Source organism: Mycobacterium sp. VKM Ac-1816D (assembly GCF_000416385.1).
Lineage (GTDB): Bacteria > Actinomycetota > Actinomycetes > Mycobacteriales > Mycobacteriaceae > Mycobacterium > Mycobacterium neoaurum_A.
In genome coordinates, this window is the sequence record NZ_AOHQ01000108.1 from 1 (window position 1) to 50459 (window position 50459).

At 67.4% G+C, this 50459-nt stretch carries 45 protein-coding genes and 1 pseudogene; 12 read left to right on the plus strand and 34 right to left on the minus strand.

Annotated features, from left to right (window positions below; genetic code table 11):
* Positions 1–195: 195 nt before the first annotated feature.
* Positions 196–660: a GNAT family N-acetyltransferase gene (locus G154_RS02495; RefSeq protein ID WP_023985702.1), complete on the minus strand. Its 465-nt coding sequence runs from the start codon at positions 658–660 to the stop codon at positions 196–198.
* 244 nt (positions 661–904) lie between these two features.
* Between G154_RS02495 and G154_RS02500 the strand changes: the two genes are divergently transcribed.
* Positions 905–2305 carry a PLP-dependent aminotransferase family protein gene (locus tag G154_RS02500; RefSeq protein WP_019513475.1) on the plus strand — a complete coding sequence of 467 codons (1401 nt, stop codon included), beginning with the start codon at positions 905–907 and terminating at the stop codon, positions 2303–2305.
* Positions 2306–2315: 10 nt separating this feature from the next.
* Here G154_RS02500 and G154_RS02505 read toward each other — a convergent pair whose 3' ends face one another.
* Genes G154_RS02505 through G154_RS02520 form a run of 4 tightly spaced genes read right to left on the minus strand, consistent with a single transcriptional unit; the run spans position 2316 to position 4994 of the window.
* Positions 2316–2825 carry a hypothetical protein gene (locus G154_RS02505; protein ID WP_019513476.1) on the minus strand — a complete coding sequence of 170 codons (510 nt, stop codon included), beginning with the start codon at positions 2823–2825 and terminating at the stop codon, positions 2316–2318.
* Between the two features lie 4 nt (positions 2826–2829).
* Positions 2830–3309: a transcription antitermination factor NusB gene (gene nusB / locus G154_RS02510; protein WP_019513477.1), complete on the minus strand. Its 480-nt coding sequence runs from the start codon at positions 3307–3309 to the stop codon at positions 2830–2832.
* Positions 3310–3320: 11 nt separating this feature from the next.
* Positions 3321–3884 (minus strand): elongation factor P, encoded by a 564-nt coding sequence (efp, locus tag G154_RS02515; protein WP_019513478.1) that lies wholly within the window; start codon positions 3882–3884, stop codon positions 3321–3323.
* Positions 3885–3902: 18 nt separating this feature from the next.
* A complete protein-coding gene (locus tag G154_RS02520; protein WP_023985701.1) occupies positions 3903–4994 on the minus strand; it encodes a Xaa-Pro peptidase family protein in 1092 nt (363 codons plus the stop codon).
* Positions 4995–5027: 33 nt separating this feature from the next.
* Here G154_RS02520 and G154_RS02525 point away from each other — a divergent pair, with 33 nt between their 5' ends.
* Complete coding sequence (locus G154_RS02525; protein WP_019513480.1) at positions 5028–5546, plus strand: B-4DMT family transporter; 519 nt, start codon at positions 5028–5030, stop codon at positions 5544–5546.
* On the opposite strand, the gene aroB is transcribed toward G154_RS02525, so the two are convergent.
* The 3 genes and pseudogenes from aroB to aroC all read right to left on the minus strand — a co-directional run bounded on the left by aroB (position 5547) and on the right by aroC (position 8492).
* On the minus strand, positions 5547–6626 hold the full coding sequence (aroB, locus tag G154_RS02530) for a 3-dehydroquinate synthase (RefSeq protein WP_019513481.1): 1080 nt from the start codon (positions 6624–6626) through the stop codon (positions 5547–5549).
* Between the two features lie 133 nt (positions 6627–6759).
* Positions 6760–7254: pseudogene (locus tag G154_RS02535) on the minus strand (shikimate kinase); the annotation flags it as partial.
* Positions 7255–7256: 2 nt separating this feature from the next.
* On the minus strand, positions 7257–8492 hold the full coding sequence (gene aroC, locus G154_RS02540; protein WP_023985699.1) for a chorismate synthase: 1236 nt from the start codon (positions 8490–8492) through the stop codon (positions 7257–7259).
* 208 nt (positions 8493–8700) lie between these two features.
* Between aroC and G154_RS02545 the strand changes: the two genes are divergently transcribed.
* Together G154_RS02545 and G154_RS02550 are read left to right on the plus strand one after the other, a co-directional pair.
* A complete protein-coding gene (locus G154_RS02545; protein ID WP_019513484.1) occupies positions 8701–9600 on the plus strand; it encodes an SMP-30/gluconolactonase/LRE family protein in 900 nt (299 codons plus the stop codon).
* Positions 9601–9627: 27 nt separating this feature from the next.
* A complete protein-coding gene (locus tag G154_RS02550; RefSeq protein ID WP_019513485.1) occupies positions 9628–10971 on the plus strand; it encodes an MFS transporter in 1344 nt (447 codons plus the stop codon).
* 65 nt (positions 10972–11036) lie between these two features.
* On the opposite strand, the gene G154_RS02555 is transcribed toward G154_RS02550, so the two are convergent.
* From G154_RS02555 to G154_RS02565, 3 genes are all read right to left on the minus strand, one after another.
* Positions 11037–11969, minus strand: a complete 933-nt coding sequence (locus tag G154_RS02555; protein WP_019513486.1) for a 3-keto-5-aminohexanoate cleavage protein — start codon at positions 11967–11969, stop codon at positions 11037–11039.
* Between the two features lie 44 nt (positions 11970–12013).
* Complete coding sequence (locus G154_RS02560; protein ID WP_023985697.1) at positions 12014–12808, minus strand: SDR family oxidoreductase; 795 nt, start codon at positions 12806–12808, stop codon at positions 12014–12016.
* Between the two features lie 110 nt (positions 12809–12918).
* The gene (locus G154_RS02565) at positions 12919–13980 is read right to left on the minus strand and encodes a LacI family DNA-binding transcriptional regulator (RefSeq protein WP_019513488.1); all 1062 of its coding nucleotides are present in this window, start codon (positions 13978–13980) and stop codon (positions 12919–12921) included.
* A gap of 205 nt (positions 13981–14185) precedes the next feature.
* On the opposite strand from G154_RS02565, the gene G154_RS02570 reads away from it, so the two are divergent.
* A complete protein-coding gene (locus G154_RS02570) occupies positions 14186–15355 on the plus strand; it encodes a glycerate kinase (RefSeq protein ID WP_031601462.1) in 1170 nt (389 codons plus the stop codon).
* Positions 15356–15363: 8 nt separating this feature from the next.
* Here the strand turns inward: G154_RS02570 and G154_RS02575 are convergent, their stop codons facing one another.
* The 8 genes from G154_RS02575 to G154_RS02610 all read right to left on the minus strand — a co-directional run bounded on the left by G154_RS02575 (position 15364) and on the right by G154_RS02610 (position 23720).
* The gene (locus G154_RS02575; RefSeq protein WP_019513490.1) at positions 15364–15786 is read right to left on the minus strand and encodes an A24 family peptidase; all 423 of its coding nucleotides are present in this window, start codon (positions 15784–15786) and stop codon (positions 15364–15366) included.
* A 9-nt stretch (positions 15787–15795) separates the two neighbouring features.
* Positions 15796–16593 (minus strand): shikimate dehydrogenase, encoded by a 798-nt coding sequence (locus G154_RS02580; protein ID WP_023985695.1) that lies wholly within the window; start codon positions 16591–16593, stop codon positions 15796–15798.
* 61 nt (positions 16594–16654) lie between these two features.
* A complete protein-coding gene (gene mltG, locus G154_RS02585) occupies positions 16655–17911 on the minus strand; it encodes an endolytic transglycosylase MltG (protein WP_019513492.1) in 1257 nt (418 codons plus the stop codon).
* The gene (ruvX, locus tag G154_RS02590) at positions 17904–18392 is read right to left on the minus strand and encodes a Holliday junction resolvase RuvX (protein ID WP_110807422.1); all 489 of its coding nucleotides are present in this window, start codon (positions 18390–18392) and stop codon (positions 17904–17906) included. Before ruvX ends, mltG begins: the two co-directional genes overlap by 8 nt.
* Positions 18393–18401: 9 nt before the next feature.
* Entirely contained in the window at positions 18402–21089 is a 2688-nt protein-coding gene (gene alaS, locus G154_RS02595; RefSeq protein WP_019513494.1) for an alanine--tRNA ligase, read from the minus strand.
* A 64-nt stretch (positions 21090–21153) separates the two neighbouring features.
* A complete protein-coding gene (locus tag G154_RS02600; RefSeq protein WP_023985694.1) occupies positions 21154–21543 on the minus strand; it encodes a secondary thiamine-phosphate synthase enzyme YjbQ in 390 nt (129 codons plus the stop codon).
* An 11-nt stretch (positions 21544–21554) separates the two neighbouring features.
* Positions 21555–22859: a replication-associated recombination protein A gene (locus G154_RS02605; RefSeq protein ID WP_192817323.1), complete on the minus strand. Its 1305-nt coding sequence runs from the start codon at positions 22857–22859 to the stop codon at positions 21555–21557.
* 30 nt (positions 22860–22889) lie between these two features.
* Positions 22890–23720, minus strand: a complete 831-nt coding sequence (locus tag G154_RS02610; protein ID WP_023985693.1) for a DUF3097 domain-containing protein — start codon at positions 23718–23720, stop codon at positions 22890–22892.
* Between the two features lie 68 nt (positions 23721–23788).
* Between G154_RS02610 and G154_RS02615 the strand changes: the two genes are divergently transcribed.
* Together G154_RS02615 and whiA are read left to right on the plus strand one after the other, a co-directional pair.
* Positions 23789–24358 (plus strand): hypothetical protein, encoded by a 570-nt coding sequence (locus tag G154_RS02615; RefSeq protein ID WP_019513498.1) that lies wholly within the window; start codon positions 23789–23791, stop codon positions 24356–24358.
* A gap of 1013 nt (positions 24359–25371) precedes the next feature.
* A complete protein-coding gene (gene whiA / locus G154_RS02625; protein WP_234713181.1) occupies positions 25372–26526 on the plus strand; it encodes a DNA-binding protein WhiA in 1155 nt (384 codons plus the stop codon).
* Between the two features lie 37 nt (positions 26527–26563).
* Here whiA and G154_RS02630 read toward each other — a convergent pair whose 3' ends face one another.
* The 8 genes from G154_RS02630 to G154_RS02665 form a co-directional block, all read right to left on the minus strand.
* Positions 26564–27631, minus strand: coding sequence for a hypothetical protein (locus G154_RS02630; RefSeq protein ID WP_155944839.1), 1068 nt, complete (start codon positions 27629–27631; stop codon positions 26564–26566).
* Between the two features lie 49 nt (positions 27632–27680).
* Positions 27681–28298 carry an STAS domain-containing protein gene (locus G154_RS26280; RefSeq protein WP_131701365.1) on the minus strand — a complete coding sequence of 206 codons (618 nt, stop codon included), beginning with the start codon at positions 28296–28298 and terminating at the stop codon, positions 27681–27683.
* Positions 28286–28918, minus strand: coding sequence for a hypothetical protein (locus G154_RS26285; RefSeq protein ID WP_131701364.1), 633 nt, complete (start codon positions 28916–28918; stop codon positions 28286–28288). Before G154_RS26285 ends, G154_RS26280 begins: the two co-directional genes overlap by 13 nt.
* Before the next feature lie 501 nt (positions 28919–29419).
* A complete protein-coding gene (locus tag G154_RS02645; protein ID WP_023985690.1) occupies positions 29420–30481 on the minus strand; it encodes a putative zinc-binding metallopeptidase in 1062 nt (353 codons plus the stop codon).
* 71 nt (positions 30482–30552) lie between these two features.
* The gene (locus G154_RS02650) at positions 30553–31470 is read right to left on the minus strand and encodes a transglutaminase family protein (RefSeq protein ID WP_162269042.1); all 918 of its coding nucleotides are present in this window, start codon (positions 31468–31470) and stop codon (positions 30553–30555) included.
* Positions 31437–34061, minus strand: coding sequence for a circularly permuted type 2 ATP-grasp protein (locus G154_RS02655; RefSeq protein WP_023985689.1), 2625 nt, complete (start codon positions 34059–34061; stop codon positions 31437–31439). Before G154_RS02655 ends, G154_RS02650 begins: the two co-directional genes overlap by 34 nt.
* Positions 34061–37375 carry a DUF2126 domain-containing protein gene (locus G154_RS02660; protein ID WP_019513507.1) on the minus strand — a complete coding sequence of 1105 codons (3315 nt, stop codon included), beginning with the start codon at positions 37373–37375 and terminating at the stop codon, positions 34061–34063. The genes G154_RS02655 and G154_RS02660 overlap by 1 nt, the downstream gene beginning before the upstream one ends.
* A gap of 41 nt (positions 37376–37416) precedes the next feature.
* On the minus strand, positions 37417–38727 hold the full coding sequence (locus tag G154_RS02665; protein WP_234713180.1) for a hypothetical protein: 1311 nt from the start codon (positions 38725–38727) through the stop codon (positions 37417–37419).
* Between the two features lie 256 nt (positions 38728–38983).
* Here G154_RS02665 and G154_RS02670 point away from each other — a divergent pair, with 256 nt between their 5' ends.
* Positions 38984–40183 carry a thiolase family protein gene (locus tag G154_RS02670; RefSeq protein WP_019513509.1) on the plus strand — a complete coding sequence of 400 codons (1200 nt, stop codon included), beginning with the start codon at positions 38984–38986 and terminating at the stop codon, positions 40181–40183.
* A gap of 14 nt (positions 40184–40197) precedes the next feature.
* On the opposite strand, the gene G154_RS02675 is transcribed toward G154_RS02670, so the two are convergent.
* A complete protein-coding gene (locus tag G154_RS02675) occupies positions 40198–40650 on the minus strand; it encodes a nitroreductase family deazaflavin-dependent oxidoreductase (protein ID WP_019513510.1) in 453 nt (150 codons plus the stop codon).
* Positions 40647–42422 (minus strand): aspartate--tRNA ligase, encoded by a 1776-nt coding sequence (gene aspS, locus G154_RS02680; RefSeq protein ID WP_019513511.1) that lies wholly within the window; start codon positions 42420–42422, stop codon positions 40647–40649. Before aspS ends, G154_RS02675 begins: the two co-directional genes overlap by 4 nt.
* Before the next feature lie 93 nt (positions 42423–42515).
* On the opposite strand from aspS, the gene G154_RS02685 reads away from it, so the two are divergent.
* Positions 42516–43010, plus strand: coding sequence for an SRPBCC family protein (locus G154_RS02685; RefSeq protein ID WP_023985687.1), 495 nt, complete (start codon positions 42516–42518; stop codon positions 43008–43010).
* Here the strand turns inward: G154_RS02685 and G154_RS02690 are convergent.
* Positions 43007–44482: a carboxylesterase/lipase family protein gene (locus G154_RS02690; protein WP_019513513.1), complete on the minus strand. Its 1476-nt coding sequence runs from the start codon at positions 44480–44482 to the stop codon at positions 43007–43009. The genes G154_RS02685 and G154_RS02690 overlap by 4 nt on opposite strands.
* 75 nt (positions 44483–44557) lie before the next feature.
* Between G154_RS02690 and G154_RS02695 the strand changes: the two genes are divergently transcribed.
* Positions 44558–45448 (plus strand): neutral zinc metallopeptidase, encoded by an 891-nt coding sequence (locus G154_RS02695; RefSeq protein WP_019513514.1) that lies wholly within the window; start codon positions 44558–44560, stop codon positions 45446–45448.
* On the plus strand, positions 45445–45987 hold the full coding sequence (locus G154_RS02700; RefSeq protein ID WP_019513515.1) for a DinB family protein: 543 nt from the start codon (positions 45445–45447) through the stop codon (positions 45985–45987). Before G154_RS02695 ends, G154_RS02700 begins: the two co-directional genes overlap by 4 nt.
* 23 nt (positions 45988–46010) lie before the next feature.
* Here the strand turns inward: G154_RS02700 and G154_RS02705 are convergent, their stop codons facing one another.
* Genes G154_RS02705 through G154_RS02715 form a run of 3 tightly spaced genes read right to left on the minus strand, consistent with a single transcriptional unit; the run spans position 46011 to position 47977 of the window.
* Entirely contained in the window at positions 46011–46385 is a 375-nt protein-coding gene (locus G154_RS02705) for a hypothetical protein (protein ID WP_023985685.1), read from the minus strand.
* On the minus strand, positions 46382–47302 hold the full coding sequence (locus G154_RS02710) for a carbon-nitrogen hydrolase family protein (RefSeq protein ID WP_019513517.1): 921 nt from the start codon (positions 47300–47302) through the stop codon (positions 46382–46384). Before G154_RS02710 ends, G154_RS02705 begins: the two co-directional genes overlap by 4 nt.
* 42 nt (positions 47303–47344) lie before the next feature.
* On the minus strand, positions 47345–47977 hold the full coding sequence (locus G154_RS02715) for a TetR/AcrR family transcriptional regulator (protein ID WP_019513518.1): 633 nt from the start codon (positions 47975–47977) through the stop codon (positions 47345–47347).
* 76 nt (positions 47978–48053) lie between these two features.
* Between G154_RS02715 and G154_RS02720 the strand changes: the two genes are divergently transcribed.
* On the plus strand, positions 48054–48797 hold the full coding sequence (locus G154_RS02720; RefSeq protein WP_019513519.1) for a phytanoyl-CoA dioxygenase family protein: 744 nt from the start codon (positions 48054–48056) through the stop codon (positions 48795–48797).
* Here the strand turns inward: G154_RS02720 and G154_RS02725 are convergent.
* Entirely contained in the window at positions 48794–50395 is a 1602-nt protein-coding gene (locus G154_RS02725) for an HNH endonuclease signature motif containing protein (RefSeq protein WP_019513520.1), read from the minus strand. The genes G154_RS02720 and G154_RS02725 overlap by 4 nt on opposite strands.
* Between the last annotated feature and the right edge of the window lie 64 nt (positions 50396–50459).

A 50459-nucleotide genomic window follows, 5' to 3' on the forward strand; every position in this document is an offset into this window, starting at 1 on the left:
TCCCGACTGGCCACCACATCCGATCCCATGACTCGAACATACGTGCGACCACCGACACAACACGCAACAATGTGACACCAGAGACAGACGAGACCAAAGAAAAATCTGAGGCACCAATCCCGCTGTCAGCGGGTCACTTTGACGAAAGCGCGACACGGGCCCGACCCGATAGGCGTGGGCCGGGCCCGACGTCGGCTACTTCACCGCGGGTGCGGCTTCGTAGGTGACCCATGCCGTGCGCGTGGCCAACGTGTCATAGAGCGCCTGGGCTTGCACATTGTCGGCAGCGGTCACCCATTGGACCACCGACCGCCCCTCGGCTGCCGCCATCTCGGTGAGCCGGCCGATGAGCGCTCGCCCCACACCTTTTCCGCGCACCACGGGATCGGTGAAGAGGTCGTCCAGAAAGATCCCCGTCGAGCCGGTGTACGGCGAGGAGAATCGGCGGTGGTGCGCGAAGCCGACCAGTTCGCCGGCGACCGTGGCGACGATCGCCTTGCACTCGTGGCGTGGATCCATCAGCCAACCCCAAGCACGAGAGACGATCTCCTCCGATTCCTCGAGTTTGTAGAACTCCCGGTACGCGCGGAACAGCGAACGCCATCGAGTCTCGTCGGCGGCTTCGAGCGTACGGGTTACAGGTGCGGTTGTGTCAGCCATGTTCTTTCCCATGTGAATCGTGTTTTCGATATCTGGTTCTGCGCGCCCGTTCGGCGCCACGCGGGTTCTACTCCGCTTGAGGTGTTGACTCACAGCCCCTTTCGACTCCGGAATGTCACCGATCAGCCACTACGACGAACGGCCGATCGCGATGACGGGAAGGTCCGGACGGTGCAGAATGTCGCGTCCGCGGCGAGTGAGTAACGCTTTGCTCAGATATGGAGTAACGTTATCTAGGATTCTCATGAATAACGATAACAGAGCATCCGCGATATCGACCACCCTCCGCGGCCGTATCGCCACCCTGCCCGCGGGTACCAAACTGCCGGGAGTCAGAGCGCTGTCCGGTGAGTATCACGCAAGTGCCGCAACGATTTCGGCTGCGCTGTCCGAGCTCAGCGCGCTGGGGTTGATCCGCGCAGAGCCAGGGCGCGGCACCTTCGTCACCGGACGACATCGGCTGGCCGAGCCGGACTACTCCTGGCAGACACAAGCTCTCGGACCGGCACGGGTCGATGCCGACCGCGCCGCCAGGTTGGGCGGATACGGTACGGCCGATCACCTTCCCTTGTCCTGGGGGTACCTCGCGCCTGAACTGTCCCCGACCGACGAGTTGCATCGCATCGCCGGTCGATCGGCCAAGAGCTCTCGCGCCCACGCGATCACGCCGGTCGCCGGCTTACCGGAACTTCGGCGGGTCATAGCAGCCGAATACCGCGCCGACCCGAACGATGTGCTGGTGGTGTCGGGCGGCCAGCAGGGGCTCGTGTTCGCCATGCGCACCCTTGCCGAGCCCGGCGCCACGGTCATCACCGAGAGTCCCAGCTATCCCGGAGCAATTCTGGCCGCACAGAGCGCGGGGCTGAAGGTGGCGTCGGTGCCCGCCGATGCCGAGGGGATCGTCGTCGAACGCCTCGCCGAGGAACTCGAGCGAACCAGGGCGCGCCTGGTCTACATACAGCCCAGCTATGCCAATCCGACCGGAGCGGTGCTCAGTGCGCAACGCCGGACCCAGATTCTCGATATCGCGGCCACGTACGGAGCATTTCTGCTGGAGGACGACTGGGCCAGACATCTGGGCATCGACGCGCACCCACCACCGCCGCTGTTCACCGCGGATCCGCACGGGCACGTCGTCACGATCCTGACTCTGGCGAAATCCGCCTCTCCCGCTCTTCGGCTGGGCGCCGTGATCGCACGGGGGCCCGCCGGCGAACGATTACGAGCAGCGCGAACCGCCGACGACATATGCGTGGCGCCGCTCATCCAGGAGATCGGGCACAGCCTGTTGACGTCGACCGGCTGGCCCCGCCACCTCAAGCGTCTGCGCGCCGAACTGGCGATGCGACGCGATGCGTTGATCGCGGCCATCGGGACCACGCTGCCCGACGTCCGCATCGGCACCATTCCGCAAGGGGGCATTCATCTTTGGGCGAAGCTGCCGCACGGCATCGACACCCGCGAACTGACTGCTGCCGCGTATGCCGACGGAGTACTCGTCGGTGACGGACGCCATTTCTTCGTCAACGAACCGCCCGCACCGTTTCTCCGGCTCTCCTACGGCGCCGCCAGTCCCGCCCAATTGGCCGAGGGAGTCCGCACACTCGCCGACGTCATCGGACGCGTGGCCGGCTCCGCGCACTGAGGCGGGACACTCAGAGCGAGCGCGACAACACCCTGCCGAACTGCAGCAGCCGCTCCATCTGCGCCAGTCCCCCGTTGTCGACGGTCTTCGTGTAGCGGAAGGACTCGCAGTACAGATCGCTGTCGGTGGCCGATGTGCGCCGGGCCCTGGTCACCAACTGGGTGTACATCCGCAGCCGCACCTCAGCCAGTCGCCGGGTGCCGTCGGAGAGCACGTCGAACTGGGTGCTCAGGATGTGGTCGCTGATCGTCGAGAGCAGGATGGTGCGCACCGACGAGGTCAACTGTCGCCGGTCGTCGTCGGCGCGCCACAGGATGAGACGCAACCCGTCGGTGGCCACCACCTCCTGCCACACCGCGGTACCCCAGTGCTCCTCGGACTCCCCGCGCGACATGATGAACGCCGCGATCCCGGGGAACTCGACGACCGATCGCAACTGCTCCAGAGCGAGATCGGGATCGCGCAGATACACCGTCGCCGCGTCCTGCAGGCTCGTGTACGGCGCCCAGTCCTGCGGCACGGTCCTAGTCCGCGCCGTCGGACGGCCGCAGTGCGGCAGCGGCGGCCCGGATCTGCGGGGTCACCAGCATGACCTGTCCGAGCACGCCGTTGACGAAGCCCGGGGAATCATCGGTGGACAGTTCCTTGGCCAGCTCGACCGCCTCATCGACGGCAACCGGCTCGGGTACGTCCTCGGCGTGCAGCAGTTCCCAGACCGCGACCCGCAGAATCGCCCGGTCGACCGCGGGCAGCCGGTCCAGCGTCCACCCCTGCAGGTGCGAGGAGATCAGATCGTCGACATGCGCGGCATGCTCGGTGACACCGCGCGTCACCGTCACGGTGTACGGGTTCAGCGGCGAGATGTCGGCCTGGGTGTGCGACAGCGCGTTGCGCGAATCGGCCGCCTCCGCGGCGGTGATACCGCGGGCCTCCGCCTCGAAGATCAGATCGACGGCGCGTTTGCGGGCCTGATGCCGACCGCGGTCGCCCTTACGGTCAACCATTCGTCCGGCCTTCAGCCATTGACCCGGCCGAGGTACGAACCGTCACGCGAGTCGACCTTCAGCTTGTCACCGGTGTTGATGAACAGCGGCACCTGCAGCTCGGCGCCGGTCTCCACGGTCGCGGGCTTGGTGCCCGCGTTGGAGCGATCACCCTGCAGGCCCGGCTCGGTGTGGGTGACGACGAGCTCCACCGTCACCGGCAGCTCAAGGTACAGCGGCGCACCGTCGTGGAACGCGATCTGCACGGCCATGCCCTCCAGCAGGAAGTCGGCAAGGCGGCCCACCAGGGCTTCGGACAGCGGGTGCTGCTCGTAGTCCTCGGAGTCCATGAAGACGAAGTCGGAACCATCGCGGTACAGGTAGGTGGCGTCACGGCGGTCGACGGTGGCCGTCTCGACCTTCACACCGGCGTTGAACGTCTTGTCCACGACCTTGCCCGACAGGATGTTCTTGAGCTTGGTACGCACAAAGGCCGGGCCTTTACCGGGCTTGACGTGCTGAAACTCGGTGATCTGCCAGAGCTGTCCCTCGATCTGCAGGACGAGACCATTCTTGAAGTCGGCGGTTGATGCCACGTGAGTACAGCTCCTAGATCAGGTGATGACAACCAGTTCCTTGGAGAACCGGGTGAGCAATTCGGGTTCGGGTGCGTCCTCGCTGCCGACGACCAGGGTGTCCTCGATTCGGACACCGCCCCGGCCGGGCAGGTAGACGCCGGGCTCCACGGTGACCGCAGCGCCAGCAAGCAGTGTACCGACGGCCGAGGCGCTGATTCCCGGCGCTTCGTGTATCTGGAGTCCGACCCCGTGTCCGAGCCCGTGCCCGAAGTGCTCGGCATGGCCGGCATCGGCGATCACCTCACGCGCCGCGGCGTCCACCGCGGACAGCTCCGTCCCTGGCACCACGGCAGCCCGTCCGGCCGCCTGCGCGGTCGCCACCAAAGCGTAGAGCTCGCGCTGCCAGTCCGCGGCACTGCCCAACACGAAGGTGCGCGTCATATCGGAGTGATAGCCCGCCACCAGCGCACCGAAGTCGATCTTGACGAAATCCCCGGCGGCCAGCACCGCGTCGGTGGGCCGATGGTGCGGGATGGCCGAATTCGATCCGGTCGCCACGATGGTCTCGAAAGAGACACCGTCGGCACCGTGGTCGAGCATCAGCGACTCGAGGTCCCGCCGGACCTCTTTCTCGGTGCGGCCGGGACGCAGGCAGCCTCTGGCCACCAGGTCGTGCAGTGCTGCGTCGGCCGCCTCGCAGGCCAGTCGCAGGATCGCAATCTCGCCGGCATCCTTGACCTCGCGCAGCCGCTCGACCATCCCGGCCGCCCGCACGAACTCGACGCCGGCTCCGGCGCGCTCCAACGATGTGAAACCGTCGACGGTCACCACATGGCTCTCGAAACCCAGCCGGCGCACTCCGTCGGCGGCCCGGGCGACCAGAGCGGGGCCCACCGCCCGCTCGATGACCACTTCGGCATCGGGCGCCTGGGCGGCGGCCTGCGTTACATAACGCCCGTCGGTTGCCAAGACCGGCGTGTCCCGTTCAGCGAACACGAGAAGCGCGGCATTCGAACCGGTGAATCCGGACAGATAACGTACGTTGACCAGGTCCGTTACCAGCATTGCGTCCAGGTCGGCGGCTGCCAGCCGCTGTCGCAACCGGTCTCTGCGCGCAGATATCGTCACGGTCGATGACGCTACTCGCTAGGCTGTGCCCTCATGAGCAAGTGGTTGCTGCGCGGACTCGTGTTCGCCGCGGTCGTGGTGGTGCTGCGTCTGATCCAAGGAGTCCTGGTGGATTCCTTCCCGACGCAGGCCGGGTGGATCAGCCCGACGCTGGGTCTGTTCCTTGCCGTTCCGGTACTGCTGTGGGCCTACGCCGACGGTCGCGCCGACGCCCGCGCGCAGAGCGACCCGGACCGCCGCCAGGATCTGGCGATGGTGTGGTTGGTCGCCGGCCTGATCGCCGGGCTGCTGGGCGACCTGGTGTGCTGGTTCATCGGGTTGTTCTACCCCGCGCTCTACACCGGCGGACTGCTCAGTGAGCTGACCTCGTTCGCCGCCTTCACCGCGCTGCTGGTGTTCGTGGCAGGCGTGGTCGCGGTGACCATCGGCCGTTGGCAAGTTGATCGGAAGGCTCCGCCGTTCGTCCGGCGCCGTGAGGGCGACGAGGAACGCGCCGACACCGATGTTTTTGCCGCTGTCCAGCCCGGCCCCGAAGAGCCGGCCAAGAGCTAGCTACCGCGTGCCGACCACGGAGTAGGCCGCCGCCAGCAGGGTCGGGTCCGGCCCTTCGAGGCGACCGGGCTTGGCCAGTCCGTCGAGTACGACGAAACGCAGCACCCCGGACCGGTTCTTCTTGTCACCGGCCATGTACTCCAGCAGCTGCGGCAGCGCGTCGGCGTCGTAGCTGACCGGAAGGCCCAGCGATGTCAGCACCCGGGCGTGCCGGTCCGCGGTGTCATCATCGAGCCGCCCGGCGAGGCGACCCAGCTCGGCGGCGAAGACCAGGCCCACCGACACGGCGGCACCATGGCGCCACTTGTAGCGCTCGCGCCGTTCGATGGCGTGCGCCAACGTGTGCCCGTAGTTCAGGATTTCGCGCAGCGCCGACTCTTTCTCGTCGGCGGCCACCACCTCGGCCTTGACCGCGATGGCACGGCGGATCAGTTCCGGCAACACCGTGCCGGCCGGATCCAGCGCGGCCTGCGGATCGGCTTCGATGAGGTCGAGGATCACCGGGTCGGAGATGAAGCCGGCCTTCACGATCTCGGCCATGCCGGCGATGATCTCGTTACGCGGAAGCGACTGCAGCGTCGCCAGATCGACGAGCACCGCCAGCGGCTGGTGGAAGGCGCCCACCAGATTCTTACCGGCATCGGTGTTGATACCGGTCTTACCGCCGACCGCGGCGTCGACCATACCCAGCAGAGTGGTCGGCACGTGCACGATGTCGACGCCGCGCAACCAGGTGGCCGCGGCGAAGCCGGCCACATCGGTGGCCGCTCCCCCGCCGAGACTGACAACGGCGTCTTTGCGTCCGATTCCTATGCGGCCCAACACTTCCCAGATGAATCCGACGACCGGCAATTCCTTGCCTGCCTCGGCGTCGGGGATCTCGATGCGGTGCGCGTCGATGCCGAGTCCGGCCAGGTGCTCGCGCACGGCCTCGGCGGTCTGCGCCAGCGTCGGTTGGTACAGGATCGCGACCTTGTGCCGGCCGGTCAGGGTGCGGCCCAGATCCTCGAGCAGACCGGTGCCGATGATGACCGGGTAGGGCCGGTCGACCAGAACGTCCACTGTCACGGGTTCACTCATTGCGTGCCTCTGCTCGTTTGGCCAGCGCCGCCGGAGTGGGCGGGGCCTCGGTGGTCGGTGCCGGGTTGAGAACGGTCGGGAGTCGCCGCCAGGCTGGGCGGCGTCGGCGGCGTGGCCGGGACGGACCGCAGCCTTGCAAGCGGGTGACTATATGGCGCACCACGGCACCGGGATTACGCCGGTTGGTGTTGACCCGCATGGTGGCCACCTCACGAAAGAGCGGCACCCGGGCGTCCATCAGGGCCCGATACTTCTCGGCGGGGTCTTCCCCCGTGAGCAGCGGGCGTGCGCTCCCGGTGGTACGCCGAATTCCTTCTGCGGCACTGATTTCCAGATAGATCACGGTATGCCCGGCCAGCGCCTCACGCACCGCGGGGGTGGTCACCGCGCCGCCGCCGAGGGACACCACACCGTCGTGCTCGGCCAGCGCCTTGCGCACCACGTCGGCTTCGATGGCGCGAAACGCCGGCTCACCGTCGGTGAAGATGTCGGCGATGCTGCGGCCGGTGGTCTCGACGATGGCAACGTCGGTGTCCAGCAGGGGAACTCCCAGCGCTTTCGCCAGCCGCCGTCCGATGGTGGATTTGCCGGAGCCCGGCATTCCCACCAGAACAGCCTTGGGCGCCATGGTTATCCCGCCCGCGCCGCTGAGTTTTTCCCCGAGTCGCTGCGATCCAGACCGGCCGAGCGCTCCGCGATCGCGGCCAGGTAGCTGTCCACATTGGCCTTGGTCTCGGCCAGCGAGTCACCGCCGAACTTCTCCAGGGCAGCGCGCGCCAGCACGAGCGCCACCATGGTCTCGACGACCACACCGGCGGCAGGCACGGCACACACATCGGAGCGTTGGTGGATCGCGACGGCCTCGTCGCCGGTGGCCATATCGACGGTCGCCAGGGCGCGCGGCACGGTGGAGATCGGCTTCATGGCGGCCCGCACCCGCAGGGGCTGCCCGTTGGTCATACCGCCTTCCAGGCCGCCCGCGCGGTTGGTGGACCGGACGATGCCGTCGGGCCCGGGGTAGATCTCGTCATGGGCGACACTGCCCCGACGGCGTGCGGTTTCGAAGCCGTCGCCGATCTCGACACCCTTGATCGCCTGGATGCCCATGACGGCAGCGGCCAGCTGGCTGTCGAGGCGGTTGTCGCCGCTGGTGAACGAACCCAGCCCGACGGGCAGACCGCTGACCACGACCTCGACGACGCCGCCGAGGGTGTCGCCGTCCTTCTTGGCGGCTTCGATCTCGGTGATCATGGCGGCCTCGGCGTCCTTGTCGAAGGCGCGGACGGGGCTGTCGTCGATGGCGGCCAGGTCCTGCGGCTGCGGCGGCGGGCCGTCGTAGGGCGCCGAGGCGCCGATGGAGATGACATGCGAGACCACCTCGACGCCGAGTGCCTGCTGCAGGAAGGCCCGGGCGATGGTGCCCGCGGCAACACGCGCCGCGGTTTCGCGGGCACTGGCCCGTTCCAGCACCGGGCGAGCGTCGTCGAAGCCGTACTTGAGCATCCCGGCGTAATCGGCGTGGCCCGGGCGCGGCCGGGTCAGCGGCGCGTTACGGGCAGCATCGCTGTCGAGTTGTTCGGCCGACACCGGGTCCGCGGCCATCACGGTCTCCCACTTCGGCCATTCGGTGTTACCGATCTCGACGGCGATGGGCCCGCCGAGGGTGAGGCCATGCCGCACGCCTGCCAGCAGGGTGACCTGGTCCTTCTCGAATTTCATCCGGGCGCCGCGACCATACCCGAGGCGACGGCGCTGCAGCTGGGCGGCGATATCCTCGGAGGTCACCGCCAGCCCGGCAACCATCCCCTCGACCATCGCCACCAGGGCGCGACCATGGGATTCACCTGCGGTAGTCCATCGCAACACGCTGTCCATACTCCCATGTCCGGTTTCACCGGCGGAAATCCGTGTACACCATCACCCGGCCACTCCCGCTACCGCGTGTGAGCACACCCGTTCGCCACCTCCCGCATGACGCCGATCACAACTTAACGTTGCTGAACGCATGGTGGCGCTCCTAGCGTTCGCTCGGCATGAGCACGTAATCCCAGGCCCGGTTCGAGAAGGAGTCCCGATGGCTGACGACACCCCCGGCCACGTCATCGACGTGGTCGTCGATCTGAAGACCACCCTCGGAGAGGGCCCGCTGTGGGACGTCCAACAGCAATCGCTGTACTGGATCGACAGCGCCGACGGCCGAATCTTCCGCTCGACCGCGAGCGGTGCGGGGATCCGCGCCTGGGAGGTCGGCCAGAAGATCGGATCGATGGCGCTGACCCGGACCGGTGACGGCGCGCTTGTCGCTTTGCAGGACGGCCTGTGGCAGTTGGCCTTCGACAGCGGTGAGCTCACCCTGCTGGTCGAGCTAGAAGCCGATCTTCCCCACAATCGGCTGAACGACGGAAAAGTCGACCGGGCCGGTCGGTTCGTCTTCGGGTCCATGGACACCCTGGAGGAGAGCGGTAGCGGCAAGCTCTACAGCTATAGCCCCGACGGGACACTGACGGTTCTGGACGACGGCATCACGGTGTCCAACGGACCTTGCTTCAGCCCGGACGGCACCACCCTCTACTTCGCCGACACCTGGACCGGCGAGATCTGGGCCTATGACTACGACCTGGAGCACGGCTCCGTGGCCAACCGCCGGACATTCGCCACGGTGGACACCAGTTCCGGCGGAGCGGCCGACGGGGCGACCGTCGACGCCGAGGGATATGTGTGGCAGGCACTCGTCTACGGCGGCAAGATCATCCGTTACGCACCCGACGGTTCGGTCGATCGCGTCATCGACTTCCCGGTGCTCAAGCCGACGAGCGTCATGTTCGGCGGACCGGATCTGGACGTCCTTTTCGTCACCTCCATGGCCAAACCACCGTTGCCGCGATTCCCCGGCGACGGACAACTTCGCGGCTCGTTGTTCGCCATTCGCGGTCTCGGCGTGCACGGCCTGCCCGAATGCCGATTCGGCGCATGACCTCTCGATCACACAAAGGACGACTCGATGGCTGACAAACGGCGCGGCTCGCTGCGCAACACCCACAAATACTCCTGGATCTCCCTCGGTGTGTGCTGGCTGATCTGGGTCCTCAACGCCTACGACCGCGAGATCATCCTGCGGCTGGGCCCGACCATCTCGGAAACCTTCGACCTCAGCGCGGACGCCTGGGGTGCACTGGTGTCATTGATCATGATTTCGCTTGCCGTGCTGGCAATCCCCGGATCCAGCTTGAGCGACCGGTACGGCGGAGGATGGAAGCGGGCGCGATTCCAGGTGCCACTGGTCATCGGCTACACCGCGTTGTCGTTCATCTCGGGCTTCAAGTTCGTGAGTTCTCATCTGATCTCGTTCGTCGCGTTGCGAATCGGTGTCAATCTCGGCGCAGGGTGGGGTGAACCGGTCGGCGTGAGCAACACCGCCGAATGGTGGCCGAAAGAGCGACGTGGCTTCGCCCTCGGCGCCCACCACACCGGTTATCCGATCGGATCGCTGCTCAGCGGTCTGGTGGCCGCGGTGGTCATCGGGGCGTTCGGCCCGTCGAACTGGTCCTACGCGCTGTTCCTCGGGCTCATCATCGCGGTCCCGCTGATGCTGTTCTGGGGTCGCTACTCCACCGCACAGCGAATCGACGAACTGTACGAGGACATCGCATCCAAGGGACTGACTCCGCCGGACCGTGACCTGCCGGCGGGGGCTGGAAGCCGGCGCCGCGGACTGGTGGGCGCGTGCCTACGCAACCGGACGATCTCGATGACCGCCCTGACCACACTGTTGACCCAGATCGTGTACATGGGGATCAACATGGTGCTGCCAGCCTACCTCTACAACGTAGTCGGCCTCTCACTTGCCGAATCAGCAGGGCTCAGTGTGGTCTTCGCGCTCACCGGCGTGCTCGGCCAGATCCTGTGGCCCAGCCTCTCCGATGTCATCGGCCGCCGAAAGACCATCGTCATCTGTGGAATCTGGATGGCCGTCAGCGTGGCCGCCTTCTACGTGGCCACCTCGTCGCTGCTCGTGGTCGTCGTGCAACTGGTCTTCGGTGTCGTCGCCAATGCGGTGTGGCCGATCTACTATGCGGCAGCCTCCGACGCAGCACCCGAAGGCGCCATTTCCACTGCGAACGGCATCATCACCACCGCGATGTTCATCGGCGGTGGGATCGCACCGCTACTGATGGGCCGGTTGATCTCGATGGCCGGCGGCTGGGAGGCCACCAGCGGTTACATCGTGTGTTTCTTCACCATGGCCGGTTGCGCGTTGCTCGGTGTGGCACTGCAGTTCTTCACCGCGCCTTCGCCGCCGGCCGACAGGTCGACCGAGGCCGATCCGGTCGCTGCGCGCAGCTGAACCCGATCACGAGAATCCCCCTGTAGCCGTCCGGCTACAGGGGGATTCTCGTGCTGTCCTCGCGCTCAGAAACCGACCCTGTTCGCACCCTTGAGGTCGAGTATCTCGCGGGCCTCATCCGGGGTGGCTATCGCAAAATTCAACGCCTCCAGGATCGTACGGATACGGCTCACCTGCTCGGCATTGGAAACAGCCAATTGGCCCGGACCGATCCACAGAGAATCCTCCAGACCCACCCGGACATGCGATCCCATCGCGGCGCCGATGGTCGCCAACGGCATCTGATTGCGACCCGCGCCGAGGATGGACCACTCATAGTCCGCACCGAGCAGCCGGTCCGCGGTGCGTCGCATGTGCATCAGATCCTCCGGATGCCCACCGATTCCACCGAGTAGTCCGAAGACCGACTGGACGAACAGTGGACCTCGGGCCAGGCCGCGTGTATGAAAGTGCGCAAGGTTGTTCAGATGCGATATGTCGTAGCACTCGAATTCGAATCGGGTGTCGTTCCGGTTGCCGATGTCGAGGATGGTCTCGATATCGGCAAAGGTGTTCTTGAATACCAGATCCCGTGATTTCGCCAATGCCTCACGCTCCCATTCGTGGGCAAACTGGTCGGACCGCTCCAGCATGGGGTAGAGACCGAAGTTCATCGACCCCATGTTCAACGACGCCAGTTCCGGCGCGAAGGTGGCGACCGGGCGCATCCGCTCCTCGACGGTCATATGCGGCGACCCGCCGGTGGTGATGTTGATGACCGCGTTGGTATTGGCCTTCAGTTTGGCCAGAATCGGCTCGAAATCCTTGGGGTCCTGCGAGGGTCGGCCGTCATGCGGTGAGCGAGCATGCATGTGGACGATCGCCGCGCCGGCCCGGGCCGCCCCGATGGCGGCGTCGGCGATCTCGTCGGCCGTCACCGGCAGATGCGGTGACATGCTGGGGGTGTGTATCGCACCGGTCACGGCGCTGGTGATGATGACTTTTCTTGTCTTGGGCATAGTTTCTTCTCCGTTCTTCGGACTTCTCTTGTCAGCCTTTACTTTCAGAAGAGTTTCTCGGTGTTACCGTCGACGGCCATGGCCTGGCCGTTGATATTGCGGGCCAGCGGGCTGGCCAGGAACAGGGCCATATCGGCGATATCGGCAGCGTCGATCAGCCGTCCCAGCGATGATTGACCGCGATACAACGCGGCAACCTCGTCCACCGGGAGGTCCAGCATTGCGGCCTTCGCGTCGATGACCTGCTCGATACGTGGGCCGTCAACCGCGCCGGGGCAGATGGCGTTCGCTCGTATCCCGGACGCACCGAGCTCGATCGCCAGCGATTTGGTGAAGCCGATCACCGCCCACTTCGACGCCGAATACGGGCTGCGCCCGGCCATACCCAATCGGCCGGCGGCCGAGGACATGTTGATGATCGATGGGTCGTCCGCCCGTTCGAGAAGCGGCAGTGCGTATTTGACGCAAAGGAACTGTCCGTGGACGTTAACATCGAAGGTCGCCTTCCAGTCCTCGATATCCAGGGAGTCGACCCGCCCCGTCGGTCCGGCCACGCCGGCGTTGTTGATCAGCACGTCCAGACCACCGAGTTCGGCCTCCACTGAACGCATGAGCTGCCTGACATCGTCTTCGCATCGCACATCGCTGACGGCGGCACCGAGACCGGCTTCTCCGGCGGCCCGCACGGCCTCGGGGTTGACGTCGGTGACGAAGACGTCAGCGCCGTGGGCCTTCATCGTGGTCGCGATCGCCAGCCCGATACCGGCCGCCCCGGCGGTGACCACCACGCGTCGGCCGGTGAAATCGAATACTCGCCGATTGCGTTGGGGTGCAGACATATCGTCATCTCCTTTGTGAGGTGCCGGCCCCGGTGGGACGGCATGGTGAATCCACGCGCGGCGAAGTGGCCGCACGTTGCGTTATCGCTGCGGGTCGTCCCGGCTGACCGTCAGTCAGGCGCGCTGCGCCGGCGGACCGGAGGACATCCGCAGGTCCGGCCGATGTGCAGACGGTGTTCGCAGATCACGTGGTGGTAGGTGGAACGCGGACGGATGATCTGGTCCAACAACAGTTCGAAGGACCGTTCGGCCATCACGTTGATCGGCTGGATGACGGTGGTGAGGTTGATCAAAGCGGACCGACTGTGCGGCAGCCCGTCACCGCCGACGACGGCCAGATCCTCGGGGATCCGCAGGCCCATGGACATCGCATGCTCCATGACCCCGATCGCGATCTCGTCAGAGCCACACACCACCGCCTCCGGCGGACGGGGGCCACACAACAGGGAGCGCGCCGCGGCCCGGCCGCCGGCGCTGTCGAGCCGGGTGCTGACCTTGCGGGCACCGCGCACCGCCACCCCTGCCGCCTCGGCGGCGCGGACGAAAGCCTCTTCGCGGATCAGCGAGGCGGTGGAGGTACGCGGGCCGATGACCGTGGCGAGCTCTCGATAGCCGTGCTCCAGCACATGTTCCATCAACAGGGTGGCGGCCGCGTCGAAGTCGATGCCGACATAGTCACCGTGCAACTGATCGGCACTACGCGACAAGCAGACGAACGGAATTCGCTTCTGACGCAGAGTCCGTAGCGCTCGCAGATCCTCGCGCAGAAGCGCGGCGATGATCACCCCGTCGACGTTGCGGGCGGCCAGGGTGCCCGCAACCTGCGCCAGTGTGTCGGGATCGTCGTCGGTGGTCGCGACGAAGACGTCGAAGCCCTGTTCACGGGTCACCGAAATGATGCGTTCAGCCCAACCGGTGTACATGGGGTTACTCAGATTGGGCAGGATCAGACCCACCACACGTGTCAGAAGCGGATCCGGACGCGGGCCGGTGGCCGGCCGGTAACCGAGTTCACCGGCGACCTTGATGACCCGCCTTCGGGTGTCGGCGGAAACCCCTGGCTGGCCGTTCATCACATAGCTGACCGTCGCCTTCGATACGCCGCACGCGCGGGCCACCGCCGCCGCCGAAACTGTTTTGGCGGCGGTCGCGGATACGTCGATATCGTCCACAGACCCTCCTGCCGCCTCGTCGATACGCTGTGGCGCCCATTACAACGCTGGATCGATCGTTAAGCAACGTTAAGCCGAGATACCCCGAATGGGTCAGCGGCATCGACCGTTCCCCCGGAAGGACACTGAATTCCACGCCCTTCCCCCCGACCGCGCTTAACGTTGCTTATCAATACCGACAGCCCTAGCCTTCGGCAGTGTGAAGATGTTGGCGCACAACAACTCTGATGGCCATGTGGTGGTGGCGCCGGACAAGTTCAAGGGCTCCGTCTCCGCCGCGGTCGCTGCCACGGCACTGGCCGAGGGTCTCCGGTCGGTTAGCTCGCTGCCGGTCGTGCAGTTCCCCATCGCCGACGGCGGGGAAGGCACGGTGGACATGCTGATGACCGCCGGCTTCTCTCCCATCACCTGTGCCGCGGTCGATCCGCTGGGCCGACCGGTCAAGGTGGTCTACGCACGGTCCGGACGGACCGCAGTGATCGAAGCGGCCGCCGCCTGCGGATTGGCTCTGCTCGGGGGACGCGCGCCGAACCGGACCACGGCGCGAATCTCGACCACCCTGGGCGTCGGTATGGCGGTGCGCGACGCCCTCTCCCACGGAGTGGACCGCGTCGTTCTCGGTGTCGGCGGCAGCGCCACCACCGACGGCGGGGCCGGTCTGCTGGTCGGCCTCGGCGCCCGACTCCTCGATGAGCACGGCGATCCGGTGTATCCCAGCGGGGCCGACCTGCCGAACATCCACCGCATCGACCTGAACGGTATCGATCAGCGGCTTTACGATACCGACCTGGTGGTCGCATGCGATGTCGACAATCCCCTCACCGGTCCGGACGGCGCCGCACACGTCTATGGCAGGCAAAAGGGCGCCGGCCCGGATACCGTGCGCTCCTTCGACCGAGCGTTGGAGCACTGGGCCGACGTCGTCACCGCCCACACCGGACAAGACCGACGCGGTACACCCGGGATGGGCGCGGCGGGCGGGATTGCGTTTGCGATGGCTGAGCTGCTCGGAGCCCGCGTCACGCCCGGTATCGACCTGCTGCTCGAACTGGGTGGTTTTCCCGATTTGCTCGACGGGGCGGCGCTGGTGATCGTCGGGGAAGGTTCCCTCGACGAGCAGTCGCTGCGTGGCAAAGGTCCGGTAGGGGTGGCCAGGCACGCTCACGCCCGCGGAGTCCCGGTCGTGGCCGTCGCCGGTCGCTCGACGGTCAGGGCCGAGGAAGCGCTTTCCGCCGGTATCGACTCGGTGTACACCTTGGCCGAGCTGGAAGCCGACGAAATGGCGAGCATGCGCGACGCCGTGGCACTGCTGAACATCGTCGGAGCAACCATCGCCCGGGACCGCCTCGGCGACCTCGGGTCGCGTCATCCATAGCTGTCGGTTCACCGGCCGACCGCCAACACCACGGCCACCGCGCTCGCGACACACATGGCCGGCCCGTGTGGGAGCGGATCGGTACGGCCGAACAACCGAGCGGTCAGCGCCCAGGTCGCGGTGAGCAGCGGCGCGGCCAGGGCAGCCAGTGCCCACACGTCGATTCCGAAGGCGCCCGTCAGTGCTCCGACGCCGAGCGCAAGCTTGACGTCCCCGGCGCCCAGGTGGTCGGGCACCGCGAGATGGATGGCCAGATAGCTACCGAACAGCGCAAGCGCGCCGACGAGCGCGGGCATTCCGCGGCCGCAGGATGCCGCCCAGCACAGCACCAGCAGCGCTCCGGGGAGCGTCAACATATTGGGCAGTCGGCGTTGCCGCAAGTCGTAGACGGTCAGCGCGGTCAACCACACGCCCACCGCGACCCACCCCACATGTCGAGGCTAGGGCCGTTCGAGGGCCGCTCTCATCACCTCTTGCGGAGCGGTCATGCCGGTGAACTGCTCGACCTGGGCGACGGCCTGATGCAACAGCATCTGCAGTCCGCTGACCACCCGGCCCCCAGCGGTGCTCACGGCGTCGGCCAACGGTGTGGGCCAGGGGTCGTAGATGGCGTCGAGCAACAACGGCACCGTCACGATCGTGTCGGCGTATCGCGCGGCGACCTCGGCGGGCAGCGTGTTCACCGCGACGTCGAGCTCGGCGACCGGTCGGCCCAGTTCGACCCACTCGGTATCGGCGCCGAGTTGGCGTCCGATGGCCACCGGTTCGGCAGCCTTGGCCCGATCGCGGGCCACCACGGCGATATGGCGCACACCGAGACTCACCAGTGCGGCGACCGCGGCCGGCGCGGTGCCACCGGAGCCCAGCACCGCCGCGCGTTGCGGGGCCTCGACATGGTCTGCCAATGAGCCGACGACGCCGTCGATATCGGTGTTGTCGGCACGCCACCCGGTATCGGTGCGCACCAGCGTGTTGGCCGAGCCGACCAGGGCGGCGCGCTCGGTGCGCTCGGTGGCGGTGGCCAGTGCGGCGAACTTGCCGGGTTTGGTGACCGACAGGCCGACCCATTCGGGGCCGAGGCCGGCGACCAGTCCCGGCAGTTGTTCGGCCGTGCATTCGATGCGGTCGTAGGTCCACGACGTCAGACCCAGCGCCCGGTAGGCGGCCAGATGGATATCGGGTGAGCGCGAATGCGAGATCGGCGACCCCAGCACCGCGGCGCGCCGTCTATCGGGCACGGCGGCGGGCCGCCTATCGGGCACGGCGGCGGGCCGCCTATCGGGCACGGCGGCGGGCCGCCTATCGGGCACTGTCGAGCACACCGTTACGCCTGGCGATCTCGATATTGGCCAGGTGCTCGTCGTAATCGCGGGTGAAGTTGGTGGTGCCCTGCAGATCGATGGTGACGAAGTACAGCCAGTCCCCGATCGCCGGGTTCTCCGCGGCAACCACCGCCGGCGCCCCCGGTGAGCAGATCGGCGTCTTGGGCAGTCCCAGCGAGGCATAGGTGTTCCACGGCGTGACACGCGCCCGGTCGGCGTCGGTGGTGGCCACCTCGGTGCGGTCCAACGAATAGTTGACCGTGGAGTCGAACTCCAGCTTCCGGTTCTCGGCGAGCCGGTTGTAGATCACCCTGGCGACCTTGGAGAAATCCTGCGGTTTGGATTCGCGCTGCACCAGCGATGCCACCACGAGCACCTGGTAGGGCGTGATGTTGGCGGTGGTCGCCGCGTCGAGCAGCCCGTTGGCCTCGTACATCGCCGTGCTCGATCCGATCAGTCCGGCCAGAATGCTCTCCGGCGATCCCGACGGGTCGACGTTCCAGCTCCCCGCGGCAATCAGGCCCTCCAGCCGGCGATGATCGTCGCCCATGGCCTCCAGACCGGGGTTCGCCCACGGCGGGACTGCGAGCGCCGCAGGGTCGGCGCTGGCTGCGGCGTTTTTGAGGTCCTCGGCGGAGACGCATTCGCGGGTGCCGTTGAGATCGACGCACGAGGCCTGGGAGATGAGGGACAGGATGCCCTCGGTCACCGCATCGGTCTTGACGTCGGCGACATCGTCGAGCTGGCGACCCTCGGGGATGACGAGCTGGCCGACACGATTCGCCGGATCGGCGAGGCGTTCGACAGCATCGGCGGCCGGGATCTCGGTGCGGACCTTGTAGAACCCGGGCTGGATCGCAGCGATCGCCGGGTTGGACGCGGCCGCTTCGACGAACGTCTTCGACGAGGACACCACATTGCGCTGCTGCAGGGTCTGGCCGATGGCCGTGGTGGTGTCTCCGCTGTGCACCTCGATGACGACATCGTCGACACCGCCGCCGGCGAAGTCACCGCTGCTTCCGAACATGTTGTGCCACAGTCGCGAACCGACGAACACCGCGCCGACGACGACCACCACGAGCGTCACCGCCGCAAAAATCGTGTAGGTGCGCCTGCGTCGGGCCATCCGCCGCGCCCGCGCGCGCTCGGCACGATTCATCCGGCGCCGCGGGGGTCCCACGGCGATCGGCTCATGGCGGTCGGTATTCCATTGCGAATCCCACTGGTCACTCATCGGCCACCCTTAATGCGGACCGGCGCTGGTCCAACCAGGTCTGCAGAATCCCCACTGCCGCAACCTGATCGACCATGGCCCGCTGGTTCTTGGCGCGCACTCCGGCGTCCCGGAGCGCCCGCTGTGCACTCACCGTGGTCAGTCGTTCGTCAGCCAGCCGCACCGGTACCGGCGCGATCAGCTCGGCCAGCTTGTCTGCCATCTCGACGGCGTCCCGGGCCGACGAGCCGGAGCGGTCGGCCAGGGTACGCGGCAACCCGACGATCACCTCGACGACACCGTTCTCCTGGACCAGCGCCACCAACCGGCGCAGGTGCCGTCCGGTGCGTTCCCGTTTGACCGTCTCCAGCGGAGTGGCCATGATCCCGTCGGGATCACTGCTGGCCACGCCGATACGCACGGTACCGACATCGACCCCGAGCCGCCGGCCGCGTCCCGGGTCATCGGGGCCGGGCCGGTCGGGGCTGCGGTCAACGTCCAGTGGCACCGGCTAGCTCCGGGAGATCTCTGCGCGTAGCGCGGCCAACGCCGCGTCGATACCCGCCGCCCCCTTACCGGAACCCTGGGCCAGATCGGCCTTCCCACCCCCACGGCCGTTGACCGGACCGCCAAGCACCTTGACCAGGTCGCCCGCCTTCAGACCGAGGTCCTGCGCGCCCGGGTTCACCGCCACCACGAACGGCACGCTGTCGCCCTCCCCCTCGGCGATCAGGGCGACCACACCGGGCTCGGTGCCCAGTTTGCCCTTGATGTCGCCGACCAGGCTGCGCAGGTCGGCGGCAGAGACCCCGCCCGCCATCCGCTGCGCCACCAGACGGACCTTACCGACCGTCTCGGCGCCTGCCGCGGCATTTGCCGCGGCCGCCCGGGCGTTGGCAAGGCGCACCTTGTCGAGCTCCTTCTCGGCGGCGCGCAGTCGCTCGACGAGATTGGCCACTCGGGCCGGAACCTCCTCCGAGGGCACCTTCAGCGACGAGGCCAACCCGGCCATGAGTGCGCGTTCCTTGGACAGGTGCCGGAAGGATTCCAGGCCCACATAGGCCTCGACGCGCCGCACACCCGAGCCCACCGAGGACTCCCCGAGCAGTGTCACCGGGCCGATCTGCGCCGAGCTGCGCACGTGCGTTCCGCCGCACAGCTCCAGCGAGAACGGGCCGCCGATCTCCACCACGCGGACTTCGTCGGGGTAGTTCTCCCCGAACAGCGCCATCGCGCCCATCGCCTTGGCCTGATCGAGTCCGGTGTTGAACGTGTTGACCGCGTAGTCGGCCTGCACGGCCTCGTTGGCAACTTCTTCGATCTGGGTGCGCTGGGCCTCCGACAGCGATCCCTGCCAGTTGAAGTCGAACCGCAGGTAGCCGGGGCGGTTCAGCGAACCCGCCTGTACGGCGTTGGGGCCCAACACCTCCCGAAGCGCCGCATGCACCATGTGGGTGCCGGAGTGTCCCTGGGTGGCACCGTGGCGCCACGTCGGATCCACCTCGGCAACGATCGTGTCGCCCTCGACGAACTCGCCGGATTCGACCCGGACCCGATGCGCCCACAAGGTTTTCGCGATCTTCTGCACATCGGTGACGGTCGCCTTGGCGGTCTCCGACGAGCCGGTGCCGGTGATGGTGCCCTCGTCGGCGATCTGGCCGCCGGATTCGGCGTAGAACGGGGTCCGATCCAGGATCAGCTCGACGGTGCCGTCCGTGCCGCCGTGGCTGACCACAGGGACCCGGGCACCGTCGACGAAGATGCCGAGAATGGTTGCCTGCGTGGCGAGCTCGTCGAATCCGGTGAACTCGGTGGGGCCACCGTCGACGAGGTCGCGGTAGGCGGACAGGTCGGTATGGGCCTGCTTGCGGGCGGCGGCATCGGCCTTGGCCCGCTGCCGCTGCTCGGCCATCAGGCCACGGAAACCCTCTTCGTCCACACTGAGACCCGCTTCGGCGGCCATCTCGAGGGTGAGCTCGATCGGGAAGCCGTAGGTGTCGTGCAGCGTGAAGGCATCGATGCCCGAGAGTGTGGACTTCCCGGCGCTGCGGGTCGCCTCGGCGGCATCGTCGAACAATCGCGATCCCGACGCCAACGTCCGGTTGAACGCCGTCTCCTCGGCGACCGCGATGCGGTGAATGCGGTCGAAGTCGGTGACGAGCTCCGGATAAGACGGTCCCATCTCGTCACGCACGGTGACCATGAGCTCGCTCATGATGGGCTGTTCCACCCCGAGCAGTTTCGCGGCGCGGATGATCCGGCGCAGCAGACGGCGCAGCACATAACCGCGGCCCTCGTTGCCGGGACTGACGCCGTCACCGATGATGATGGCCGCGGTGCGGCTGTGGTCGCCGATGATGCGATAGCGGACGTCGTCGGTGTGATTGCCCTTGCCGTAACCGCGGGGCGCGTACTCGGCCACCTTGTCGATCACGGGTCGCACCAGATCGGTTTCGTAGACGTTGTCCACGCCTTGCAGCAGGCAGGCGATGCGCTCGACACCCATGCCGGTGTCGATGTTCTTGCGCGGGAGCGGCCCGAGGATCTCGAAATCGTCCTTGGACGTGCCCTCGCCACGCTCGTTCTGCATGAACACGAGATTCCAGATCTCGATGTAGCGGTCCTCGTTGGCCTCCGGCCCGCCGTCGACGCCGTACTCGGGTCCGCGGTCGTAGTAGATCTCCGAGCACGGGCCGCAGGGGCCGGGGATGCCCATCGACCAGTAGTTGTCGGCCATGCCGCGGCGCTGGATGCGCTCGAGCGGCAGCCCGGCGACCTCCTGCCACAGTTCGATGGCCTCGTCGTCGTCGAGGTAGACCGTCGCCCACAGGCGCTCCGGGTCGAAGCCGTAACCACCCTCGGAGACGGGGTTGGTCAACAGCGTCCAGGCCAGCTCGATGGCGCCCTTCTTGAAGTAATCGCCGAAGCTGAAGTTGCCGGCCATCTGGAAGAAGGTGTTGTGCCGGGTGGTGATGCCGACTTCTTCGATATCCGGGGTCCGAATGCACTTCTGCACGCTGGTGGCCCGCTCGTACGGCGGGGTGCGCGCGCCGAGGAAGAAGGGCACGAACTGCACCATGCCGGCATTGACGAACAGCAGGTTCGGATCGTCGAGGATCACCGAGGCGCTGGGCACCTCGGTATGTCCCGCTTTCACGAAGTGATCGAGGAAGCGTTTCCTGATCTCGTGTGTCTGCACGTGCTGCTGTCCTTTGGTCCAACCTGCGAATACAACGACCGCACCACAGTACCGTTCGCCGTTCTCAGCCCGACACGAAGCTCAACCGCACCGATCGGCGCGGGTTGTCCCTGTTCAGGTCCACGAGCACGATGCTCTGCCAGGTTCCCAGCAATGGCGTGCCGTCACCCACCGGTACCGTCACCGACGGTGACACCAGCCCAGGGAGCACGTGGTCTGCGCCGTGGCCGGGCGAACCGTGGGCGTGCCGGTAGCGGTCGTCGCGCGGCAGCAGACGTTCCAGGGTGTCGATCAGATCGTCGTCGGAGCCCGCCCCGGTTTCGATGACGGCGATGCCCGCGGTGGCGTGTGGGACGAAGATGTTGCACAGCCCATCGCCCCTGCCCGCGCAGAACCGCACGACCTCGTCGGTGAGATCCACGATCCGGCGACGAGAGGTGTCCACATCGAGCAGGTGGGTCTTCATCAGCGTTTCCTTCGGATGATGGCGCGCAACTTCTCCAACCGGGTCGCTATCTCGCGCTCGGCGCCGTACCCGGTGGGCCGGTAGTAGTCGACGCCGACCAGTTCGTCCGGCGGATATTGTTGTGACGCAACGCCACCCGGCGCGTCATGGGCGTACTTGTAGCCCACCGCGTTACCCAGCTTCTGGGCACCCGCATAATGCCCGTCCCGCAGATGCGCGGGCACCAGCCCCGCCTTGCCCGCCCGGATATCGCCCATCGCCGCGCCCAGCGCCGTGGTCACCGCATTCGACTTCGGCGCGGTGGCCAGGTGGACGGTGGCGTGCGCGAGGGTCAGCTGCGCCTCGGGCATCCCGATCAATTGCACGGTCTGCGCCGCGGCGACCGCGGTGGGCAGCGCACTCGGATCCGCCATCCCGATGTCCTCACTGGCCAGGATCATCAATCGCCGGGCGATGAAGCGCGGGTCCTCCCCCGCGGTCAACATCCGGGCCAGATAGTGCAAGGCGGCGTCGACATCGGAGCCACGCACCGATTTGATGAAGGCGCTGACGACGTCGTAGTGCTGGTCACCGTCTCGGTCGTAGCGCACCGCGGCCTGGTCCAGCGACTGCTCGATGACCTCGACGGTGATCCGCTCACCCGTTTCGCTGGCCACCTCCAGCGCCGTCAACGCGCGGCGGGCGTCCCCGGCCGACAGCGTGACCAACAGTTCCAGTGCATCGTCGTCGAGCGCGACCTTGCCCGCCAGTCCCCGCTCGTCGGTGGCGGCGCGCTGCAGCACGGTGCGGATATCGTCGGCACCCAGCGGTTGCAGCTGCAGGATCAGCGATCGCGACAGCAGCGGGGCCACCACGGAGAAGGACGGGTTCTCGGTGGTCGCTGCCACCAGCAACACCACCCTGTTCTCGACCGCCGCCAACAGGGCGTCCTGTTGGGTCTTGGAGAACCGGTGCACCTCGTCGATGAACAGCACCGTCTGCTGTCCGCGGATCGCGGCGCGACGGGCCTCCTCGATGACCGCGCGCACCTCTTTGACCCCGGCGGACAGCGCCGACAGTGCCTCGAACCGACGGCCGGTGGCACCGGAGATCAGCGAGGCCAGCGTGGTCTTGCCGGTACCGGGCGGGCCGTAGAGGATGACGCTGGCCGCACCGGAACCCTCCACCAGGCGGCGCAGCGGGGATCCCGGTTTGAGCAGGTGTTGTTGACCCACCACGTCATCGAGGGTGCCCGGACGCATCCGGACGGCGAGCGGACTGGCGGCGGTCGGCGGCGCCTCGCCCGGAGGGGAATCTCCGGGCATGTCGAACAGACTGTCGGCCACCCCTCAACGCTAAGCGGTCACGAAGTCGATCAGCTCCTCGACCCGCCCGATCAGCGCCGGTTCCAGATCGTTCCAGTCCCGGACGCGGCCGCGGATGCGCTGCCAAGCGCCGGCGATATCGGCCTGGGTGGCATGCGGCCAGCCCAGCGCCTCGCAGATGCCGTGTTTCCAGTCGACACCGCGCGGGATCACCGGCCACTGCTTGAGGCCAAGCCGCTCGGGTTTGACCGCCTGCCAGATGTCGATGTACGGGTGCCCGACCACCAGCACATGGTCACCTGAGTTGGCGCGCATCGCCTCGGCGGCGATCCGCGATTCCTTGGAACCCGCCACCAGGTGGTCGACGAGCACGCCGAGTTTGCGCTTGGGCCCGGGTTGGAACTCGGCGACGATCCCGGCCAGATCGTCCACACCGCCCAGGTATTCGACGACGACACCCTCGATGCGCAGATCCGCACCCCAGACCTGTTCGACGAGCTCGGCGTCGTGGCGGCCCTCGACGTAGATCCGGCTGTCCAGGGCGACACGCGCCTTCGCACCGGCGACCGCGACCGACCCGGAAGCGGTGCGGGCCGGCGCGGCCGGAGCCCGCTTGGGCACCGTGAGAATGACCGGCTTGCCCTCGACGAGGAAGCCGGGGCCCAGCGGGAAGGAGCGGACCCGGCCGTTGCGGTCCTCCAGGTCGACCCGGTTGTTCTCGATACGCACCACCGCGCCGACGAATCCGCTGGACGGGTCCTCGACCACCAGACCACGCTCGGCCGGGTGTTCGACGGAGCGAACGCGCTTAGGCGTGTGCGGGTTTCGAGACAGGATGTCGGAGCCGTATCGATCAGTCACGCGGGCGATCCTAGAAAGCCGCGCTACGGACCCGCCGATACGACATGCCGCCGTCATAGCATCGAGATGTGTTGCTCGATCGTGCCACGGCCGACGGTATCGCGGCCGGCGCCATCACCCTGGTGCTGCGCAAGTGGGACCGCCCGCGGGTCAGGGCCGGCGGCACCCAACGCACCCAGGCCGGGACCGTGCATATCGACTCGGTCGACGAATGCCCGCCCGGTTACCGGGTGACATCGGCGCAGGCCCGTGCGGCCGGCTACCCCGACGCCGCCACCGCGCAGGCAGAACTGGATGGGCGCACCGCCGCACACACCTATCTGATCGGGGTCTCCTATCTGGCTCCGGACGAGCGTCCTGAGCTAGCCGAGGGCGTACCGACGGCCGACGAGATCGCCGAGATCAGCGGTCGACTGGACCGCTGGGACACGGCCACCGAACCCTGGACCCGGACGTACCTGCATTTGATCGGCGACAACGAAGGTGTCCGGGCACCGGATCTGGCCGCCCGGGTCGGTACCGACACAGCGCGGTTCAAGCGCAGGGTCAGACAGCTGAAAGGGCTCGGGCTGACCATCAGTCTGGGCACCGGCTATCGGCTGTCCCCGCGCGGACAGACATACTTGCGCCTGAGTTGAACGGCCGCGCCGAACAGCCGGCCACACGGTTCACCCACCGCAGGAAAGAAACTCCGGCAACGGGCGGGTCCGTACGTCAGCACGCAATAATGCCGAGCTGACCGATCAGCCGACCAACACCCAGGGCTGACAACCGACTGTCGTGAGGTACTCACCTTTTTGGAGCACTACACGTCCCCTCTCACCCGGCGCGAACTCGCCGTGGTCAACAACGTCCTTTTCCTCTGTGCGCACCATCCATGCACAGCGCGCCGCGACCCCGCCGTAGGTCTGCCACGTGCCGGGGACAGGGTTGCAGCGGAAGCAGTCATCGACTCTGTACGTTCCGTCCTCGGCCAGCGAGACGGTCGGCAATGAGTTGACCAATACGAGCAGAGCAAACACAAGGGCCGAAGCAAACCCAACTATAACCTGCACTTTCCAACCGGAGCGCTCCCTTACAGTCACCTTTCATACGGTACGGCAAGTCCGACGCACCCCTCGGCAACAGGTACTTCGCTCACGCCGCAACAGACTGCAAAAGCCGCGACGCTGTGGCCGACGCCAGCACGTTCTGCACCGTTGGACCACCCGCGCCCGCTGGGCTCAGCGGCGGCCCCGGTCATCGCGCGTGTCGATGCGCATTTGCGGGCACGCCCACCGCGACAACGGCTTCCGCTTCGCCACCTCATCGTCCAGGCCGCTTCGTACCGCTCTCGCCTTCACCCGATGTCGCTGCGCGACTGACGGCCAACACGCACAAACCCCCGTTTGCCACACACGGCCCGATACCCCCGCGGACCAGTTCAGCACGTGTGCAACGCCACAGTCACATATAACTGACTGACATGTCAACCACCGTGTAGAGTGATGCCGACCGCGGGTGGTGAGCTGCTCGCGACCGCACGATGGACACACCAGATCAGACAGCTCCACGGCCTCTCCAGCCACGCAGCGGCCCCCGTATAGCTGGAGGATCCGTCATCACCCGAGCCGTTTCCACCAACCGGATCGAGCGGAAAGGATTGCAGCTGATGACGCAGCCCATGGTCAACCGAGGGCCGGCCCCCGACGACACGGTGGAATCTCGCGCCGCGCGGCTGGCTGCTGCTCACGCCGCGAATCAACCTGGCCATCAGGGTGATTCCGCCTGCGGCCGACCCGGCCTCGCTGCACACGGCCGCCGCGACGTGTCGATCCCAAGGCAACCGGTGACCCTGGTCAAGGACGAGCTCAGCTCCGCTGCGCCAGGAACTGCCAAGGCCCGCAGGGCCGAAGTTGCGGTGATGCTCCGGCTCACCGGCGGGCTGGCCATCATCGGCAACACGATTGTCCTGGACGCCGAACTCGATCACTTCCCCACTGCCCAACGCCTACGTAGCAACATCTTTCACCTATGCGGCGCCGCACCGACACTGAACAGGGCGCACACCAGCACAGGCAACACCAATCGCTATCTTCTGCGCGTCATTCACGCCGAGAACCTCGCCCGGCAGACCGGACTGATCGACCACCGCGGCCGACCGGTCAGCGGGATACCTCCGTGGATCGTCGGTGGCGCCCACGAGGAGCTGGAAGCGGCTTGGCGCGGTGCGATTCTCGCCACCGGCCACCTTGCGTCGACCGGACATCGCCGGGGACTCACCCTCTACAGCCCCGGCCCGGAAGCGGCAATAGCACTGGCCGGCGTCGCACGCCGCCTGGGGATCACCGCGCAGCGGCGTGAAGTCCGCGGCCGCGACTGCGTCGTCCTGCGCAACGACGACGCCGTCACCACGCTGCTGGCGCAAATCGGCGCTCCCGAAACAAGTGCCCTATGGGCGAATCGCCACCACCATCAGCACTCTCAGAACGGAATCGGACGAAGCCCCACATTGGAATCGTCGAACACCAGGCGGGCGGCTGAGGCGGCCGCCGAATCCACTGCACGGGTACAGCGAGCGATGCAGATCCTCGGCGACACCGCACCCGCCCATCTCAAAGCCACCGCAGCACTACGCCTGGCCCATCCCGACCTCGCATTGAGTGAACTAGGCCGCCGAGCCGATCCACCCATGACCAAAGATGCTGTCGCAGGCAGAATTCGACGACTATTGAACCTCGCCGATCGGACCGCCAAGAACGCCGGCATTCCCGACACCACCACCGCTACCCCGACGACGGGGTCGGCCCGACCGAAATCCGAGTAGCCGCCGGTGATGCCGGCGACACTCCCCTGCTCGATTGTCAACGTCGGCACCGCTCCTGGGCTGCTTCCTCCTCGTCCACGAGAGCATTGAGCAGGACGAGGTAGGCGTGCCGATTGTCCGCGAGCGCATCCGGTGAAGTCGCATTCTCGGGCTGACGGGCCCGTTCGACGACGCCCACGGCCTGAGCGGCGAGGACAGCGATCCGCTCCAGGTGTATCGCGATATCGGCGTCGTAGTCACCATCCGCTTTGCGACGCAGGAAATCTGAGATTTCATGAAACTGAGACAGCGCCGGACCGCCAGGTTTGACCGCGTCGGCTCGCAACAGGACGTAGCGGTTGTGGTAGACCTCGCCGACGACGGCGGTGACTGCTCGGCAACCTGCGCGGTGCGGGCTCATCCAGACACCGATTTGAATCGCGCTTGTCCACACTCCGACGACGGCAAAGATGGCGATGGCCCAGCGCAGACGGTGCGCTCTGGTCACCGTCGCCGGGTCGGCCTGCGCAACAGCCACAGCCACCTCAGGATCAGACTGCGCCGCCGCACGCAACTGCGCCAACCGCGGCCGCCGCCGACGCGCCCCGAGAGCACTCGCGCCGAGCACAGCAATAACCACCGCGAGCGCCACGAGCACCGGCCCTGAGGCCGGAAGGGTTCGGAACTTGCTCAGCGCCGCGCCTACAAGGATCATCACCACCCCGGCGCCTATCAGGAACCCAGCGACGATCCGTGACCGTCGGGTTGCTTGTCGGGACGATTCCACGATGTCGTACAGGCATAGCGCGGCGGTCAGCACCACCGGATCGGCCGGCGCTGGTCCGCGTCTCCACACCCGGGCAACCTGCCGGCGCTGATCGGCAGTCAACCTACTGAGCACCGCCTCGGTGCTCGCGCCGAACCGACGCGAGGACCATGCGGTCACCGCCGCGACGGCAACGGCGAGAAGCACCGAGACCCCGACTATCGCCAGCCACCACCCCACGCCGTGCGCCCCGAGCGGCACCAGTGTTGCCGCGCCATATCCAACCGACCACAGCAACGCCCACCCTGCGTTGAACAGAATCCGTACCCGCGGCGACGCGACAACCAACCACCAGATCAACGACGACACCTCCGCCGAGCCGATAGTCTCTGTGGACCGTCCGACATAGCTAATCGACTGTTATGTCAAGCAACATGAACGCATCCCGCATCGACGCGCAGAGGTTCACTTCCTGGTCGGCGTTAGACAACGTGATCGGTCGAAGTACGACATAGCTGTCGGCCACCACTGCGAGACCGCAGGCATGGCCGGCGATACGGTGCGCATGGACCACCGCCGCGATACCTGCGGCCGCGAAGAATTCAACTTCGGTGAGATCGACGATCAATGTCGACGGCGCGGTGGCCAGCGCCAGGTCGAGGCGCTCGACCAAGATTTGCGCGGTCAGCATGTCCACCACACCGGCCACCCGGATCACCAGCCCGTTCCCAGCCGTTGCGGTCTCGACCGAGATCCCACGGGGTTGCAGCTGTTCCACGTCGTACGACATCGCGGTCTCCGGTCCTTGGCCACCGCCCGCCTCGGCGTCGAAGAGATTCTGGGTGCCGGGCTCAAAGTCAGCGTTCGTCAGGCGTGTCGTCTGCGACCACTCGGCGCTCGGCGTGCGCAGACCGGGTCTTGTACGCCGTTGTGCGCCATGATGCCGTCGACGAATGAAGGAAAGCCGGTGCTTTGACAGGTCCACCGACAGCCAGAACGCCGGGTGACCGGATTTCACTTCCGCCACCCACCATGGCACACACCCCGGAATTCACCGCGCCCTGATGGAGCGATGCCGTGACCGATCATGGCGCTCAGTCGAGCAGGATTGCGCCAGGAACAAAGAAGATCTGGCAATCGCCGAAACCACTGACGCCCAAACGTCGTGTTGCACACCGCGTGATTGAAGCCCGGATTGTCCGCAATGAGAACAGCGATATCGGATGGGCCAGATACCGGATAGTCCTCCGGCGGATGAGTGAAATGGACTGTGCCCATGCTGTTCTCAACGAGAACACTGACATGCAGTGTGGCGGGCGCCCCGAACAGAAGCTGACGATCCGGGCTGCGTGCGTCGCCGATCGCCAGCACTCCACTTCCCACCGTGAGCGCTCCACGGAACACCAGCGTGCCGAGCCCGCCCGTGTCCGCGCCGACCAGCACTCGCACACGAACCCCCGCGCCGAGGAGCTCCACTTCGTGCACACTCATCGTGCGTACCCACAGCGCATGCACGGGCCCGACCCGATCTTCGACCGGCGTATCGCCGTCCAGATAGACGCTCCCGAGTCCGCGGGCTCCGACATCCTGGATCACCACGACCGACCCATCGGGCGTCACCCGTGCGTCACACAACACCGTATTCATGGTCGCGGCCCCCCTTGACCCCACCACTCACACAACCGCTACCTCCCCGACAGCTGTGCGTAGATCAACCATAATTACCTGATTGACACGTCAACCGCAATAGGAAGGCGCGGGCGCCGGCGTCTCGCGACATGCTCACACGCACCGGTCGGCAAGCACACGGATCGAGCCACCGAGTGAAAAGCAGATGCCGGATCGTAGTTACGAGCAGATGCCGAATTCGGTGAGCCCCGGGCGTAAGCCCCGGACTCAGTCCGGGGTGAGCCCATCTCGTTTGTCGGCGGGCTTAGCTGACATCACACTTAGCCACGCGTTCAGAGCGGCCCGTTTGCCCGTCGATGCATCGCTTGATGATCGACGACGGTGCACCTCCTCAGGAGAGGACGAGATCCATGCGCTGGCCGCGCATCGACCGGAGCTGGGTGCGTTCGTCGACCTGCTCGGCGATCCCCGCCCGGCGACCGAGGCCCTGACCGCGACGGCCTGCAGCCTGCTCGGCGGTCAGGCCGCGCCGCCCACCGCGGCCAGCTTGTCCGGCGACGAGGTGATCTCGTCGATCACGGAGTGGATGAACCGCATCTTCTCCAGCACGGCCGGCGGCAGCACGAACGGGTACAGGTCATCGCGGCCCATCGACCGGTTCACCATGTTCAGCGCCCACGACAGCGGCAGCCACATCTCGATGATGGTGTCGAAACCACTGGGGCCCAACACCCGTCGGTCGAATGTCGCTCCGGCCGGGGCCAATCCGAACGCCGCGGCGGTGTCCAGGGTGTCCCGGATGTGCAGGTAGTGGGCGAACGTCTCGGCCCAGTCCTCGGCCGGATGCATGGTGGCATAGGACGACACGTAATCGCTCTTCCACCCCTTGGGCGCACCCTCGCTGTAATGCCGGTCCAGCGCGGCCTGGTAATCCAGGTCGGGATCGCCGAACAACTCGTTGAACCGTTCCAGATACTCCGGAACCGGGCTGACCAGCCGGTAGAAGTAGTAGTGGCCGATCTCATGGCGGAAGTGACCCAGCAGAGTGCGGTAGGGCTCCTCCATGGACACCCGCAGCTGCTCACGGTGCACATCATCGCCCTCGGCCAGATCCAGGGTGATCACCCCGTCGGCGTGGCCGGTGAACACCTTCTCGAACTCGCTGGAGAGCAGGTCGAAGGCCAATCCGTACTGCGGATCGTCCTCGCGGCCGACCACGGGCAGCTTCAGCTCGGTCAGCTCGGCGATCACCCGGCGCTTGGCGCGCTCGGCGGCGGCGAAGGCGGCCATCGCCACGGTGTCGGAGTCGGCGGGCCTGGTTCTTGTCAAGGCGCATGATGCGCACAGCCCGGAGCCCTCGCCGACCTTCACCAGCCAGTTGCATTCGGCGGCATAGAGGTTGGCGCACAACGCGTAGTTGTGCTCATCGACCGCCCCGGCGTGCTCGCTCTCGTCACCGCTGGCGATGACCAGCAGGGCCATATCATCGAGCGAGAAGCCCAACGACGAACCGCAGGACAGGCATTTCGAGTTCTCGAAAGCCAGTCGCTGTCCACATTTCGGACAATTGAAATCCCGCATGTACGCTCTCCCCTGTTTCGCACGGCCGCTAGCTGGTGCCCGCTGCGGCGAACGCCTAAACCATCAGGGAGTCAGTTCGGCGCCACATCGACTGAGACTTCGATAACGCTACTCTCCGATTCGGTGTAGATGATCCCGCGCAGCGGCGGCACGTCGGCGTAGTCCCTGCCGAAGCCGACCACCACATAGCGCTCGTCGACCAGTTGGTCGTTGGTGGGGTCCAGTCCCAGCCACTGGTTCTGCGGCGTCCACACCGATGCCCAGGCATGGGTGGCGTCGACGCCGATCATGCGTTCCTTGCCCGGGGGCGGGTCGGTGGCCAGGTATCCGGACACGTAGCTGGCGGCCAGGCCATTGGCCCGCAGGCATGCGATGGCCAGGCGGGCGAAGTCCTGGCACACCCCCTCACGAGCGGCCAACACCTCGGCCACCCCGGTCGAGATGGTCGTCGAGCCCGACCGGTAGGTGAAATCGCGGAAGATCCGCGAGTTCAGGTCACGCAGGACCTCGATCAGCGGTCGTTCCGGAACGAAACTGGGTGCCGCGTAGGCGCGGACCTCGTCGGTGATCTCCGGGGGCGCGAGATCCAGAGTGAACTCGCAGGCCAGCGCCCCGTCGGGGCCGACGGGGCGCGATATCTCCCACGGTGCGCGCGCGGCAGGCCCCTCGTAGAGGTCCGGTGCCGGCGGATCCACCTCCACCAGCGAGTGACCGGTGACGGTGAGGGTGCGATGCGGTTCGGTGACGTGGAAGTAGGAGCTGGTGTTGCCGTAGGCGTCCCGGCTGATCGAGCTGTCCGCGGCCTCCGGCTCGATCAGCAGTTCGTGGGACAGCCGCCGCTGGCCCGGCAGCTCGCGGGGCGTGAGGTAACCGCGGCCGTACGAACCGGTGACGACGTCGGAATACCGGTAGGTGGTGCGGTGGGTGATCTCGTAGCGCCGGGTGGCTGCCTGCGTCACGGTAGCTGCCTCCGCTCGTCGGGACCCCACAACGGTTGCATGCCGGTCGGCAGCGAGAGATGCGCGGCGGTGATCAGGCTGGACAGCTCACGCAGGTCGGCGTGCAGGCCGTCGAGCAGATCGGCCAACTCGGCGTGGGTGCCGTCGGCGGCGACCAGCTCCAGGTCGTCCGGATCGACCCGGCGCAGCCGCGCGGTGATCTCGTCGGCCAACCGTTCCGGGCGTGACGAACCCGATGACGACGGCAGCCGCCGCAGCCCATCGTGCAGCCGGTCGAACTGATAGATCAACGAGCGCGGGTTCTCGGCGTCGAAGAGCACCAGATCCGCCACCGCGGCGACGCTGACCTTGCCCAGCATCCGGCGTCGGTAGATGACCGATGACTCACACGCCACCAGCATCGACTCGGTGACGGTCTGAGCGGCCCCGGGGGCCCGCACCGCCGTCATGGTCGCGCGCAGCAACGCGGTCAGCCCCAGACTGCGCTCGATGCGCTTGCCGATGTCCATCACCGTCCAGCCGACATCCTGGACCATCGACTCGGCCGCCATCCCGGACAGGGCGAGCATGCCCGCCAGTGTCTGGGTGTGGGCGGTCAGCAGGTAGGCATCGCCGGCGGCCTGCGACTCCGGCTGGCGGGCCCGGGATCCGACGGCGCGCTCCACCGCGGCCAGCACCATCCAGGTGTCGTTGGACATCTGGTCACGCACGCCGCGGGCCGCCAGCCCAAGCCGTTCGACCGATTGGGCCAGCGATCCCGGGCGGCGACGGTCGGCGGTCAGCGACCACAGTGTGCTCGGTGCGACCGCAATGGCCTCGTGATCGTCGCCACCGGAGCCGGTGTCGGTGCCGGTGATCACCCCGATGGCGGCCAACAGGACCGGCACACACTGACTTTCGGCCATATCCTGCCGGTATCGGTACTCGTGGTAGCGCTCGCGGGTGACGGTCAGCAGCCGCGCCATGTTCTCGGCGCGTTCGGCGTAGCGGCCCAGCCAGAAGAAGTCCGACAGCACGCGCGGCGAGCTGACCGCCCTGGTGGGGCTCGGCGTCATGACCGGCAGGTCCACCGAGGGCGTCGGGACCGCCTTGGCGCGGTCCGGTGTGCGGACCCAGACATCCTTGGCTGCAACAGTATCCAGGGTGTATGCGGCGTTCCCGGGCGCGGGCAGGAAACCCAGCCCGCCCATCATCGGGGCGTAGCCGCCGCGTTGGGCCACCGTGAACAGTCGCATGCCGACATCGGCCGCGGACACCCCACCGGGCAGGAAATCGGTGGGTGCCGAAGAGAATTCCGGCAGTTCCTGGCCGACCCACTGCCACGGGTTCGCGCCGATGCGGGCGGCGAGCTGTTCGCGGGCCGACACCGACAACGCCGGACCGACGATGGTCTTGCCCCCGGTGACCGGTTTGATCAGCAGCCTCGACAATTGGGTCAGCAGATGCGAGCGCTCGACATCGATGCCGCCCCAGTACATCTGCGGTGACGCCAGCTGCGGGGTCTCGCCGGTCAGAAGTTCGGCCAGCTCGGGCAGGAAGCGCATCAGCCCGGGGCTCTCCAGGATGCCGCTGCCGAGCGTGTTGACGACGGTCGCCGCGCCGCGGCGCAGCACCTCGACCAGCCCGACCACCCCGAGCCGGGAGTCGGCACGCAGGTCCAGCGGATCCACATAGTCGGCGTCGACTCGGCGCAGCACCACGTCGACGCGTTTGAGGGTGCCCAGCGAACGCATCCACAGTTTTCCGTCGCGCACCACCAGGTCGGCACTCTCCACCAACGGGAAGCCGAGAACACTCGCCAGATAGGCCTGGTCGAAAGCCGTCTCGGAATGCGCGCCCGGACTGAGCACGACGACCACGGGTTCCTCGGCGGCCTCGGGCGCCGCGTCGATGAGCGCCAGCCGCAGTGCCTGCGCCCACGGGGAGGCCGGCCGCGGGGCGATGCGCTCATACAAGTCCGGGGCGGCATGGGCGATGACACGACGACCCGCGAGCGCATAGCCCGCACCGGAGGGCGCCTGGGTCCAGTCGGCATTGGCCCGGAAACTGCCGTCGGCGGCGCGACTGACATCACAGCCGTGCAGGAACAGCTGATGCCTGCCAGGTACCTCGATGCCGTGGGCGGCACGCACGTACGCGGGGTGAGCGAAGAGCAGTTGCGGGGGCAGCACCCCGCTGGTGAGGGAGACGCGCGCGCTGTAGAGGTCGGTGAGCACCGCATCGAGCAGGCGCGACCGTTGCACCAGGCCGGCTTCCAGGACATCCCAATCGGCGGTGGAGATCAGCAGCGGCAGCGCGTCCAGGTGCCACGGCTCGGCCACGCCACCGTCCGGGGCGGTGTCCGCGGCGCTCTTGTCGACGTGCACGTAGGTGATGCCGTCGTCGTCGACGAGGTTGCGCACGGTCACCCGCAGTCGGTCCAGCCCGTCGCGGCCCCGCTCGGCCACGCATTCGGCCAGCTCCTGCCAGGCGGGCCGGATCGCACCTGCGGCGTCGACGAACTCGTCGAAGCCGTTGCCGACGGTGCCCCGGACGTCGAACAACGCCTGTTGGGCGCGGCGGCTCCGGTAACCGGCGAGCACGTCCTCGGCGCGTGCCGTCATCTCTGTTTGTACAACCATCACCGCAGCACGGTACGCACCCGGCGGAGGTCCAGAATCCCTGGCGCGCCCATATCGGTCGATTGGCGCGCCTGCTTCTCCCGCAGAGCGGCCAGATCGACCCGGCCCGGTGTGAATCCGGTCGCTTCGAACCGGCGGCCACGGCGTGACTCGGCCTCCACCGCGTTGACCGGCGGGCGCTCATAGGAACGGCCGCCCGGGTGCGCGATGTGATAGGTGCAGCCTCCCCGGGACACACCCGACGCGGCATCGACGAGTTCGAAGCGCAGCGGTCCGTCGACGGTGATGGTCGGGTGCAGGGCGCTGGGCGGCTGCCAGGCGCGGTAGCGCACACCGCCGACCTGGATATCGGCCTTGTCGGTGGCCAGCAGCGGCACCGGATGGCCGTTGACGGTGACGATGTAGCGATTGCGGTCCGCGCCCACCAGCCGCACCTGTACGCGCTCCACCGACGAGTCGACGTAGCGGGCGGTGCCGCCTGCGGTGGACTCCTCACCGAGGACATTCCATGGTTCGATGGCGCCGCGCAGTTCGATCTCCACCCCGTCGAACACCGCGGTACCGATGCGCGGGAAACGGAACTCGGTGAACGGGTCCAACCAGCTGGTGTCGAAGTCGATACCGTGTTCACGCAGGTCGGCGGCGACATCGGCGATATCGTGAATCAGGAAGTGCGGCAACAGGTATCTGCCGTGCAAGTTCGCCCCGTGCCGGATCAGCGGCGCGCGCAGCGGCTCGTCCCAGAACCGCGCGACCAACGCCCGCACCAGCAACGACTGCACCATCGCCATCTGATAGTGCGGGGGCATCTCGAACCCGCGCAGCTCCAGCAGCCCCAACCGCCCACGCGGGCTGTCCGGGCTGTAGAGCTTGTCGATGCAGAACTCGGCGCGGTGGGTGTTACCGGTGATATCGGTCAGCAGGTGTCGTAGCGCGCGGTCGGTTACCCAGGCTTGCGCGGCACCCTCTTGGGTCAGCCGGTCGATCTCGGCGAACGCGATCTCCAGTTCGTAGAGCGCCTCGCTGCGTCCCTCGTCGACACGCGGTGCCTGGGAGGTGGTACCGATGAATCGCCCCGCGAAAAGATAGGACAGCGCCGGGTGCCGCTGCCAGTAGGTCAGCAGAGAGACCAGCAGATCGGGTCTGCGTAGCAGCGGCGAATCCGCGGGCGTGACCCCGCCGAGGGTGATGTGGTTACCGCCGCCGGTACCGCCGTGGCTGCCGTCGACATCGAAGGATTCGGTGGACAACCGCGCCAGCCGCGCCTCGTTGTAGAGCGTCTCCAGCTGCGCCCGCTGCTCGGCGAAACTGCGTGTGGGCGCGACGTTGATCTCGATGACGCCGGGATCGGGGGTCACCGACATCGACGTCAGCCGTCCGTCGTCGGGCGGTCCGTAACCCTCGATCACCACCGGGGTCTCGATGGCCGCGGCGGCCGCCTCGACCCGGGCGACCAGGTCGACGAAATGCTCGAGGGCATCGGTGGGCGGCAGGAACACATACAGCAGGCCGTTGCGGATCTCGGCGACCAGCGCCGTCGGCGGCGCGGTCTCGGCATCCTCGACCGGCGCCTGGGCCTGGCGGGCCGGCCCGCGGGGCAGTCCGCCGCGGGGGCTCAGCGGATCGGTGGCGAAGGTCGGCTGAGGGGGCCGCCAGCTGATCGAGTTCAGCGGCAACCGCAGACCGGCGGGCGAATCACCTTCCAGCAACACGATCCGACCGCGCCGCAGTGTCCAATCCGCACTCGCCCAACCGGAATCGTCGGCCCTGCGGTGCAGCGGCAGGACGTGGGCGGCCGGTTCGACGACCGGCTTGTCGAGCCTGGCCATCAGCGCGGCGCGGCGGGTCGGGTCGTCGACGGCCAGGTCGTCGGCGTCCTCGACCGGGTCACCGGCGGGTTGGCGGACGGCGCCGGCGAGTCGGCTCAGCGGGTCCTCATATGCGGGCCGCACCTGTCGGGCGGGCAGGGTCAATCCGTCGGCGACGGCGGCCAACAACTGGGCATCGGCACCCTCGGGCGCGGGATCGGGTTTGGGGTCGGCCCACGGATCGGCCAGCAGGTCCGGGTCGTTCCACAGGGGTTCCCCGTCGGCGCGCCACATCAGTCCGATCTGCCAGCGCGGCAACGGCTCTCCCGGATACCACTTACCCTGACTGCGCTGCACCAGCCCGTTGGGCGCCCATACCCGGCGCAACCGTTCGGCGAGCACCGATGCGCGTTCGCGCTTGTGCGGCCCGTCGGCGGCGGTGGTCCACTCCGGGTCGGTCTGGTTGTCCACCGAGACAAAGGTCGGCTCACCGCCGACGGTGAGCCGGACATCACCGGCCGCCAGCCGCGCGTCGACCTGTTCGCCAAGGGCATTGATGGCCGCCCAGGACTGCTCGGTGTAGGGCAGGGTGACGCGAGGGTCCTCGTGGATCCGGGTCACCACATTGCTGAAGTCCAGGGTTGCCTCGGCCGGTCCGATGGCCCCGGTGATGGGCGCGGCCGATTCCGGGTGCGGGGTGGCCGACAGCGGGATGTGGCCCTCCCCGGCAAACAGCGCCGAGGTGGGGTCCAATCCGATCCACCCTGCCCCGGGGATGTACACCTCGGTCCAGGCATGCAGATCGGTGAAATCGGCCGCGGGTCCCGACGGGCCGTCGAGCGCCTCGACATCGGAGGCCAGCTGCACCAGGTATCCCGAGACGAACCGGGCCGCCAGCCCGAGTTGGCGCAGGACGGACACCAGCAGCCAGGCTGAGTCGCGGCACGAGCCGATTCCGGTGCGCAGCGTGTGATCCGGGGTCTGCACACCGGGTTCCATGCGCACGCTGTAGCCGACGTCGGCGCGCACGGCCGCGTTCAGGTTGACCAGGAAGTCGATGGTGCGGGTGCCCTCGTCGATGGAGAGGTTCTTCACCCATTTGCGGACGAGTTCGCCGGGGCCGGAACCCTCTTCGGACTCGTCGACCGGGCGCAGGTAGGGCTCGAGGTCGGCCAGCAGCTCTTTGGGGTAGCGGAACGGGAAGTGCTCGGCCCACTCCTCGATGAAGAAGTCGAACGGGTTGATGACCTTCAGGTCGGCGATCAGCCCGACGGTGATGGTCAGGCTGCGCGCACGATCGGGGAACACCAGGCGGGCCAGGAAGTTGCCGAAAGCATCCTGCTGCCAGTTGATGAAATGGTCGGCCGGTTCGACCTGCAGGGAGTAGGCCTCGATGGGGGTGCGGGAGTGCGGTGCCGGACGGAGACGGACGACGTGCGGGTGGATGTCCACCAAGCGGTCGAACGTGTAGCTGGTCCGATGTTCCAGCGCCACTTTGATACCCATCACCGAATCCCACCACAACGCGCGTCGGCGCGCAGCGCGGCCTACTCCATGGTCGCCACGAGATCGAAATCGTAGAAGGCTTCCTTGACCGCCTGCATCAGTGCCTCCTTGGTGTTGGGCGCGCCCGGCTCCCATGAGGTGACCGAGATACACACCGCGCCGCCGACGGTTCCGGCGGCCAACAGCAACCGACCACCCATCCGATCCAGATCGGCTGCGGTGATGCCCGGCTCCGGCGAATGCGCGACGAACATGTCCGCAGGCGTTCCGTCCGGCCGATTCACCTCGTCGGGAAGCGCGCCGCTGTTGGAGGATCCGATCGGCTTACCCACCTTGAGGACCAGCTTCTCCAGCCGGCGCAGCAGGAATTTGGGCGTGTAGGGCGCCAGCGGCAACGGAGCGAGCAGTTGTTCGCGGGTTGCCGCCAACTCGACAAGGGCGGCCTTGATGCCGCCGCGGATCGGGCGCAGGTCGCCGTGGGCGAGTTGCGGGTCGGCCATGACGGTGATGGTGTTGAGCGCGTTGCCCCGGGTGTCACCCTCGATGCGTTCGCTGACCGGTAGTGACAACATGACCCGGCCGCAATCATCGACACGGCCAATGGCCGCCCCGACGCGCGCGGCGATCCCGGCCAGCAGCACATTGCTACTTCCGCCGAGCGCTTTGGCGCGGGCATCCCATTCGTCGGCATCCACCCGCACCGAGACCGTCGGCAGACTGACCAGCCGCTCACCGTGCCTGCGGGTCGACGCGACAGGAACCGCCTTGGCCGACTCGGACAGCTCACCGGATTGCGCGCGGGCCAACCGCGCCGCGCCGAGCACGGCGGCGGGCACCTCTCGGACCGACCGTGCGGTGACCGACAGATCCCGCCGCAGCGCCTGCCGGCGACTCAGACATCGCGGCGCGGGATAGTCGAGGTCGCGACCGGTGCCGTTGACGGCATGGGTGATCGATTCGATGAGGGCGGCGGCGTCGGCGACGGTATGGGACACCACCAGCGTGACCACCGATCCGCCCTCGGCCAGCGGTTGGACGGCCAGATGCCACGGCGGGCCGTACTCGGGGTCGACCGGGACGTTGCCGCGCTCTTCGACGAAATCCCACACCTCGTCACGGCGGCGTTCGGTGGCGGCGATCTCGATATCGGCAGACGGCCCGCAGGGCACCCAGTGGTGGCGGCCCAACGGAATGGACGCGCGTTCCAGGCGGCGGCCCAGCAACGTGCGGGCGAGATTGCGCTGAAAGCGCCGAAGCCCGTCCATGTCGACGCCGCGTTCGTAGATCCAGACGTACTGGATGACCGGCCCTCGCCCCAGCGCCCGAAGCGCCAGGTAAGAACCCTGATCCATATACGCCAGCGTGTTGTCAGCCGGAAGGCTCATATGCGCCGGGGCCCTTTCGTGCCGCGTGTCCGGTTCCGTGCGGGCCCCCCTGCACATGTGGACGGCAAAATTTTAACGTTCGAGATAATTTTTCGGGGGCCTTTCCCGATCCCGCGATCCGGCGGCTGTCGTGCAGATCACCCTCATCGACGGGTCGGTTTCACCTCGGGGACGCGTTGCCATCAGGGTAACGAAGTCAATACCCAGCCTGTCAGGAGAGACCATGAGTGGCTACTCGGATCGCGATGCGGTCATCGTCGGCGCGGTGCGCACCCCCATCGGCAAGGGCAAGCCCGGCGGAGCGCTGCACGGCGTACTGCCCGCCGACCTGCTGGCGCACAGTCTTCGCGAGCTCATCACCCGCACCGGTGTCGACCCGGCGCTGGTCGACGATGTCATCGCCGGTGCCGTCACCCAGGTCGGCGACCAGGCCGTCAACATCGCGCGCAACGCCCTGCTCGGTGCGGGCTTCCCGGAGACGGTGCCCGGCACCACGGTCGACCGCCAGTGTGGCAGCAGTCAGCAGGCCATCAGCTTCGCCGCCCAGGGCGTACTGGCCGGCGCCTACGACATCGTGATCGCCGCCGGCGTGGAGTCCATGTCGCGGGTACCGATGGGTTCCTCGGTGCTACCCGGCAGCGATCCGTTCGGCCGCGGCATGGCCGAACGCTACTCCGAAGGGCTTGTCCCCCAAGGCATCAGCGCCGAGTTGATCGCCGCGAGATGGCAACTGTCACGCACCCAACTCGACGAGTTCTCCGCCGCCAGCCACGAGAAGGCCGCCCGCGCCACCAAGGACGGGCTGTTCGACGACGAGCTGGCGCCGATCGCCGGCCTGAACACCGACGAGATCATCCGCCCTGGCACCACCGTGCAGACCCTCGCCGGTCTGCGGCCGGCATTCTTCTCCGAGGCCTACGCGGCGCGCTTCGGCCAGATCGGCTGGAACATCACCCCGGGCAACTCCTCACCGTTGTCCGACGGCAGCGCCGCGGTGATGATCACCAGCGGAGCGACCGCGCGTCGGCTGGGTCTGACCCCGCTGGCCCGGGTGCACACCACCACCGTTGTCGGCTCCGATCCGATCTACATGCTGACCGGCGTCATCCCGGCCACCGAGAAGGTCCTGCGCAAAGCGGGACTGCGGCTGTCGGACATCGACCTGTTCGAGGTCAACGAGGCCTTTGCGCCGGTCGTGCTGAGTTGGGCTTCGGACGTCGGATCAGGCACCGGCGTCGACCTTCTGTCCAAGGTGAACGTCCACGGCGGTGCCATCGCGATCGGACACCCGCTCGGCGCCAGCGGTGCCCGCATCACGACGACCCTGGTCCATGCCCTCCGCCAGCGCGGCGCACGCTACGGACTGCAGACGATGTGTGAGGGCGGTGGGATGGCCAACGCCACCATCTTCGAGCGGCTGTGACGGCAGGCCTGGTACTAGGCCCTGACGAGTTCGAACAGCGGGATCGCCCGCGACGTCTTGGCCTGGTACTCGGCGAACACCGGTGCTTTCTCGACGATCTTCGGATACGTCGCGTCCCGCTCGTCGGCGGGTAGTTCACGCGCGGTGACATCGTAGGCGTCGGTGCCGATCTCGATACGCGCGCTTGGGTTGGCCCGCAGGTTGTGCACCCACGCGGGGTCCTTCGGCGCGCCGGCGTACGAACCGACGACCAACGCCTTTCCGTCGATCTCCAGATAGGCCAACGGCGAGAGGCGCGGTTGGCCGGACTTGGCGCCGACGGTGTGCAGCAGCACCAGCGTGCTGCCCTCGAACGGGCCGCCCACCTTGCCCGCGTTGGCGCGGAACTCCTCGACGATCTGGCGGTTGAAATCGCTCAACGCCGCGGCGTCGGACACCATCCGGTCCTTGTCGATGTCGTCTGTCATTTCGAGTCCAGCTTCTCCGGCTTGGCGTCTATTCCCGCTTCCCGGCGCTGCAGCTCGGTGATCGGCGCCGGCGCGTCGGTCAGCGGGTCCACACCGCCACCGGACTTGGGGAACGCGATCACGTCGCGGATCGAGTCGGTGCCGGCCAGCAGGGCGACGATGCGGTCCCAGCCGAAGGCGATACCGCCGTGCGGCGGGGCCCCGAAGGTGAATGCGTCCAGCAGGAATCCGAATTTTGCCTCGGCTTCATCCTTGGCGATACCCATCATCGCGAACACCCGCTCCTGCACATCGCGACGGTGGATACGGATGGACCCGCCGCCGATCTCGTTGCCGTTGCAGACGATGTCGTAGGCGTTGGCCAGCGCGGAACCGGGATCGGAATCGAAGGTGTCCACCGAACCCGGCTGCGGGGAGGTGAACGCGTGGTGGACGGCCGTCCACGCGCCGGAACCGACAGCCACGTCACCGGAGGCGGTGGCGTCGTCGGCGGGCTCGAACAGCGGCCAGTCGACCACCCAGGTGAACGCCCACGCCGTGGGGTCGATCAGATCGAGGCGCTTGGCGATCTCGATGCGTGTCGCACCCAGCAGCGCGCGGGCGCCCTTCGCGGTGCCCGCGGCGAAGAACACGCAGTCACCGGGCTTGGCGCCGACATGGGCCGCCAGCCCGTCGCGTTCGGCATCGGAGAGGTTCTTGGCGACCGGGCCGGTGAGCGTGCCGTCCTCGCCGATCAGCACATAGGCCAGACCCTTGTGCCCGCGCTGCTTGGCGAACTCCTGCCAGCCGTCCAGGGTGCGCCGCGGCTGCGAGGCGCCGCCGTCCATCACCACGGCGCCGACATAGGGAGCCTGGAACACCCGGAAGCTGGTGTCGGCGAAGTAGTCGGTGCACTCGACCAGCTCGACACCGAAGCGCAGATCGGGCTTGTCGGAACCGAACCGGCGCATGGCCTCGGCGTAGGTGATCCGCGGTAGCGGCGTCGGCAGGTCGTAGCCGATCGTCGACCACACCGCGCGCAGCACTTGCTCGGAGATCGCGATGACATCATCGGCCTCGACGAAGCTGAGCTCCATGTCCAGCTGGGTGAACTCCGGCTGGCGGTCGGCGCGGAAATCCTCGTCGCGATAGCACCGCGCGATCTGGTAGTAGCGCTCCATGCCCGCGACCATCAGCAGCTGTTTGAACAGCTGCGGACTCTGCGGCAGGGCATAAAAGCTGCCGGGTTGCAGCCGCGCCGGCACCAGGAAATCGCGCGCCCCCTCCGGGGTGGAGCGGGTCAGCGTGGGCGTCTCGATCTCGACGAAGTCGTGCTCGGCAAGCACCCCACGGGCGGCGGCATTGACCTTGGAGCGCAGCCGGATTGCGTTACCGGGGCCCTCGCGGCGCAGATCGAGGTAGCGGTACTTGAGCCGGGCCTCTTCGCCGGCGGTCTCGTCCAGCTGGAACGGCAGCGGCGCGCTCTCCCCCAGCACCGTCAACTCGGTGGCGTTCACCTCGATATCCCCGGTCGGGATCTCGGCGTTGGCGTTGCCCTCGGGGCGCACCTCCACCACGCCGGTGACCGAGACGCAGTACTCGGCACGCAACCGGTGGGCCTGTTCGAGCACCGTGGCGTCCCGGAACACCACCTGGGATACCCCCGACGCGTCGCGCAGGTCGATGAAGATGACGCCGCCGTGGTCACGCCGCCGGGCAACCCAGCCCGCCAAGGTCACGGTCTGACCGGCATCGGTGGACCGCAACGAACCGGCGGGGTGACTGCGCAGCACGAAAAACTCCTGATGTCTGGGTGTGGATGACGACTGCTCAGTCTAGAGACGCCTCCCGCACCGGGTCGACGCCGTCCCGGTTAAGGTCGGCTGGTGGCGATGTATCCGTGCGAGCGTGTCGACCTGGACTTCATCTCCGATGCGCCGTTCCGGTTCGTCAGTACCGTGGATCTGGCCATCTCCCCGGAGCAGTTGTTCGAGGTGCTCTCCGACGCCGGATCCTGGCCGCAGTGGGCCTCGGTCATCACCAAGGTCGAATGGACCAGCCCCCAGCCCTATGCCATCGGCACCACCCGCACCGTCACCATGCGCGGCGGAATCGTCGGCGACGAGGAGTTCCTGGCCTGGGAGCCGCACAGCCACATGGCGTTTCGCTTCAACCAGGCCTCGACCAGAAGCATCGCCGCGTTCGCCGAGGACTATTGGATCGTGCCGACCGACCAGGGTTGCCATCTGACCTGGGTGATGGCGATGAAGCCCAACGGAACCGCCGCTCGGCTCGGGATGGCCGCCGGCCGGCCGGTGATGGCAAGGATGTTCCAGCGCTTCCTGCACAACCTGCGGCGCTACACCGACGCCCGGTACTAGAAGACGCCCTCCCAGGCCTCCCGGCGCAGCGCGTCGGGATCGCTGACGGTGACATCGCGGGTGGATCGGATCACCCGGGTCTGCCGCGTCCGGGTGTCGAAGCGTGGCCACTCGCTGAGCCCGTCGGTGGCGAAATCGAGCCACGTGCGCTGCATGCGCCTGCCCACCGAGGGCTGCACCCGCCGCCCCAACGGATGCAACTTGCGGCCCAGATACGAGCTGTAGCTGTGCTGGATGTGCACGATCTCACTGCCGTGGGTGGCGCCGAGCCCCAACGCCTTGAGCGTCCAGGTGGTGTGGTCGAACCGGTACATATGCGTCGGCGCATCGGCGCTGTAGGCGTCGACGAAGGCCCAGGTGGGCGCGCCGAACATCGCATCGGAACCGAAATCGACCAGCGCCCGGCGACGCGGGAAGTCCGGATAGGCGGCCAGCACCCGATCGCGGGCGTCCGGCGCCCAGCGGGCGAAGAACCCGTCGACCCCGGCCGCCGTCGTGGGCAGCATCGGCGGCTTACCCCAGGCGAACATCGAGGCCTCGTGGCTGTTGGTGCCGATGATCAGCGGGACGGGGGCGACCGCGCCGCGGCGGGCCGCCTCGATCGGGTGGTGCGGTAACAGGTCGACCCCGTGGGTCAGCCCATAGGCCAGCGTCGGGGTGTGCGCGACGCTGGCCAGCTGCAGTGTGCCCGCGGCGCGGCGCAGCCGGCGCTGCGGCAACGCCTTGACCTCGTCTGCCTCGACGCCGAGTTCGGCGAGGAAGGCGTGCGATTGCCGGGCCCGCGCCTCGCGGTCGGCGATCAGCGGCAACGCCGGGCTCTGCGCGATGGCCCTGTCGAACAATCCCGCGGCGGCCGGGCTGGCCAGCAGCGCCAGCACCGAGGTGGCACCGGCCGATTCACCGAACACCGTCACCTGGGTCGGGTCCCCACCGAAGGACCCGATGTTCTCCCGGATCCACTGCAGCGCGGCGATCTGGTCACGCAGACACAGGTTGTCGTCGAATCCCGGTCCGAGGTCACCGAGTTCGAAACCGCCGAAGACGCCCAGCCGATAGGTGACGTTGACGACGACCACGTTGCCGTTGGCGGCCAGCCTCGAGCCGTTGTACAGCTGCAATTGGCCCGCGCCGTAGACGAACGCGCCGCCCGGGATCCACACCATGACCGGTAGCGACGCCGACACGTCGGGTGACCAGACGGTGACCGTCAGGCAGGCCTCGTCGCGGATCTTCGGGTCGTCGCGGCCGCCACCGACGAAGGAACGGCCCTGCGGCGGCAACGGACCGTGGTTGATGGCGTCACGCACACCGTCCCAGGGGCGCAGCGGCTGGGGACCGAGGAACCGCCGGTCGCCCACCGGTTGCTCGGCGTAGGCGACTCCGCGCCACACTCCGACACCACCCTCGGTGGTACCGCGCAGCAGGCCTTGGACGGTCGGCACGATCGTCGACAGTTCGGCGACAGAGGGCACGGGTGAATCGTAGTGTGCAAAGCTGAGCCCGATCTGAACAGGAGACGGCGCCGACACGTCAGATGGGTGGGGACGATGACCTTCAACGAGGGCATGCAGATCGACACGAGCACCTCCTCCAGCAGCGGCGGCGGAGGTGGCCGACGGATCGCCGTCGGTGGCGGCGTGGGTGGGCTGTTGCTCGTGGTGGTGGCGCTGTTCCTGGGCGTGGATCCCAGCAGTGTGCTGCCCCAGGACCAGGGGGCCGGGATGGACACCCAGGGGGTCTCCGCCCCCGGCTTCGATCTCACCCAGTGCCGGACCGGCGCCGATGCCAACGAGAAGGTGCAGTGTCGGGTGGTGGCGACCGGCAACTCCGTGGATGCGGTCTGGACCCAGTTGCTTCCCGAGTACCGCCGCCCGCAGGTTCGGTTGTTCACCGGGTCGGTGAACACCGGCTGCGGTGGCGCGACCAGCGAGGTCGGTCCGTTCTACTGCCCCGCCGACGAGACCGCGTATTTCGACACCGATTTCTTCGATGTACTGCGCGACCAGTTCGGTTCCAGCGGTGGGCCGTTCGCGCAGGAGTACGTGGTGGCCCACGAGTTCGGCCACCACGTGCAGAACCTGCTGGGGGTGTTGGGGCGCGCCCAGCAGGATCCGACCGGCCCGACCGGCGGCGGGGTGCGCACCGAACTGCAGGCCGACTGCTACGCCGGGGTGTGGGCGCACTACGCGGCGACGACCAAACAGGAGGGCACCGATGTGACCTTCCTACAACCGTTGAGCGACAAGGATATTGCCGACGCGTTGTCGGCGGCTTCGGCCGTCGGCGATGACCGGATCCAGGAGGCGGCCACCGGCAGGGTGAGCCCGGAGTCCTGGACGCACGGCTCCTCCGAACAGCGTCAGAAATGGTTCACCACCGGTTACCAGACCGGTGCGCCCGACAAGTGCGACACCTTCGCCCCGGGCGCCCTGCGTTGAGCGATATCCAACCCGACACCAAGGACTGGACCTGGGTGCTGCAACGGCCCTGTCCGGACTGCGGATTCGATCCGGTGACGGTGCATCCGACCGCCGTCGCCGGACACATCCGCCGCGATGCGGCGGATTGGGAGCTCCGGCTCGCCCGGCCCGGGGTGCGGAGCCGCCCAGCGCCGGGTGTCTGGTCGAATCTCGAATACGGTTGCCATATCCGCGATGTGCACCGCATCTTCGATCACCGCGTGCAGTTGATGCTGGGCCAGACCGATCCGCAGTTCCCGAACTGGGACCAGGACGCCACGGCGATCGCCGACGACTACGGCGGCCAGGATCCGACGACGGTCGCCGGCGAGCTGCGTGCAGCGGCCGACGCCGTGGCCCAGCGGTATGACTCGGTGCCCGAGGAGGGCTGGGATCGGCGCGGGTTACGAAGCAACGGAAGCGAATTCACTGTCGCCACCATTGCCGTGTACCACCTGCACGATATCGTCCATCACGCGTGGGACGTCTCGACCGGAGCCCACGAGCCGGGCGCGTGAGCAGGCCCGTCTGAGCAGCCACCTCAGAGCGCACTGACCGCGGCGCCGACGAGACCGACGCTCGTCGCCACGAAGGACACCAGGCTGACGGCCTTGAACACCGTTGTGCTCGTGACCTTCTCGTTGAAAGCCATCGGCAGGAACAGCGTCGGGTTCAGTAGGGTCCCCAGCACCACGAGGGTGGCGATCCATGCCGCCAACTGCGGCACTGCCAGCCCGACCGCGATCAGGATGACACCCATCATGATGTAGTCCAGATGCGCTTGCATGATGCGCCGCGGGCTGACGATACCCACCCTCTTCATCATCTCGGGCGCCAGCAGGTTACCCGCGACGGCCCAGCCGAGCAGCGCCCCGAAGGCCAGCTCGAACAGTCCGATCTGCACAAGTACGCTCATCGATTCACCGCATTCCTCTCATACCAACGGCGCCCGTGCAGACGCTGGTAGTGCCACACCGCAGCCGGCAGGACACCCCGCCGGTGCAGCCAGAACCGTTGCGGCGCAACGTCGACCGGATCGACCCGACCGAGCGTGATATCGGCCAGCACAACACCTTCGCCGTCGGCGCGGGACCGCTGAGCGACCACGGTTCCGGTGGCGTCGGTGATCAACGCATTGCCCTCGAAGTGCCCGCGGTACCGTACCGGCAGCCACGGCATCGGGCACTCGAGTTCGCCGACGTGTGCGGCATGCACCACGGGGGCGCCGATATAGCGCGCGAAATCGGTTGCCGCCCGCCGCGCGGTCGCGGCATTGGCCTTCTCGAGGCGGTCGAACAGGTGCTGCGGCGGCCAGGGCGGGATCGACCACCATCCCGAACCCGTCATGGCGAGATCCACCCTGCCGCGCATCCGTCGGACCGTCCGGGTGCGCATCAGCTCCCAGCAGACGGCGGCACCGACGGAAAGCTTGCCGCAGGTGAGCACGCCATCGTCGTCACCGCCGGTGTAGATGGCGTTCTCCCACATGGTGGGCAGGTCCTTGTCATGTCGCCCGACGATGCCGGTGAGGTCGGCGAGCAGATACGCATTGCGGATATGACCGTCGGTGTCCCGACACAGGAACGAACCACCGACCATCGCGCCATGCCTGCGCGCCACGTCGCAGAGCAGTTGAGTCGCGAGGCCGTCCACCGGCAGCGCCGCGTCGACCAGTTCACGAAGGAAGCCGATTCCGGTGGTGAAGAACTCGGGCAGCGCGATGATCTTCGCCCCGGCGTCACCCGCTTCATCGGCAAGCCGTTGGCAGGCAACGAGATTGGCCGCCACATCACCGAGCTTCGCGTCCAATTGCACCGCCGCTGCCAGCACCATGTTTTGAACGGTACTACAAAATTGAACGCTACTACAAGAAAACTATTCGGTACGAAGACCGCGGATCACGATGTCCCTGCCAACCGCGAGCACACGCTCCAGTTCGGCATCGTCGAGGGCGAGCCGGTCCGGTCGCCAGCGCGAGCCCAGCACCCCATTCCACGCCGACCAGAGGAACACCGAGGTCCGCGCGGGATCGGGACAGCTGAGCTGACCGGCGGCATCGGCACGACGCAGGGCATCGGCGACATCGCCGACGAGCGCTTCCACCTTGTCGGCGATGCGCTGTTCGACTTCGCCGGCCAGCTCCCCCGGCGGCATGTCGACCGTCCGCAGGGCGACCATGCGGAAGTGGCCGGGGTTCTCCAGATTGAACCGGCAGTAGGCGTCGCTCGCGGCGATCAACTGTTCCACCGGCGTGCGATCGTCGGTGTACGCCTGCGCCATCACCTGTTCGTTGATCTCCAGGGCGCGCTCCACCAACGCCAGATACAGGCTGTCCTTATTGCCGAAGTGGTGATAGATCGAACCGACCGCCACCGCGGCTTCCTCGGCGATGGCATCCATGGTGACCGCATGGAAACCGCGCTCGGCGAACAGCCGTTGGGCGGCCTCCAGGATCGTCGCCGTGGTCGCGAGGGTACGTCGGTCGGGCCGCCGGGCGGGTCGGGTCACGGCTCAAGGCTACGGCGACCACCCGATCGCCAAAAACAATTTGTACCTCCTGCGCCGGTCCGGTCACGATGGCCTCATGCTTGATGTCGACCGGTTCATCGCCGACGGTTTCGTCAAGATCGAGTCGGCTTTCGATCGCGATCTCGGCGTGCGCTGCCAGCAGCAGCTGTGGCAGACCATCGGATTGAACCCAGCGGACCCGAGCACCTGGACCGAATCACTGGTGCGGGTGGCCGGCATGGCCACGCCGGAGTTCACCGCCGCCGCCAACACCGACGCCTTACACGCCGCCTACAACGCCTTGGTCGGGCCCGGACGATGGCGGCCCCGACTGGGCCTGGGCACCTTCCCGCTGCGCTTTCCCAGCACCGAACCGGCCCGCGACGCGGGCTGGCATGTCGAAGCATCCTTCTACGCCGAGGACGGCATGCGGCTGAGCCTGCGCTCCCGCGGTCGCGCCTTGTTGATGCTGTTCCTGTTCTCCGATGTCGGCCCAGATGACGCACCGACGAAGATCCGGGTCGGCTCCCACCTCGCGGTGCCGCCGGTGCTGGCCCGCCATGGCGCTGACGGTGCTCCCTGGATGTCCGTCTGCGAGCACGTCGTCCCGGCGACCGCGGACTGTTCCGTCGTAAAGGCCACCGGTCGCATCGGCGATGTGTACCTGTGCCATCCGTTCCTCGTACATACCGGCACCGCCCACCGCGGCAGCGTGCCGCGGTTCATGGCTCAACCGCCGCTGGAGCCCACCGGCGAGCTCGACCTGGAAGCCGACGAGCCGAGCCCGGTCGCTCGCGCTGTGCTGCAGGGACTGCGTTAAAAGGGCGGCGGGTCGCCGTCGAGGGCGATGTCGAGGGCGATGCCGAGTGCGTTGCGGACGCGCTCGGCGTTGATCCGGTGTTCGCGGTCCTTCTTTCGGGTCCGTCGCCGGGTGGGCAGGGTGGGCTGGCGGCCCGCGTGGCCGATGAGGTTGATGCGCCTGGGCCTCGGGATATCGGTATCACACGCGTTGTGCGGGAACAGAACTGGACCCAGTGGTCGGGTGGTGTAGGCATGGCCGGTGGGCGCCGTCCAGGTTGTCGAGCCGTCAGTATGGGCGGTGGGGATCCAGCCGATTTTCAGCGTCTTGATGAGGTGATGTTCGCGACAGTAGGGCCGCAGGTTGCCCGGATGGGTGGCACCGGCGGGCCAGGGGGTGACGTGGTCGAGGTCGGCCTTGTGGGCGGGGCGCCCACAGCCGGGAAAGGCGCACGTCATCGAAGTCATCCGGACGAAGGCGCCGAGTTGGTCCGAGGGCCGGTATCGGTTTTCGGCACCGAGATCTGCTGGACTGCTGATGGTTCGGACGGTGGCGCCCGTGTTGATAAGGTCGGTGAGCAGGTGCGCCGGGATGACATCGCCGTCGATGGTGATGCCGGCCCCGGCGCCGGGCGGGGTGTACTGCGCGGCAGGTGCGTCAGTGGGCGAGCGTTGCGCAGCCGCGGCCGGCTTCTCAGCTGACCAGTCCTCATCGGATCCGTCGCCCGGTCCGCGATCGGGTCCGACCGATCCCGGCTCAGGCCCGCCATCCGGCCCGGGCACCGTCGCGGGCTCGGCACCCTCTCCCGCGTCGGGGTTCTGGCCGGTGAGCACGTAGATGGTGACTGCACCCGACCGCGGATCTTTCCCCGACCCGGCGCACGCAGGGTCCCCGCACATGCACGTCAGCCGGGAGGCGCCGGCCATGGCGGCGGCGACGGCATCGGCGCGGCGCTCCCGTTTGGTGCGGGGATCGTTGTCGCAGACACCGTCTGCGAACTCGTCGGCGCGGGCATCGGTGATCTTGGCGTCGGTGGCGCGCATGCGCCCCCAGAACGACACCACACCGTCTGGATCATCCTTGCCACCGAACTCGAGATAACGATCCCTTGCCGCGGCATTGGACCGGATCACCGCCAGCGGATCGGACTCATGCACCCAGTGGTCGACGGCGTGGATCAGCGCTGCCTCCGAGAGCACTCCGTAGCCGTGGGCGTTCTCCGCGATCTTGGCATCGATCGAGGCCAGCGCCTCGGGGTCGGTCACCAGGTGGGTGCGCCAGGTGATCGCGGCGATCACTTTCGCCGAGACCGCCCCGGCGCCGAAGACGGCCGCGGTTTGCGGGAGCCGTTCACGCAGCGCCACACCGATACGCATCTGGGTGTTGGCGGCGTGCGGCCCGAGGTTGCAGGCCGCGCTGATCTGGGCCTTGGCCTGCGCCCAGCCGTCGATCAACGCCAAAGCAGAGAACTCGTCCTCGTCATCGCACCAGCGCGATGTGACCTCGGCGATGAAGGCCAGCCGACGAGCTGCGGCGGCGGCCTCCTCGCGGGTGGCGGCCGCGACTGCGTCGATGAGCGCCTCATCGCTCATCTTGCACAGTTCCGACAGCTCGAACATTGTGTGCTACTCCTCAGGTTTTCGTGGGGAGCTTGATGTGGAGCCCGCCGAGGCACAGGTAGAT

Bases quoted from the DNA above. Each gene is read 5' to 3' on its own strand.
- G154_RS02495 (WP_023985702.1), bottom strand. From the start codon at position 660: ATGGCTGACACAACCGCACCTGTAACCCGTACGCTCGAAGCCGCCGAC.
- G154_RS02500 (WP_019513475.1), top strand. From the start codon at position 905: ATGAATAACGATAACAGAGCATCCGCGATATCGACCACCCTCCGCGGC.
- nusB (WP_019513477.1), bottom strand. From the start codon at position 3,309: ATGGTTGACCGTAAGGGCGACCGCGGTCGGCATCAGGCCCGCAAACGC.
- G154_RS02525 (WP_019513480.1), top strand. From the start codon at position 5,028: ATGAGCAAGTGGTTGCTGCGCGGACTCGTGTTCGCCGCGGTCGTGGTG.
- aroB (WP_019513481.1), bottom strand. From the start codon at position 6,626: ATGAGTGAACCCGTGACAGTGGACGTTCTGGTCGACCGGCCCTACCCG.
- G154_RS02545 (WP_019513484.1), top strand. From the start codon at position 8,701: ATGGCTGACGACACCCCCGGCCACGTCATCGACGTGGTCGTCGATCTG.
- G154_RS02550 (WP_019513485.1), top strand. From the start codon at position 9,628: ATGGCTGACAAACGGCGCGGCTCGCTGCGCAACACCCACAAATACTCC.
- G154_RS02555 (WP_019513486.1), bottom strand. From the start codon at position 11,969: ATGCCCAAGACAAGAAAAGTCATCATCACCAGCGCCGTGACCGGTGCG.
- G154_RS02560 (WP_023985697.1), bottom strand. From the start codon at position 12,808: ATGTCTGCACCCCAACGCAATCGGCGAGTATTCGATTTCACCGGCCGA.
- G154_RS02570 (WP_031601462.1), top strand. From the start codon at position 14,186: ATGTTGGCGCACAACAACTCTGATGGCCATGTGGTGGTGGCGCCGGAC.
- mltG (WP_019513492.1), bottom strand. From the start codon at position 17,911: ATGAGTGACCAGTGGGATTCGCAATGGAATACCGACCGCCATGAGCCG.
- G154_RS02605 (WP_192817323.1), bottom strand. From the start codon at position 22,859: ATGCCCGGAGATTCCCCTCCGGGCGAGGCGCCGCCGACCGCCGCCAGT.
- whiA (WP_234713181.1), top strand. From the start codon at position 25,372: ATGACGCAGCCCATGGTCAACCGAGGGCCGGCCCCCGACGACACGGTG.
- G154_RS26285 (WP_131701364.1), bottom strand. From the start codon at position 28,918: ATGAATACGGTGTTGTGTGACGCACGGGTGACGCCCGATGGGTCGGTC.
- G154_RS02645 (WP_023985690.1), bottom strand. From the start codon at position 30,481: ATGCGGGATTTCAATTGTCCGAAATGTGGACAGCGACTGGCTTTCGAG.
- G154_RS02655 (WP_023985689.1), bottom strand. From the start codon at position 34,061: ATGGTTGTACAAACAGAGATGACGGCACGCGCCGAGGACGTGCTCGCC.
- G154_RS02660 (WP_019513507.1), bottom strand. From the start codon at position 37,375: ATGGGTATCAAAGTGGCGCTGGAACATCGGACCAGCTACACGTTCGAC.
- G154_RS02665 (WP_234713180.1), bottom strand. From the start codon at position 38,727: ATGGATCAGGGTTCTTACCTGGCGCTTCGGGCGCTGGGGCGAGGGCCG.
- G154_RS02670 (WP_019513509.1), top strand. From the start codon at position 38,984: ATGAGTGGCTACTCGGATCGCGATGCGGTCATCGTCGGCGCGGTGCGC.
- G154_RS02675 (WP_019513510.1), bottom strand. From the start codon at position 40,650: ATGACAGACGACATCGACAAGGACCGGATGGTGTCCGACGCCGCGGCG.
- G154_RS02695 (WP_019513514.1), top strand. From the start codon at position 44,558: ATGACCTTCAACGAGGGCATGCAGATCGACACGAGCACCTCCTCCAGC.
- G154_RS02705 (WP_023985685.1), bottom strand. From the start codon at position 46,385: ATGAGCGTACTTGTGCAGATCGGACTGTTCGAGCTGGCCTTCGGGGCG.
- G154_RS02710 (WP_019513517.1), bottom strand. From the start codon at position 47,302: ATGGTGCTGGCAGCGGCGGTGCAATTGGACGCGAAGCTCGGTGATGTG.
- G154_RS02720 (WP_019513519.1), top strand. From the start codon at position 48,054: ATGCTTGATGTCGACCGGTTCATCGCCGACGGTTTCGTCAAGATCGAG.
- G154_RS02725 (WP_019513520.1), bottom strand. From the start codon at position 50,395: ATGTTCGAGCTGTCGGAACTGTGCAAGATGAGCGATGAGGCGCTCATC.